At 71.8% G+C, this 48,786-nt stretch carries 44 protein-coding genes; 22 read left to right on the top strand and 22 right to left on the bottom strand.

Annotated elements, in window-relative coordinates; genetic code table 11:
• Nucleotides 1-133 precede the first annotated feature (133 nt).
• From ACFQ87_RS20430 to ACFQ87_RS20420, 3 genes are all read right to left on the bottom strand, one after another.
• Nucleotides 134-562 carry a WhiB family transcriptional regulator gene (locus ACFQ87_RS20430; protein ID WP_380612185.1) on the bottom strand — a complete coding sequence of 143 codons (429 nt, stop codon included), beginning with the start codon at nucleotides 560-562 and terminating at the stop codon, nucleotides 134-136.
• 265 nt (nucleotides 563-827) lie between these two features.
• Nucleotides 828-1,607, bottom strand: coding sequence for a DUF1707 domain-containing protein (locus ACFQ87_RS20425; RefSeq protein WP_380612184.1), 780 nt, complete (start codon nucleotides 1,605-1,607; stop codon nucleotides 828-830).
• A gap of 50 nt (nucleotides 1,608-1,657) precedes the next feature.
• On the bottom strand, nucleotides 1,658-2,911 hold the full coding sequence (locus ACFQ87_RS20420; RefSeq protein WP_380612183.1) for an RNA-guided endonuclease InsQ/TnpB family protein: 1,254 nt from the start codon (nucleotides 2,909-2,911) through the stop codon (nucleotides 1,658-1,660).
• Nucleotides 2,912-3,156: 245 nt separating this feature from the next.
• On the opposite strand from ACFQ87_RS20420, the gene ACFQ87_RS20415 reads away from it, so the two are divergent.
• Both ACFQ87_RS20415 and ACFQ87_RS20410 read left to right on the top strand, forming a co-directional pair.
• A complete protein-coding gene (locus tag ACFQ87_RS20415; RefSeq protein WP_380612182.1) occupies nucleotides 3,157-4,824 on the top strand; it encodes a fumarate hydratase in 1,668 nt (555 codons plus the stop codon).
• Nucleotides 4,825-4,928: 104 nt separating this feature from the next.
• On the top strand, nucleotides 4,929-5,249 hold the full coding sequence (locus tag ACFQ87_RS20410; protein WP_380612181.1) for a hypothetical protein: 321 nt from the start codon (nucleotides 4,929-4,931) through the stop codon (nucleotides 5,247-5,249).
• Between the two features lie 15 nt (nucleotides 5,250-5,264).
• Here the strand turns inward: ACFQ87_RS20410 and ACFQ87_RS20405 are convergent, their stop codons facing one another.
• A complete protein-coding gene (locus ACFQ87_RS20405) occupies nucleotides 5,265-6,023 on the bottom strand; it encodes a GntR family transcriptional regulator (protein ID WP_380612180.1) in 759 nt (252 codons plus the stop codon).
• A 137-nt stretch (nucleotides 6,024-6,160) separates the two neighbouring features.
• Here ACFQ87_RS20405 and ACFQ87_RS20400 point away from each other — a divergent pair, with 137 nt between their 5' ends.
• Nucleotides 6,161-6,364 carry a hypothetical protein gene (locus ACFQ87_RS20400; RefSeq protein WP_380612179.1) on the top strand — a complete coding sequence of 68 codons (204 nt, stop codon included), beginning with the start codon at nucleotides 6,161-6,163 and terminating at the stop codon, nucleotides 6,362-6,364.
• A gap of 256 nt (nucleotides 6,365-6,620) precedes the next feature.
• Here ACFQ87_RS20400 and ACFQ87_RS20395 read toward each other — a convergent pair whose 3' ends face one another.
• Complete coding sequence (locus ACFQ87_RS20395) at nucleotides 6,621-6,902, bottom strand: hypothetical protein (RefSeq protein ID WP_380612178.1); 282 nt, start codon at nucleotides 6,900-6,902, stop codon at nucleotides 6,621-6,623.
• Nucleotides 6,903-7,116: 214 nt separating this feature from the next.
• Between ACFQ87_RS20395 and ACFQ87_RS20390 the strand changes: the two genes are divergently transcribed.
• From ACFQ87_RS20390 to ACFQ87_RS20380, 3 genes are all read left to right on the top strand, one after another.
• Nucleotides 7,117-10,080: a BTAD domain-containing putative transcriptional regulator gene (locus ACFQ87_RS20390; protein WP_380612177.1), complete on the top strand. Its 2,964-nt coding sequence runs from the start codon at nucleotides 7,117-7,119 to the stop codon at nucleotides 10,078-10,080.
• Between the two features lie 482 nt (nucleotides 10,081-10,562).
• Nucleotides 10,563-11,327: a class I SAM-dependent methyltransferase gene (locus ACFQ87_RS20385; protein WP_380612176.1), complete on the top strand. Its 765-nt coding sequence runs from the start codon at nucleotides 10,563-10,565 to the stop codon at nucleotides 11,325-11,327.
• Between the two features lie 110 nt (nucleotides 11,328-11,437).
• Nucleotides 11,438-13,291, top strand: coding sequence for a SpoIIE family protein phosphatase (locus ACFQ87_RS20380; RefSeq protein ID WP_380612175.1), 1,854 nt, complete (start codon nucleotides 11,438-11,440; stop codon nucleotides 13,289-13,291).
• Between the two features lie 78 nt (nucleotides 13,292-13,369).
• Here the strand turns inward: ACFQ87_RS20380 and ACFQ87_RS20375 are convergent, their stop codons facing one another.
• Nucleotides 13,370-15,553 (bottom strand): MMPL family transporter, encoded by a 2,184-nt coding sequence (locus ACFQ87_RS20375; protein ID WP_380612174.1) that lies wholly within the window; start codon nucleotides 15,551-15,553, stop codon nucleotides 13,370-13,372.
• 139 nt (nucleotides 15,554-15,692) lie between these two features.
• Between ACFQ87_RS20375 and ACFQ87_RS20370 the strand changes: the two genes are divergently transcribed.
• Nucleotides 15,693-16,328 (top strand): TetR/AcrR family transcriptional regulator, encoded by a 636-nt coding sequence (locus tag ACFQ87_RS20370; protein WP_380612173.1) that lies wholly within the window; start codon nucleotides 15,693-15,695, stop codon nucleotides 16,326-16,328.
• A 68-nt stretch (nucleotides 16,329-16,396) separates the two neighbouring features.
• Here the strand turns inward: ACFQ87_RS20370 and ACFQ87_RS20365 are convergent, their stop codons facing one another.
• Entirely contained in the window at nucleotides 16,397-17,347 is a 951-nt protein-coding gene (locus ACFQ87_RS20365) for a LysR substrate-binding domain-containing protein (protein WP_380612172.1), read from the bottom strand.
• Nucleotides 17,348-17,539: 192 nt separating this feature from the next.
• On the opposite strand from ACFQ87_RS20365, the gene ACFQ87_RS20360 reads away from it, so the two are divergent.
• From ACFQ87_RS20360 to ACFQ87_RS20335, 6 genes are all read left to right on the top strand, one after another.
• Entirely contained in the window at nucleotides 17,540-18,091 is a 552-nt protein-coding gene (locus ACFQ87_RS20360; RefSeq protein WP_380612171.1) for a peroxiredoxin, read from the top strand.
• A 3-nt stretch (nucleotides 18,092-18,094) separates the two neighbouring features.
• The gene (locus ACFQ87_RS20355; RefSeq protein WP_380612170.1) at nucleotides 18,095-18,637 is read left to right on the top strand and encodes an alkyl hydroperoxide reductase; all 543 of its coding nucleotides are present in this window, start codon (nucleotides 18,095-18,097) and stop codon (nucleotides 18,635-18,637) included.
• 241 nt (nucleotides 18,638-18,878) lie between these two features.
• Entirely contained in the window at nucleotides 18,879-19,145 is a 267-nt protein-coding gene (locus ACFQ87_RS20350) for a hypothetical protein (protein ID WP_380612169.1), read from the top strand.
• Between the two features lie 12 nt (nucleotides 19,146-19,157).
• Entirely contained in the window at nucleotides 19,158-20,765 is a 1,608-nt protein-coding gene (locus tag ACFQ87_RS20345; RefSeq protein ID WP_380612168.1) for an alpha/beta hydrolase, read from the top strand.
• The gene (locus ACFQ87_RS20340) at nucleotides 20,758-21,198 is read left to right on the top strand and encodes a hypothetical protein (protein ID WP_380612167.1); all 441 of its coding nucleotides are present in this window, start codon (nucleotides 20,758-20,760) and stop codon (nucleotides 21,196-21,198) included. Before ACFQ87_RS20345 ends, ACFQ87_RS20340 begins: the two co-directional genes overlap by 8 nt.
• Nucleotides 21,195-21,527 carry a hypothetical protein gene (locus ACFQ87_RS20335; protein WP_380612166.1) on the top strand — a complete coding sequence of 111 codons (333 nt, stop codon included), beginning with the start codon at nucleotides 21,195-21,197 and terminating at the stop codon, nucleotides 21,525-21,527. Before ACFQ87_RS20340 ends, ACFQ87_RS20335 begins: the two co-directional genes overlap by 4 nt.
• On the opposite strand, the gene ACFQ87_RS20330 is transcribed toward ACFQ87_RS20335, so the two are convergent.
• The 4 genes from ACFQ87_RS20330 to ACFQ87_RS20315 form a co-directional block, all read right to left on the bottom strand.
• A complete protein-coding gene (locus ACFQ87_RS20330) occupies nucleotides 21,524-23,014 on the bottom strand; it encodes an AI-2E family transporter (protein WP_380612165.1) in 1,491 nt (496 codons plus the stop codon). The genes ACFQ87_RS20335 and ACFQ87_RS20330 overlap by 4 nt on opposite strands.
• A gap of 528 nt (nucleotides 23,015-23,542) precedes the next feature.
• On the bottom strand, nucleotides 23,543-24,283 hold the full coding sequence (locus ACFQ87_RS20325; protein ID WP_380612164.1) for a transglycosylase SLT domain-containing protein: 741 nt from the start codon (nucleotides 24,281-24,283) through the stop codon (nucleotides 23,543-23,545).
• 451 nt (nucleotides 24,284-24,734) lie between these two features.
• A complete protein-coding gene (locus ACFQ87_RS20320) occupies nucleotides 24,735-26,069 on the bottom strand; it encodes a PhoH family protein (RefSeq protein WP_380612163.1) in 1,335 nt (444 codons plus the stop codon).
• A gap of 206 nt (nucleotides 26,070-26,275) precedes the next feature.
• A complete protein-coding gene (locus ACFQ87_RS20315; RefSeq protein WP_380612162.1) occupies nucleotides 26,276-27,070 on the bottom strand; it encodes an isoprenyl transferase in 795 nt (264 codons plus the stop codon).
• 374 nt (nucleotides 27,071-27,444) lie between these two features.
• Here ACFQ87_RS20315 and ACFQ87_RS20310 point away from each other — a divergent pair, with 374 nt between their 5' ends.
• Nucleotides 27,445-29,016, top strand: coding sequence for a chitinase (locus tag ACFQ87_RS20310; protein ID WP_380612161.1), 1,572 nt, complete (start codon nucleotides 27,445-27,447; stop codon nucleotides 29,014-29,016).
• A 156-nt stretch (nucleotides 29,017-29,172) separates the two neighbouring features.
• Here ACFQ87_RS20310 and ACFQ87_RS20305 read toward each other — a convergent pair whose 3' ends face one another.
• Complete coding sequence (locus ACFQ87_RS20305) at nucleotides 29,173-29,892, bottom strand: prepilin peptidase (RefSeq protein ID WP_380612160.1); 720 nt, start codon at nucleotides 29,890-29,892, stop codon at nucleotides 29,173-29,175.
• A gap of 243 nt (nucleotides 29,893-30,135) precedes the next feature.
• Between ACFQ87_RS20305 and ACFQ87_RS20300 the strand changes: the two genes are divergently transcribed.
• Complete coding sequence (locus ACFQ87_RS20300) at nucleotides 30,136-31,350, top strand: pyridoxal phosphate-dependent aminotransferase (protein ID WP_380612159.1); 1,215 nt, start codon at nucleotides 30,136-30,138, stop codon at nucleotides 31,348-31,350.
• Between the two features lie 157 nt (nucleotides 31,351-31,507).
• Here the strand turns inward: ACFQ87_RS20300 and ACFQ87_RS20295 are convergent, their stop codons facing one another.
• On the bottom strand, nucleotides 31,508-33,349 hold the full coding sequence (locus tag ACFQ87_RS20295) for a phosphoenolpyruvate carboxykinase (GTP) (protein WP_380612158.1): 1,842 nt from the start codon (nucleotides 33,347-33,349) through the stop codon (nucleotides 31,508-31,510).
• 285 nt (nucleotides 33,350-33,634) lie between these two features.
• On the opposite strand from ACFQ87_RS20295, the gene ACFQ87_RS20290 reads away from it, so the two are divergent.
• A complete protein-coding gene (locus ACFQ87_RS20290) occupies nucleotides 33,635-34,327 on the top strand; it encodes a hemolysin III family protein (protein ID WP_380612157.1) in 693 nt (230 codons plus the stop codon).
• Here ACFQ87_RS20290 and ACFQ87_RS20285 read toward each other — a convergent pair.
• Nucleotides 34,298-34,834 carry a hypothetical protein gene (locus tag ACFQ87_RS20285; RefSeq protein WP_380612156.1) on the bottom strand — a complete coding sequence of 179 codons (537 nt, stop codon included), beginning with the start codon at nucleotides 34,832-34,834 and terminating at the stop codon, nucleotides 34,298-34,300. The genes ACFQ87_RS20290 and ACFQ87_RS20285 overlap by 30 nt on opposite strands.
• Before the next feature lie 289 nt (nucleotides 34,835-35,123).
• Between ACFQ87_RS20285 and ACFQ87_RS20280 the strand changes: the two genes are divergently transcribed.
• A complete protein-coding gene (locus tag ACFQ87_RS20280; RefSeq protein WP_380612155.1) occupies nucleotides 35,124-36,722 on the top strand; it encodes an MFS transporter in 1,599 nt (532 codons plus the stop codon).
• A gap of 8 nt (nucleotides 36,723-36,730) precedes the next feature.
• Nucleotides 36,731-37,387, top strand: coding sequence for a TetR family transcriptional regulator (locus ACFQ87_RS20275; protein ID WP_380612154.1), 657 nt, complete (start codon nucleotides 36,731-36,733; stop codon nucleotides 37,385-37,387).
• Nucleotides 37,388-37,475: 88 nt separating this feature from the next.
• Here ACFQ87_RS20275 and ACFQ87_RS20270 read toward each other — a convergent pair whose 3' ends face one another.
• Both ACFQ87_RS20270 and ACFQ87_RS20265 read right to left on the bottom strand, forming a co-directional pair.
• Nucleotides 37,476-38,324 carry a hypothetical protein gene (locus ACFQ87_RS20270; RefSeq protein WP_380612153.1) on the bottom strand — a complete coding sequence of 283 codons (849 nt, stop codon included), beginning with the start codon at nucleotides 38,322-38,324 and terminating at the stop codon, nucleotides 37,476-37,478.
• Between the two features lie 9 nt (nucleotides 38,325-38,333).
• On the bottom strand, nucleotides 38,334-38,990 hold the full coding sequence (locus ACFQ87_RS20265; protein WP_380612152.1) for a papain-like cysteine protease family protein: 657 nt from the start codon (nucleotides 38,988-38,990) through the stop codon (nucleotides 38,334-38,336).
• A 261-nt stretch (nucleotides 38,991-39,251) separates the two neighbouring features.
• Here ACFQ87_RS20265 and ACFQ87_RS20260 point away from each other — a divergent pair, with 261 nt between their 5' ends.
• Nucleotides 39,252-40,184 (top strand): hypothetical protein, encoded by a 933-nt coding sequence (locus ACFQ87_RS20260; RefSeq protein WP_380612205.1) that lies wholly within the window; start codon nucleotides 39,252-39,254, stop codon nucleotides 40,182-40,184.
• 9 nt (nucleotides 40,185-40,193) lie between these two features.
• Here the strand turns inward: ACFQ87_RS20260 and ACFQ87_RS20255 are convergent, their stop codons facing one another.
• Entirely contained in the window at nucleotides 40,194-40,781 is a 588-nt protein-coding gene (locus ACFQ87_RS20255; RefSeq protein WP_380612151.1) for a hypothetical protein, read from the bottom strand.
• 29 nt (nucleotides 40,782-40,810) lie between these two features.
• Nucleotides 40,811-42,487, bottom strand: coding sequence for an alpha/beta hydrolase (locus ACFQ87_RS20250; protein ID WP_380612150.1), 1,677 nt, complete (start codon nucleotides 42,485-42,487; stop codon nucleotides 40,811-40,813).
• Nucleotides 42,488-42,575: 88 nt separating this feature from the next.
• Between ACFQ87_RS20250 and ACFQ87_RS20245 the strand changes: the two genes are divergently transcribed.
• A complete protein-coding gene (locus ACFQ87_RS20245) occupies nucleotides 42,576-43,010 on the top strand; it encodes a hypothetical protein (RefSeq protein WP_380612149.1) in 435 nt (144 codons plus the stop codon).
• On the opposite strand, the gene ACFQ87_RS20240 is transcribed toward ACFQ87_RS20245, so the two are convergent.
• The 4 genes from ACFQ87_RS20240 to mca form a co-directional block, all read right to left on the bottom strand.
• Nucleotides 42,947-43,810 (bottom strand): GNAT family N-acetyltransferase, encoded by an 864-nt coding sequence (locus ACFQ87_RS20240; RefSeq protein WP_380612148.1) that lies wholly within the window; start codon nucleotides 43,808-43,810, stop codon nucleotides 42,947-42,949. The genes ACFQ87_RS20245 and ACFQ87_RS20240 overlap by 64 nt on opposite strands.
• Nucleotides 43,811-43,879: 69 nt before the next feature.
• Nucleotides 43,880-45,922: a thioredoxin domain-containing protein gene (locus ACFQ87_RS20235; RefSeq protein WP_380612147.1), complete on the bottom strand. Its 2,043-nt coding sequence runs from the start codon at nucleotides 45,920-45,922 to the stop codon at nucleotides 43,880-43,882.
• A 167-nt stretch (nucleotides 45,923-46,089) separates the two neighbouring features.
• Nucleotides 46,090-46,281: a hypothetical protein gene (locus tag ACFQ87_RS20230; RefSeq protein ID WP_380612146.1), complete on the bottom strand. Its 192-nt coding sequence runs from the start codon at nucleotides 46,279-46,281 to the stop codon at nucleotides 46,090-46,092.
• Nucleotides 46,282-46,329: 48 nt separating this feature from the next.
• Nucleotides 46,330-47,235, bottom strand: a complete 906-nt coding sequence (gene mca, locus ACFQ87_RS20225; protein ID WP_380612145.1) for a mycothiol conjugate amidase Mca — start codon at nucleotides 47,233-47,235, stop codon at nucleotides 46,330-46,332.
• Nucleotides 47,236-47,474: 239 nt separating this feature from the next.
• Here mca and ACFQ87_RS20220 point away from each other — a divergent pair, with 239 nt between their 5' ends.
• A complete protein-coding gene (locus tag ACFQ87_RS20220) occupies nucleotides 47,475-47,888 on the top strand; it encodes a DUF4307 domain-containing protein (RefSeq protein ID WP_380612144.1) in 414 nt (137 codons plus the stop codon).
• 275 nt (nucleotides 47,889-48,163) lie between these two features.
• Entirely contained in the window at nucleotides 48,164-48,664 is a 501-nt protein-coding gene (gene greA / locus ACFQ87_RS20215) for a transcription elongation factor GreA (RefSeq protein WP_380612143.1), read from the top strand.
• Nucleotides 48,665-48,786: the final 122 nt, after the last annotated feature.

Here is a 48,786-nt window from a genome sequence, read left to right as displayed (position 1 = left end):
AACACGACAGCCACCGCCAAGAGGGGGGTCTGCTCTTCCCCCCCCTCCCCCCCCCCCTCCCCCCCCACCCCCCCGCCGCGTTTCCGACCGCCTTCGGGGGATCCGCCTCCCGGCTCCCGTCTCCGGCCCGCCGTCAACCGGCTATCCGGCTCCGGGTCGTGGTCACCCGGGTGGCCTCGCGCAGCTCCGCGTCCCGGCGGCGGCGCCGGGCCAGCACCACCCGCCGCTCGGCGGCCGTCAGCCCGCCCCAGACCCCGTACGGCTCCGGCTGCGCCAACGCGTGCTCGCGGCATTCCAGCAGCACCGGGCAGCGGGCGCACACCTGCTTCGCCTGCTCCTCGCGCGACAGCCGGGCCGCCGTCGGCTCCTTCGAGGGCGCGAAGAACAGCCCCACCTCGTCCCGCCGACAGGCCGCACCGGTGTGCCAGGGGTTGTCCTCGCCCGCGGCGGGGCCCGCCGGGCCGCCCGGGGGCTGCGGCTGCGGGCGGACGGCCGGACGACGCTCCAGCATGTGGGCGGCGACGACTGGCGAGGTGGGGCGGGACTCGATCGGATGCAGCACGGCCGTACTCCTGACGAGGCTCTCGGACACGGGGAACCTCGCTCCGCTGCCCGGCTGCGAGCCCCCGCTGGTCCAACTCTCCGGACCGGCCGCTTGGCCGCCTCCGGTGCGCAGCCGTACAAGAAGCGATGTGCGGAATGACCTACCCCGCCCCGCCGGGATTCATGCACACTGCACGCAATCGACTACGGAGTGCACCCGCCACAACGCCGAGCGCCCGGCCGGGAGTTGATCCCCGGCCGGGCACTCAACAGGCCAATTCAAGTCAGTCGGCGTCGAGTTGCTTGCGCACCCACTCCTTGAGCTTCTTGCCCCGGCGCGGCTTGGCGTTGCAACCGCCGAACAGGGCAACGCCCTTGACCCGCACGACCGGAGCGTACGGGTCCGCGGCGGTCTGCTCGCGGACGTCGAACCCACCGAAGATGCCGACCCCGGAGCCGTGCAGGCTGACGTTCTCCGGCACCCGGATCTCGACCCCGCCGAAGATCGCCGTCACGGTGATCTCAACCTCGGGGGACTCGAACACGGCGTCGCTCAGGTCGATCTCCACCCCGCCGAACATGGTGAAGGCGGTCAGGTGCGAGCCGACCCGCCAGCGGCCCTTGCGGGCGGCGCCGCCGAAGATCGCCACCACCGACGGCGACTCCTGACGCGCGGGCGGCAGTTGCGTCGGGGCGGGGGCCTGCGCCGGGGCGTCCAGCGGCGGCTTCTCGAAGGAGAGCGGCCGGTGGGCGGGCAGGTCCCGGGTCAGCGGCACCAGGTCGCCGAAGGTCTTGGCGGCGTACGCGGCCCCGATCCGCTCGGCGTGCTCGTCCGCGTCCAGGCGGCCCTCGGCGTAGGCGTCCCGCAGCAGCTCCGCGACCCGCTCGCGGTCGGCGTCCGAGACGCGCAGCTCCGCCTCCGCCACCGGGGCGTGCGAGGGCTGCGGCTTGGCTGCGGGCTGTGGCTCAGGTTCGGGCTGTGGCTTGAGTTCGGGCTTGGTCATCGGTACGGGAGCCGGCACCGGCGGCTGCCCCGGGTCGTCCTGCGACGGCGAGTTGTCCACGGCGCAAGCGTAGTCGCCCGCACTCCTGCCCGATTGGCATCCTCCCCGCCCTAACGGGCGGGGACTCCTCCCGTGCCTGCGGCACGAACACCCGTGGTTCGCAGGTCGCCGAGGTGGGTTCCCCGTTCGACGGGCCGTGCCTGGCGTGGGATCGCCACGCCGGGTCTGACCGGCCCTCCAGGGGCGTTTAGCCTGTCCGCCTGCCCGGCGGCCAGGATGTTCCGAGCAGCGTTGAGGTCACGGTCATGGAGCACACCGCACGCACTACAGGCCCACGCGCGGACCGTGAGGGGCTTGGGGCCGTCACGGTGCCCGCACTCCGAGCACAGCTGGGAGGACGGGAACGCGCGGTGCACGATGCCGATGTTGCGCCCGTACCGGACTGCCTTCTCCTCAAGGAGTCGCCGGAAGGTGGACCATCCGGCGTCGTGGACGGACTTGGCCAGCCGGCCACGGCCGAGGCCGCGCACGTTCAGATCCTCCAGGTACACCGCTTGGGTTTCGCGAATGATCCTGGTGGTCTGCTTGTGCAGCCAGTCCATACGGGTATCGGCCACCTTGGCGTGCGCCCTGGCGACCTTGATGCGGGCCTTGGCTCGGTTCTTCGATCCCTTGGCCTTGCGGGACAGCTCCCGCTGCGCTGCCTTCAGCTTCTTCTCCGCCTTGCACAGAAAGCGCGGATTGTCGATCACGCTGCCGCCGGAGAGGACGGCGTAGGTGGTCAGCCCGAGGTCGATGCCGACCTCGGCATCGACCTCGGGCAGCACGTCCGATTCGACATCCACGACGAAACTGGCGTGGTACCGGCCAGCCGAGTCCAGCACGATCGTCACGGACGACGGATCGGCTGGCAGCGCCCGGGACCACTTCACCCGCACGTCACCGATCTTCGCCAGGTTCAGCTTCCCGTTACCCCGGACGCGGAAGCCGTTGCGGGTGAAACGCAGCGACTGGCGGGTGTCCCGCTTCGACTTGAACTGCGGCAAGCCGACCGGGCGTCCCTTCCTCTTGCCGGACACCGAGTCGAAGAAGTTCCGGTACGCGGTGTCCAGGTCCCGAAGGGACTGGATCAGCGGATCCACCCCAACCGAGGCGAGCCACGCCCGCTCGGCGGTCTTCTTCGCCTCCGTGATCACCAGCTTCTGCAAGTCCGCGGACTTCGGGTACGGCAGGCCGCCCTTACGGGCTTCCTTCCGCACCGCGAGAGCGTCGTTGTACACCACCCGAGCACACCCGAACGTTCGGGCCAGCGAAGCACGCTGACCCGCCGTCGGGTAGACGCGGTAGGAGTACCTGAGGTGCACGAGCTCAACCTACCGACAGGCACCGACAACGGCTCACGCCAGAACCGCCGGAGACCACTCCGCTGCTTCGCGACTCCGAGCCAAGGACCATTCCTCCCCGCCCTGAAGGCCGGGGCCTCCTGGGAGAGACCAGGTGAGCCCGGTCACGCAGGCTGACCTGTCCGCATGCGTGCCGAGGCAAGGTCCTACCCTGGATGGTGCTTCGCCGACGCAGCCGGATCACTGGACACCTAAGGACCGCCCCCATGGCTCCCACGCCAGACTTCGAGTACAGCGACCTGCTCCCCCTGGGCGCTGACCCGACCCCGTACCGCAAGCTGACCTCCGAGGGTGTCTCCACCTTCGAGGCCGGCGGTCGCAGCTTCCTCCAGGTCGAGCCCGAGGCCCTGCGACTGCTCACCGCCGAGGCGATGCACGACATCTCGCACTACCTGCGCCCCGCGCACCTCGCCCAGCTGCGCCGCATCCTGGACGACCCGGAGGCCAGCCCGAACGACCGCTTCGTGGCGCTCGACCTGCTGAAGAACGTCAACATCTCGGCCGGCGGCATCCTCCCGATGTGCCAGGACACCGGCACCGCGATCGTCATGGGCAAGCGCGGCCAGAACGTGCTGACCCAGGGCGGCGACGAGTCCGCCATCGCGCGCGGCGTGTTCGACGCGTACACCAAGCTCAACCTGCGCTACTCCCAGATGGCCCCGGTGACCATGTGGGACGAGAAGAACACCGGCAACAACCTGCCGGCCCAGATCGAGCTGTACGCCACCGACGGCGACGCGTACAAGTTCCTGTTCATGGCCAAGGGCGGCGGCTCCGCCAACAAGTCGTACCTGTACCAGGAGACCAAGGCCATCCTGAACGAGGCGAGCATGCTCTCGTTCCTGGAGCAGAAGATCCGCTCGCTCGGCACCGCCGCCTGCCCGCCGTACCACCTGGCCATCGTGATCGGCGGCACCAGCGCCGAGTTCGCGCTCAAGACCGCCAAGTACGCCTCGGCGCACTACCTGGACAACCTGCCGACCTCGGGCAACGCCAAGACCGGCCACGGCTTCCGGGACCTGGAGCTGGAGGCCAAGGTCACCGAGCTGACCCAGAAGATCGGCATCGGCGCCCAGTTCGGCGGCAAGTACTTCTGCCACGACGTGCGCGTGGTCCGACTGCCGCGCCACGGCGCCTCGCTGCCGGTCGCGATGGCCGTCTCCTGCTCCGCCGACCGCCAGGCGCTCGGCAAGATCACCGCCGAGGGCGTGTTCCTGGAGCAGCTGGAGACCGACCCGGCCAAGTACCTGCCGGACACCACCGACGAGCACCTGGACGACGACGTGGTGCGCGTCGACCTCAACCAGCCGATGGCCGCGATCCGCGCCGAGCTGTCCAAGTACCCGGTCAAGACCCGGCTCTCGCTCACCGGCACCCTGGTGGTCGCCCGCGACATCGCCCACGCCAAGATCAAGGAGCGCCTGGACGCCGGCGAGGGCATGCCCAAGTACCTCCAGGACCACCCGGTCTACTACGCCGGGCCGGCCAAGACCCCCGAGGGCTACGCCTCCGGCTCCTTCGGCCCGACCACGGCCGGCCGGATGGACTCCTACGTCGACCAGTTCCAGGCCGCCGGCGGCTCGATGGTCATGCTCGCCAAGGGCAACCGCAGCAAGCAGGTCACCGACGCCTGCGCCACGCACGGCGGCTTCTACCTCGGCTCGATCGGCGGCCCGGCCGCCCGCCTCGCCCAGGACTGCATCAAGAAGGTCGAGGTGCTGGAGTACGCCGAGCTCGGCATGGAGGCCGTCTGGCGCATCGAGGTCGAGGACTTCCCGGCCTTCATCGTCGTCGACGACAAGGGCAACGACTTCTTCCGCGAGACGACGGAAGGCCCGCTGATCACCAGCCTGCGGATCCGCTCCAAGGAGTAGCCCGGAGGCGTGACCCCACGCGCCCCCTAACCGCCCCGGCCGCCCCTCGCGGCCGGGGCGGTTTTGTGTGCCGGCGAGCTCCGGACGTGAATACCGTGCCTTCCATGGAGACGACGAAGGACATACCAGACGACGCTCCGGATAACGATGTTGTCCGCCGGAAGCGGCTGGAGGCCCTGGAGAAGCTGTCCCGGCGGGCCGCCGCAGGTCAGTTCGACGCGACCTTCCGGGTCTACGAGGCCCGCAAGCGGGCGTTGCGCGAAGCGGCTTCGGACCTCGCCTCCTGGCAGGAGACGAGCTACCTGCTGCGCTCGCCCGCCAACGCCGAACGGCTCATGGCCGCCGTCACCCGCGACCAGGCAGGCCACCCCGGCGTGGTCAGGACCGTGGAAGAGCTGGAAGCACTGGCGAATCCGAGCCTCTGACGACCCCGGCGCGTCTCACGCGTCGAAGTCGTACTCCAGGACGTAGGAGGCGGCGTCCAGGATCATCTCGTTGAGCTCGACGACCTGCCCCTCGTCGGCGAAGGCGGTGCGGCAGATCAGGATGACCGGGGTGCCGGCGGAGAGTTCGAGGCGGGTGGCCTCCTCGGCGCTGGGCATCCGGGAGCGGACCTCCTCGCGGAAGTGCACGGGCTTGGCGCCTATCTCGGCCAGCCGGGCGTAGGTGCCGCCCGGGCCGGTGTCCTCGCGGGTGATGGCGGTGCCGGCGACCAGGACGGCGGGCAGGTAGGAGGTGGAGAGCAGCACCGGCTTGCCGTCCAGGACGAAACGGCGGTGCCGTACGCACATCGACGCCCCCGGGTCGACCCCGAGCACCCGGGCCACGTGCTCCGGCGCGCCCCGCTCGGCGACGGAGACCTGGTCGACCACCAGGCTGCGGTTGTCGATGTCCGCCGACCATATCGACCGGCCGGAGCCCCACTGCCCCTGCGCCAGCCGCTGGATGCCGCGCCGGCGCAGCGGCCGGAAGTCCCGGACGAACACCCCGGCGCCCCGGCGGGCCTCCGCGATGCCCTCGCTCTGCAGCACGCCGAGCGCCTGACGGGCGGTCATCCGGGCCACGCCGTACTCGTCCATGAGGTCGTTCTCGCCGGGCAGCCGGTCGCCCGCGCGGTAGCGGCCGTCGTCGATCGCCGCTTTCAGGGAGTCCGCGATCCGCTGGTACTTGGGCTGTCTGTCGCCACTGCTGCCGGTCATCGCCGCTCCCTCTCCCTCGGACAAATCCTAGGCGCGCCTGCGGCCGCTAGTAAGGAGATACGACCGTTGACATCTCTAGAGATATTAGCTTCTCTAGAGATGCTGGCCAGTCGCGCACGAGAGCGAGGAGCAGCACGGTGAGCACTCGACAGCACGGCGCCCGGGCCTACCGGCCCCAGGTGGGCGAACTCGTCCTCGACCACAGAACCGGACGCACCGGCATCTACATGGGCACCATCGGCGGCGAGCACTACCTGCGCCCCGAGGGCGGCGGCCGCGAATGGACCGCCGAACCGAACCACGTCTCACCCGTCCCAGAGCCCCGCGATTCGGCTGATTGAGATCGACACCGGGAATTGCGGCAAAACCCACGCAAACTATGGCATTCGGGGCCCGGTAATCCCCCCGGTGAATCCGGAATTCCGGAACGCCGCGGGCCCACCGCCGGGCACGTTACGGATGACTCCGGTCACCATGCGTGCACCACGGACGGGAATCGGCCACCGCGATGCACCCGCACACGAATTGGCGCGCACATAACCAGCAGCGCCCCCGCGCCCGGACGGGGGCACGGGGGCTCTCAAGGCCGGCAACGGCTTACGGGTGGCCGCCGATGACGCTCTCGGGCCGGCGCGGGCTGTCCGGCTCACCGGTGGCCGGGTCGGGCTCCGCTACGTACTGGCCCTCGTCACCGAACGAGCCGTTCTCGAACGCGCTCTTGTCGGCGTCGGTCGGCTGGGTGTACTCGGTGGGGTTCGAGGAGGCGGTCACCGCACCCTCGACAGCCTTGCCCGCCTCCACAGCGGCGGCCGGGGCACCGGTCTGCGCCGCGTTCTCGGGCGTCGACGGCGCCGGGGTCTCGCTCTGGTCGTTGGCCATTGGGCGGCCGCCTTTCAGTCATCAATTGTGTCCCGCCCGACCTCCGTGGCGCGGGCGCGCGGACAGTATCGTAGGGTTGATTAAATGTCCGATAAACATCGTGCGGCTTGCGGCGCCGTCCGGCAGAGTCAGGCGCCCGCCTAAGCTGAAGCACCACGGCGGACCGCCGAGCGCCCTTCCACGGAATCGACACCACAGGCCATCGGGGGACTTCATGGAGTTTCGGGAGACGCCGCAGGCCCCTGCGCTGCGCTTCCAAGTCCTCGGTCCGGTCCAGGCCTGGCTCGACGACAAGCCCCTCTCCCTCGGTTCCCCGCAGCAGCAGGCCGTTCTGACCACCCTTCTGCTGCACTCCGGCCGCCTGGTCACCACTCAGGACCTGGTCGACGCACTCTGGGGTGACCGGCCCCCGACCCAGGCCGTGGCCGCCCTTCGCACCTACGTCTCCCGTCTACGCTCCGTCATCGAGCCCCGGCGCGAGGTGCGCCGGCCCGCCGAGCTGCTGATCTCGGTCGCCGACGGCTACGCCCTGCGCATCCCGGGCGAGGCCCTCGACCTGACGGTCTTCGAACGGCTCTCCGCGGAGGCCGCGGCCGCCCGCACTTCCGGCGACCGGCACGAGGCGCACCGGCTGCTGGTACAGGCACTGAACCTGTTCAGCGGCCGTCCGCTCACCGGCATCCCCGGCCCCTACGCCGACGCCCAGCGGCTGCGGCTGGCCGAACGCCAGGTGGCCGCCGCCGAGGAGCTGTGCGCCGCCGCCCTCGACATCGGCCTGCACGCCGAGATCGTCGGCGAGCTCAACAACCTGACCGCCGAACATCCGCTGCGCGAGCGGCTGCGCGAACTGCTGATGCTGGCGCTGTACCGCTGCGGACGCCAGGCCGAGGCGCTCGGCGTCTACACCGACACCCGCAAGTTGCTGATCGAGGAACTCGGGGTCGAACCGGGCGCGGGCCTGTCCGCGATGCACACTCGCATCCTCGCCGCCGATCCCGACCTCGTCCTCCCCGCCGCACCCGTCCTCGCGGCCCGCGAGGACGGTCCGGCCGCACCCCCGGCTCCGGCCCAACTCCCGGCCGACGTCTCGGACTTCAGTGGCCGCTCGAAGCTGGTCGGCGAGCTCTCGACAATCCTGATGAACGCCACCGGCCAGGCCGTGGTGGTCACTTCGCTGGCCGGCATCGGAGGGGTCGGCAAGACCACCCTCGCAGTGCACGTCGCCCATCGCGTCCGCGCCGAGTTCCCGGACGGGCAGCTCTACGTCGACCTACGCGGAGCCGGCGCCTCACCGGCCGACCCGGTGGTCGTCCTGGGTGACTTCCTACACGCGCTCGGCGTCACCGAGAACCCCGACTCACTGGAACAGCGGGCCGCCCTCTACCGCTCGCTGCTGGCCAACCGCCGGATGCTGATCCTGCTCGACAACGCGCGCGACGCGGACCAGATCCAGCCGCTCATCCCCGGGGTGTCCGGCTGCGCGGTGCTCGCCACCAGCCGCTCCCGGCTGGCCGGCATCCCCGGCGCCCAGCTGTTCGACGTCGAGGAACTGACCCCTACCGAGGCGCTGGCGCTGTTCTCGGCCATCGTCGGTGAGCAGCGGGTCGCCGCTGAGCCGGAGGCTGCCATGAAGGTGGTCACCGCCTGCGGCTTCCTCCCGCTGGCCGTCCGCATCGCCGCCGCCCGGCTGGCCAGCCGCCCGCGCTGGAGCGTCTCGGACCTGGCCAGTCGGTTAGCCGATCAGCGCCGGAGGCTGGACGAACTCCAGCTCGGCAACCTCGCCGTGGAGACCACCATCGGGCTCGGCTACGGACAGCTGTCCGCGGCCGAGGCCCGCGCCTTTCGGCTGCTCGCCCTGATCGACTCGCCCGACATCCCGCTGGCGGCCGCCACGGCGCTGCTCGGCGTGGACGAGTACACCGCCGAGGACCTCGCCGAGGCGCTGGTCGAGGCGAACATGTTGGAGTGCTTCACTCCCGGCCGCTACCGCTACCACGACCTGCTCCGGCTCTACGCCCAGCGGCAGAACGAGCGGATCGGGGACATCGAGGAGCAGGAGCGGGCGGTCATGCGGCTACTCGACCTGCTGATCCCGACCGTCCGCAACGCCGCCCAGGTCATCGAGCCGGACGACCCGCTGCCCGAACTGCTGACCACGCTCACCTCGCCGGGACTCAGCCTGCCGACGGGCCCCGCCGCACAGGACTGGCTCCGGACCGAGGGCGCCCTGCTGCTCAGCGCCGTCGAGGCCGCCGCGAGCGGCCCCGGTGCCCTGCAGCGCGCGGCCGTCGACCTGCTGAACTACCTGTTCAGCATCGACCCCGATCCGACCCGGGGCCCACGCGTACTCCCGGTCCTGGAGGCCATCGGTGCGGACGCGCAGCGCCGTGTCGACTCGCCCGGGATCGCCCGGGTGTACTTCGCGCTCGGCACCCTGCAGTCCATCACCAGCGACTTCCACGGCTCCGAGCAGTCCTTCCGCCGGAGCCTGGACCACCAGACTGCGGACGAGCCGACCGTCCTGCTCCTGGCCACGGCCAACATGCTGGGCGTGATCCTGAGCGTCGGTAACCGCCCTGCCGAAGCGTTGCCGTTCCTGGAACAGGCCCGCGCCATCAACCGACAGGTCGGTACGTCGATCGGAGAGGCTCGGATCGTCGGCAACATCGCCCGGGTGCAGCACCGGCTCGGTATGGCCGAGACGGCGATCCAGTCCGCCGGCGACGGTGTCGCCGCCGCCCGGACGTCCAACAACGGCCCGCTGCTCGCCCAGACGCTCTACCAGCTCGGCGTGGTGCTCTCCACCGCCGAGGCCGTCCCGCACCTGCGGGAGGCCCACCAACTGTTCCAGTCCCAGCAGAACGCGCTCTGGGAGGGCTACGCCCTGGCCCGTCTTGCCTCCGCCCTGCTCGCCGCCGAGCAGCACGCCGAGGCGGCCGAAGCGGCCGGCGAGTCACTCGCGATCGGCCAGGAGATGGACTCGGCCTACTGCCAGGGCCTGGCCAACGCCGCTCTAGGCGAAGCGCTGCTCGCCCTGGCCCAGCCGGCCCGCGGCCTCGCGTGCCTCCAGGAGGCGCACGCGATCTTCACGCGGCTCGGTGTGCCAGAGGCCTCCCCCGTGGCGGACCTCATCTCCCAACAGCACACCGAGCCTCTTACCTCTCCCCCCGCGCCGTAAGGCCTCCGCCCCCCAGCGGAGCACCTCCCCCGATCCGCGCGTCGGCGCTCCCGCAGCCCCCCGGCTGCGGGAGCGCCCTCAACGCTTCCCCGGCGCTGGACTCCACTCTGCACCCCGCCGATTGACGTTCGATAAACGTCCGATTGTCAGCCTGCGGACTGGCGAAACCGCAGGTCAGCGCCGCCACCCCGGCGCGTCGTCCGGCGTGCGGGGCTCGGCGCACCACCCCGCCCGCACCGTCGTGCTTCCGAGAACCTAGTCCACATCGGCCCAAGCATGACGAGTTGGCCGGAAACGGACCCCATGGCGCAGAGATCACGCATATTCTCAGATGCCAGTACGCACACGAGTGTCCACCGGCAACGTGTCGGGGTGCAGTGCGTCTGTGTGATGCGGGGAGCGTGACGTACCGCCACCGGCAGCGGCCCGCGAGGCCGCGGAGGAGCCGACCGGAGGCCACGGGTGGAAGGGTGCCTCTCAACGTGACGACCGGACAGATATCCGATTCGTTCCCCGTCGGCGAGGAAGCCGACGACGACGAACCCGACGTACGGCGGCGCCGTGCGGCGCGGGCCCTGCAGGCGGTCGCCTTCGACACCATCGGCGCCGGGTACGGCGAGGCCTTCCCCGCCAAGGACGGGCAGCTGGAGTGCGGGAAACAGCTGCTCACGGCGCTCGAACCCGGGGCCCGGGTGCTGGACGTGGGCTGCGGCACCGGCGAGCCGACCGTCCGCCAGCTGACCGCCGGCGGGCTGCGGGTGACCGGGACGGACCTCTCGGACGTGATGCTCGCGCTGGCCCGTCAGGCGAACCACCCCGGCCCGTACCCGCCCGATTTCCATCGGATCGACCTGTACGATCTGGCCACCGAGCGCGCCGACCGGGTCTGGGGCGTCCCCGGGCTCGGCCCGGAGGGCCACGGCACCTTCGCCGCCGTCACCGCGTTCTTCTCCCTGATCCTGCTGCCGCAGGACGAGGTCCCGACCGTGCTCGGGCGGCTGCGCGAACTCCTGCGGCCGGGCGGACTGCTGGCGCTCGGTATGGTCGAGGCGGACCTGGATCACGTTCCGCTTCCGTTCCTTGGCAGAGAGCTGCGGATCAGTGGGTATCTGCGGGAGGATCTGGAACGGGTTCTGGTCGCGGCCGGTTTCGCCGTCGAGGAGTGCTCGGGGCATCCGTACGCGCCGGCCAGCACCACGCTGCCGCCGGAGGAACAGCTGTTCCTGTGCTGTCGACGCGTCGGCTGATCGACCGCCCGACCGCCCGACCAGCACAGCCACCAACCGGCACAGCCACCAACCAGCACACCCACCGCCCAGCCCACCCACCGCCCACACCGAATCCAGGACAGGCAGCCGTGCGCGACCAGCTCAAGACCGAGGCGGAGCAGCCGCCCGCCGTCCCGGGCCAGCGCCGCCGGGTCCCGGCCCGGGCACAGGCCCCGGCGAAGCCGCCGACGGCACGGCCGGACCGCGCCGGGGCGGCGGAAGGGCTGGCCGACCGCCTCGCCTACCTCGACGCGGCGACCCGACGGATCAACAGCGCCCTCGACCTGTCCGCGACCCTGCGCAACATCGGCCGGGTGCTGGTCCCGACCCTCGCCGACGCGGCCGTCGTCCACCTGCGCGACCCGCTGCCCAACGTCGAGCGCGAGCCCGGCTTCCCGGACGAGCTGCGGATCCACCACAGCACCGGCACCCGGATCGGCCGGCGCGGCCGCAAGGGCGGCGTGGACGACCGGCACCGCTCCCGGTTCGGCTCCCGCTCCACCGCTGACCCGGGCCCGGCCGTCCCGGTCACCCGCGGCGGGGCGCTCGCGCACGTCCTGCTGAGCCGCCGTCCGGCCGAGTCGGCCGTCCTGGGCACGCCCGCGGCCGAGCGCACCGAGACGCTGCTGCGCGAGCTGTACGGCCCTCGCGGGCTGGCCCGGCTGGCCGCCGGCACCTCCGTCCTCGCTCTGCCGCTGCGCGGCCGCAAGGCCGTCCTCGGACTGCTGGTGCTGATCCGGCGGCCCCCTGAACGCACCGGCCGCCCGGCCTTCGACCCCGCCGACACCGCGACCGCCGCGCATCTGGCCACCCAGGCCGGGCTGGCGGTGGACACCGCGCTGCGGTACGCCCGCGAGTGGGAGATAGCCAACGAACTCCAGCGCAGCATGCTGCCGTTGCGGCTGCCGCAGCCGCACGGCGTCCGGCTCGCCCAGCGCTACCTGCCCGGCGAGCGCGGCGCGCAGGTCGGCGGCGACTGGTACGACGCGGTGCCGCTGCCCGGCAACCGGGTCGCCCTGATCGTCGGCGACGTGATGGGCCACTCGCTCACCTCGGCCGCCATCATGGGCCAACTGCGCACCAGCGCCCAGACCTTGGCCGCCCTCGACCTGCCGCCGCACGAGGTGCTCTACCACCTGGACGAGCAGGCCCAGCGGCTCGGCCGCGAACAGCACCTGGCCACCTGCGTGTACGCGGTGTACGACCCGATCGCCAACCGGGTGGTGCTGGCCAACGCCGGGCACGTCCCACCGGTGCTGGTCCGCCCGGACGGCACGGCCGAGTTGGTGGAGCTGGACTCCGGGGCGCCGATCGGGGTCGGCGGGGTGGACTTCAACTCCGTCGAACTGCCCGCGCCGCCCGGCTCGGCGCTGCTGCTGTTCACCGACGGCCTGGTGGAGACCCGCAGCCGTCCGATCAGCGACGGCCTGGAGGTGCTCCGCGCCAGGATCGCCGCCGCCCGCTGGCAGTCCCCCGAGCAGCTGTGCCAGGAGGCGCTGCGGATCCTGCCGCCCGGGGACCGCGGTGACGACATCGCCCTGCTCGGCGCCTGCTTCGACGGCATCCCGGCCGGGGACGTCGCGCACTGGTACCTGCAGCCGCGCAACGAGACGCCGGGCCGGGCGCGCCGACTGGCCGCGCACACCCTGCGCCGCTGGGGGCTGGACGAGCTGAGCGAGGCGACCGAGCTGATGGTCAGCGAGCTGGTGACCAACGCCGTCCAGCACGCGACCCGGCCGGTCACCCTGAGCCTGGTGCGCACCACCCGGCTGCGCTGCGAGGTCGGCGACGACAGCCCGCTGCTGCCGCGGCCGCGCCGCACGGGCCCGGAGGACGAACGCGGGCGCGGGCTGCAGATAGTGGCCCGGTGCGCGGACCGTTGGGGCGCCACCCGGCTGGGCACCGGCAAGGTGGTCTGGTTCGAACAGCGGCTGCCCCAGTAGCCGCCGGCTCCGTCACAGCCCCGGATCAGCCGGGCGCCCGGCGGGAGACCGCTCCCACCGGGCGCGTCGAAGGGGTCGTCACACCCCGGCGGGCTCCTTCACCGGCTTCTCCTCCAACCGGGCGATCAGCTGCTCGCCCTCCATGTCGACCTTCGGCACGACCTTCTCCAGCCGCTTCGGGAACCACCAGGCCGCCTTGCCGAACAGCGCCATCGCGGCCGGTACCAGCGCCATCCGCACCACGAAGGCGTCCACCAGCACGCCCACCGCGAGGGCGAAGCCGATCGGCTGGACGATCGGGTCGTGGCCGAAGACGAAGGCCCCGAACACCGAGATCATGATCAGCGCGGCCGCGGTCACCACCCGGGCGCCGCCCTTCACCCCGCCGACGACCGCCTCGCGCGGCTCCTTTCCGTGGACGTACTGCTCCTTCATCCCGGAGACCAGGAACAGCTCGTAGTCCATCGCCAGCCCGAACAGCACGCCGATCAGCAGGATCGGCACGAAGCTGACCACCGGGCCGACCTTGGGCACGTCGATCAGGCCGTCCAGCCAGCCCCACTGGTAGACCGCGACCACCGCGCCGAGCGAGGCCACGATGCTGAGCAGGAAGCCGAGCACCGCCTTGAGCGGCACCAGCACCGAGCGGAAGGCCAGCGCCAGCAGCAGCAGGGCGATGCCGACGATCACCGCGACGAACGGCGGCAGGGCCTGGCCGAGCTTGGTGGAGACGTCGATGTTGGCGGCCGTGGTGCCGGTGACGGCGATGCTCGCGCCGGTCGCGGACTTGAGCCCGGCGCGCTGGTCGCGGATCTCGTTGACTAGCGCCTTGGTGTCCGCGTGGTCCGGGCCGGTCTGCGGGATGACGGGCACCAGGGCGGTCCGGCTGGCCTGGTCGACGGTCGGCGGCAGCAGCGTCCTGACGCCCTTCAGGGTCTGCAGCCTGCCCGCCACGGCCTGCACCGCCTGCTCGGGCCGCGGCGCGTCATGGGCGTCCACGACGACCACCAGCGGCGCGTTGAAGCCGGGCCCGAAGCTCTCGCTGACCAGGTCGTACGCCTTGCGGCCGTCCGTCCCGACGGCCTGCGATCCGCCGCCCGGCAGGCCGAGCTCAAGGCTCGCGGCGGGCACCGCGAGGGCGCCCAGCCCGGCCAGGCCGACCAGCAGCACCGGCAGCGGGCGGCGGACCACGAAGCGGGCCCAGCGCTCGCCCACGGTGGTCCGGCCGTGCGTGGTCAGCGCCCGCTTCCAGACCGGCAGCCGGTCGATCGCGCGGCCGGCGAAGCCGAGCACCGCGGGCAGCAGGGTGATCGCGACCAGGACGGCGACCACGACGGCGCCGGAGGCGGCCAGCCCCATCACGGTGAGGAACGGGACGCCGGCCACGGCCAGCCCGGCGAGCGCGACCACGACGGTCAGGCCGGCGAAGACCACCGCGCTGCCGGCGGTCGCGGTGGCGCGGGCGGCGGCCTCCTCGGGCTCCAGACCCTCGTCCAGGTTGCGGCGGTGCCGGAAGAGGATGAACAGCGCGTAGTCGATGCCGACGGCGAGGCCGACCATCAGCGCCAGCACCGGCGCGGTGGTGATGATCTCGAACGAGCCGGTGAGCGCCAGCAGGGCGCCCATGGCCACGCCGACGCCGATCAGGGCGGTCAGCAGCGGCAGTCCGGCGGCGACCAGGGTGCCCAGGGTGACCACCAGCACCACCCCGGCCACCACCAGGCCGATCGACTCGGTGCCGCCCTCGATCTGGGCGAACCGGTTGTACGCGTCACCGCCGAAGGCGACGTCCAGCCCGGCCGCGCGGGCCGGTTCGGCGGCGGCCTTCACGGCCTCGCGCTGCTGGTCGGTGACGTCGGCGAGCTTGTGGTCGAAGGAGACCAGCGCGATCGCGACCTTCCCGTCCGGGGAGACGGCGCCGGTGGCGTACGGGTCGGGCACCGCGGCCACGCCGGGGACGTGGGCGATCCGGTCGACGGCCTCGCCGACCGCCTTGCCCGCCCCGGGCGCCTTGATGCCGCCGGAGTCCTCGGCGGCGAAGACGATCTGCGCGGAGCCGTGGCCCTGTGCCGGGAAGGTGCCCTTGATCTTGTCCAGGGTGCTCTGGGCCTCGGTGCCGGGGACCTTGAACTCGTCGCTGGTCTTGCCGGCGAAGGCCCCCGCGGCGCCGCCGATCGCGATCAACAGGGCGATCCAGACGGCCAGCACGGCCCGCCTTCTCCGGAAGCAGTAGCGGCCCAGCCGATACAGGTACGTGGCCATGGGTTCCCTCGGTCGGATCGTCGGACAGGCGGCTGCCTGATCGGACCCGTCCCACGGTAGACCCAAGTTTGTCGGGTGACAAAGTTGGGCGACAAAATCATCCGACACGGTTGCCTGACCATGGCGCTACTCTGGCTGGATGGCTCATGTCCCCGCCTCCGAACGCCGACCACAGCTGGTCCGGGCCGCGATCGACCTGATGACCCGGGAAGGGGTCGCCGCCGGCAGCACCCGCGCGATCGCGGCCGAGCTGGGCGTGGCACAGGCGACGGTGCACTACACCTTCGGTACCAAGAAGGACCTCTACCGGTCCGTCGTCGAGGAGGTGGCCGCCCAGTTCATCGGCCAGGTGCGCGCCGCGTCCCCGGGCGACGGCCCGTTCGGCGAGCAGGTTCGCACCCTGGTGCACGCGCTCTGGGCCGCCGCCACCGGCGAGGAGGGGCGCTGCGTGCTGCTGAGCGAGTTCTCGGCGCTGGCGATGCGCGATCCCGACGTGCGGGAGATCATGCTCGGACTGGACCGCGCGATCGAGGGCACCGCCACCGAGATGCTCACCGCCCTCGCGGAGGCCCACCGACTGACCCTGGCCGTGCCCGCCCGCGAGATCGCCGTCCACTTCCTCAGCGGCTTCGACGGCCTGACGGCCCGCCACCTCACCGGGCACTCCCCCGGCGAGCCCGCCGACCCGGACACCCTGCGGGCGCTGGACCTGCTCGTGGCCACGACGGTCGGGCTCTGCCTGGGCACCCCCGCCGTGGTCGGCCGGGGCGCCTGAAGCCGCCCACCGAAGACGGGCCCTCAGGGCCCGTCCGGCGGATCCCTGCCGGGTCCGCCGGACAGGTCCTAGGAGACGATCCGGACCGGCAGTTCGGCCAGCACCTCGCGCAGCGCGGCCGCGAAACGCTCGTACTCCGCGCTGCGGGCCGAGCCCGGGCGGGTGGCCAGCCCGATCCGGCGACCGGGCGCCGGATCGGTGAAGCGGACGGCGGCCAGCCGGTCGGTGCGGCCGGCCTCGACGGCCAGCGCGGTGGCGGGCAGCAGGGTCACCCCGAGGCCCCCGGCGACCAGCTGGACCAGGGTGGACAGCCCGGCCGCGCGGGTGGCGGAGCCGGCCGGGTCGGCGCCGACCTCGCGGCAGATGTCCAGCGCCTGGTCGCGCAGGCAGTGCCCCTCCTCCAGCAGCAGCACGTCCAGGTCGAGCAGCACGTCGCGCGGGACGTCGATCCGCCCGGCGAGCGGGTGCCCGGGCGGGGTGACCAGGACGAAGTCCTCGTCGAACAGCGGGATGTCCAGGGTCGGCGAGGCCCCGCCGGCCGGTAGCGCGAGCAGCAGCACGTCCAGGCGCCCGGTGGCCAGACCCTCCAGCAGCGAGGGGGTGCGCTCCTCGTGGACGTGCGGCTCCAACTCCGGGAACCGGTCGCGGACCAGCTTCAGCACCAGGGGCAGGAGATACGGCGCGACGGTCGGGATCACGCCCAGGTGCAGCGGCCCGGTGAACGGTCGGCGGGCGGCCTCGACCTCCTCGGTCAGCTCCTGCAACGAGGCCAGCACCCGACGGGCGTGCCGGTGCACCCGCTCCCCCAGCGGCGTGACGATCACCTTGCGCGTCGTACGCTCGACCAGCTGGGCGCCCAGCGACTCCTCCAGCGCCGCCACCGCCCCGGACAGCGCCGGCTGACTGGTCCCGGTCGCGGCGGCGGCCTCCCGGAAGTGCCGGTGCTCGGCCACCGCGACGAAGGCCCTGAGCTGGGCGACCGTCGGCGTCCGGGGGCTGCGGGCTGTGCCGCTCGCCACAGCGTGCTCGGCCTTGGCGGAGGCGGACCTGCGGGCGGCGGGCCGGGGTGCGGGCGGTTCAGTACTGATAGCAATCTCCGATCAGACACATCCAGTGTAGCTATTTCCCTGATCAGTCCACGATGTGGAATGGTGGGTCGTGTCCGGAATCCGGACAAAGCTCCCCACAGTCTCACTTCAGGAGAAGCGAACGTGCTCACGATCGGTGACAAGTTCCCCGAGTTCGACCTCAAGGCCTGTGTCGACCTCGACGCCGCGAACGCCTTCGCCGACATCAACCACAAGTCCTACGAGGGCAAGTGGAAGATCGTCTTCTTCTGGCCGATGGACTTCACCTTCGTCTGCCCCACCGAGATCGCCGCGTTCGGCAAGCTGAACGACGAGTTCGCCGACCGCGACGCCCAGATCCTCGGCGTCTCCGGCGACTCCGAGTTCGTGCACCACGCCTGGCGCAAGGACCACAAGGACCTGCGCGACCTGCCCTTCCCGATGCTGGCCGACATCAAGCACGACCTGATGCGCGCCTGCGGCGTCGAGGGCGAGGACGGCACCGCCCAGCGCGCCGTGTTCATCGTCGACCCGAACAACGAGATCCAGTTCGTCATGGTGACCGCCGGCTCCGTCGGCCGTAACCCCAAGGAGGTCCTGCGGGTGCTGGACGCCCTGCAGACCGACGAGCTGTGCCCGTGCAACTGGAACAAGGGCGAGGACACCCTCGACGCCCAGGCCCTCCTGGCGGGCTGACCCATGGCCCTCGACGACCTGAAGGCCGCCCTCCCGGACTACGCCAAGGACCTCAAGCTCAACCTGGGCTCGGTCATCGGCAACTCCGACCTCCCGACCCAGCAGCTCTGGGGCACCGTGCTCTCCTGCGCGATGGCCACCCGCAGCCCCGGCCTGCTGCGTGAGCTGGAGCCCGAGGCCAAGGCCAACCTCTCCCCGGAGGCGTACACCGCCGCCAAGGGCGCGGCCGCGATCATGGGGATGAATAACGTCTACTACCGGACGCTGCATCTGCTCTCCGACAAGGAGTACAGCACGATGCGCGCCGGCCTGCGGATGAACATCATCGGCACCCCCGGCGTCGAGAAGATCGACTTCGAGCTCTGGTGCTTCGCGGTCTCCGCCATCAACGGCTGCGGCCAGTGCCTCGACTCGCACGAGGCCGTCCTGCGCAAGGCCGGCGTCGAGCGCGAGGTCATCCAGGCCTCGATGAAGATCGCCGCCGTCCTGCAGGCCGTGGCCGGCGTCCTCGACTCCGAGGCCGCCCTCGCCGCCGTCAACTCCTGACGCACCCGGCACAACGCCTACGGGCCCCTCCGCTCCAGGAGGGGCCCGTAGGCGTTTCCGCACCCTGGGCCCTCCCAACTCCGCTACAGTGCATGGCGATCCGTGCACGACATTCGGTCCGAGGGGGCCCGAGGTGTCCGACCACCCTTCGAATGGCGGCGGCTTCCAAGTCACCCCGGACGAACTCCACCGGACCGGGAGCACAGCCGTAGAAACGGCGGGCCAGGTCCCCGGCGACCTCATGGCGCTGCTCGAAACCTCGCACCAGTCCACGGCGGGACTCGCCCGGCTCCAGTGCGGCACTGCGCTCGGCACCTGCACCGGCGCCTGGAACACCCTGCTGAGCGACCTCCGCACCACGATGGCACGACAGGGCCAGGGCCTCATCGACGCGAGCCTCGGGTACGGGAGCACCGACCAGCAGATCAGCACGGCCTTCGGCCCGGACACCCGCACCAACGGCCCGACCCCACGGCAGAAGCAGAACTTCGTCCTGCACTTCGGCTAGGGGGCCGACCACATGGACCTCGCGACACTGCGCGACACCGACCTCAACAACCTGTACGCCGCTGCCGACGCCTACGACAAGACGCACCGCGCACTGGGGCGACACCTGGAGAAGTGGCGCGACGGCGTCGACGGCCGCATCGCGAACTCCGGCTGGTCCGGGCCCTCCGCCGACCTGGCCCGCCCGGCGCTGCACCGCAGCACCGGGGAGCTGAAGGCTGCCCAGAGCGAGATCCGGCAGATCGGCCGATCGATCCGGGTCGGCGCCGACGCGCTGGCCCTCACCCAGTCCGCGCTGCGCAAGGCGCTGGCCGATGTCCAGAGCGCCGGGATGTCGGTCGACGACCGCGGCTCCGTCTCCTGGCCGGTCGGCAGCTACGCCGACCAGCACGATCCCGAGTACCAGAAGAGCTGCGAGCGCACCGCCAAGGAGTTGGCCGCCCGCATCTCGACGGCGCTGGCCGAGGCCGACGCCGTCGACCAGGCCATCTCCGCCCGGCTCCAGCACTTCACCCGGCGGGCCCAGGACGGCAGCGGCCTCGACCCGGTCACGGCCACCGCCGACCGACTCGACACCAACCTCATCCCGGACAACCTGCTGCTCAGCGGCGTACCAAAGGAGAACGCGTCACCCACCGAGGTCAACGCCTGGTGGAACGGGCTGCCCGCCGACAAGCAGCAGTGGCTGATCAAGGAACACCCTGACCTGGTGGGCAACCGCGACGGGGTCCCCGCCGAAGCCCGCAACCAGGCCAACCGAATCACCCTTCCTCGGCTCATCGCCGAGTACGAGCGGGGCGACCACAAGTCCGACCCCGACGAGGACCTCAAGCTGGCCGGCTTCCGCAGCATCGCCAAGCGGCTGCGCGCGACGGACGGAACCGAGCCCCCCGTCCTCCTGCTCGGCATCGGGGACGAGGGGCAGGGCCGCGGCATCATCTCCTTCGGCAACCCCGACACCGCGGACAACGTCACCTCACTGGTCGGTGGCCTCGGGACCGAGCTGCAGCGCATCGGCGGCGGCGACGCGGACCGGGCGAAGGCCGTGTACGACGCCGCCAATCGCGCCGACCACAGCCGGTCGACGGCCTCGATCGCCTGGCTGGGCTACGACGCACCGCTCCACTTTCAGGGCACCCTCGACTTCAGCCGCGCCCAGACCGGAGTCGACGCCTACCGCACGTTCCTCGAAGGGCAGCGCGTCACGCACCAGGGACCTCCGGCCCACGTCACGGCACAGGGCCACAGCTTCGGCTCGCTCCTGGTCGGCCTCGCCGCGAAGAAGCCGGCCGGGCTGGCGGCCGACGACATCATCCTGGTCGGCAGCCCCGGCACCGACGCCTTCCACGCCTCGGACTTCTCCGTGGGAGCCGCCCACGCCTACGTCGGCGCGGCCGGCTGGGACTACGTCTCGCACGCCGGCTGGTACACCCGGGACCCGGCGAGCGCCGACTTCGGCGCCGAGAGATTCGCCGTGGACATCGGGTCGGCCAACGGCACCGCGCACTCGTCCTACTGGGACGACGGGCCCGACGACGACCACACCTCGATCGACAACATCGGAGAGATCGTCAGCGGTCACGGCGACCGGATCACGAAGGTGGTCGGCCGCCGTGACTGACAGCACGCCGGAACCCCGTCCGCCCCGACCGTCGCTCGCCGAGGCCGCCCGACGGCGCCGGCCCGGGCAGCCCCGGACGAGGCACCCGCACCTCCGGCGGCCCCACCCGGCACCGCCTCCGGCATGGTGGCCACTTCTGACCTGGATTTCCTGGAGCCTGACCGTCATCTCCGCGCTGGGGTGGCCGGCCATCGCCGTTCTCAAGAACTCGTACCAGTCGATGGACGAGGGCTGGTCGAGCGCCGAGGGCGACCGACTGATCTACCTGCCGATGCTCGCGCCGGTGGCCGGTGCCGTGCTGGCGCCGGCCCTGGTCCTGACCACGTCGGCCCGGCGGTGGGGCTTCCGGGCGATGGTCGCCCTGGCCGGGGTCGGGTCGGTGGTCGGGTGGCTGGGCGCGCTCGGCTACGGCATCGTGACGACCGCCCGATGAGCGGCCGGCGGGTGCCGCAGGGCGACGGCCGCGGGTGGCGGGTGGTCGTCGCGGTCTACCGGGTGCTGATCGGCCTCTTCGTGGCCCTCTCGATGCTGGGCGAGCTGAGGCTGATGTCGTTCGAGCACCCACCACCGGTCGGTTTCCACAAGCTGCTGCGGGTCGTGGTCCTGCCCTTGGGCGGGCCGGGGCTGGGAGGGGTGCTGACCCGGCTGGTGCTGGCGCGGACCTCCCTGCGGCGGGCGCCCGCGGTGGAGCGGAAGGCCCTCGTCCTGACCGGCGCGATGCTGGGTCTGCTGGTCACGGCGTTCCTCCCGGACCTGCCCTAGTCCACCGCCGGGGCCGGCTCCGCCGCCTGGGTCGGTTGCGCCGGTTGGGCCGCAGCCTTGTGTTCGGCGGCTTCGCGGGCGGCTTCGAGGGCGGTGAAGACGGCCTGGCCGGCCTCGTTGCGGCGGCGCAGGTGGGTGATCACGGTGTTGGTGACGGCGATCAGCGGGACGGCGACCACCGCGCCACCGATGCCGCCGATGATGCCGCCGGCCGCGACGCCGAGGACCACGCCGAGCGGGTGGACCCGGACGGCGCGGCCGAGGATCAGCGGCTGGAGGATGTGGCTCTCGACCTGCATCACCACGATCAGGATCACCAGCACCATGAGCGCCGTCCACGGCCCCTGGGTGACCAGGGCGATCAGGACCGCGACGGTGCCGGTGACCAGGGCGCCGACCAGCGGGACGAAGGCGCCCAGGAAGATGATCACGGCGAGCGGCACGGCCAGCGGCACGCCCAGCAGCTCGATGCCGGTGCCGATGCAGACCGCGTCGATGAAGGCCACGCCGACCGTGCCGCGCACGTACGCGGTGAGGGTGATCCAGGCCTTGGGGCCGGCGCCGGCCATCGCGAAGCGGGAGTGCCGGGGCAGGCCGCGCAGGGCCCAGTTCCAGATCTTCGCCCCGTCGTACAGGAAGAAGAAGGTGGTGAAGAAGGTCATCAGCAGCGCGGTCAGGGTCTCGACGGCGATCTGCGCGCCGGTGATCGAGGCCGAGGTGAGCTGGTCCGTGTTGGTGGTGATGGCCTTGGTGATCTGGTTGGCGAAGTCGGTGATCTGCTGCTGGGTCAGGTGCAGCGGTCCGGTGACCAGCCAGTCCCGCAGCTGGTTGACGCCGGTCTTCACCTGGGTGGTGACGTCGGACAGATTGGTGGTCACCTGCCACACCACGAACCAGCCGACCAGCCCGATCCCGGCCAGGCCGCTCAGGAACACCCCGCCCGCCGCGAGCGAGCGCGGCACCCCGTGCCGGCGCAGCCAGGAGACGGAGGGTTCCAGCAGCGCGGAGATCAGCAGCGAGGCCAGCACCGAGAAGGCCACCAGCCGCAGCATGTCGACGACGTAGAAGACGACGTACAGCGCGGCGCCGAGCAGCAGCAGCCGCCAGGTCGACTCGGCGGCCACCCGGAGTCCCCAGGGCACCGCCTCGGCGGGGGTGGCGGGCCGGCCCGGGTGGTACTCCCGTCCGAGCCCGGCGTTCGCGGCCGGTACGGGCGGGGCGGCCGGGGCCGCCGCGGGCACGGGGGCCGTAGCCGTAGCCGTCGTCACAGCCGTCGCTGCCGCGGCGGGCTCGACGGCCACGGCCGCCGAGTCGACGCGCGGCACCGGGACGGGCCCGGGCGCCTCGGTGAGGGCCGGAACGGCGGGAAGCTCGTGCGGGTCGGCCGCCATCGCGGCGCGTCGGCGCCGTTCGATCACGGCGGCCGCGCTCGCCACCACGGCCATGCCCTTGGCCACGGCCTTGAAGGCCTTTCCGCCCCGCGCCATCCTCGCTACCGCCGCTTCCCCGCTGTACCCGCCGAGTCGGCGGTACGCCGTGGGTCCTGCCACGGCCGTCAGGGATGACGCTACCCGGCGGGGGCCGGACGAGTCCGCCCACCGGCGGGTTCGACTCGATCGCCTCATCCCGCAAACCCGGACAAATCGCCGGATTGCAGATGGTTTCGTCCACACGCCGCTGGGGAGGAGTTCGAACGAGACCTCAGGGTCATCCCACTCAAGCCAACCGTCGGCGGACCGGCCGGTGGCGGGAAGCAACCAGGACCCCTTCCCGCGCCCCACGTCCGCATCCAGGACCGCACCGCCCGCGGGCGCACTGGTCAGCGCAGCCCGGGCGGCGCGGCCCGCCCCTTCCCAGCCGATGGAGGCCGACGGAGGGGGCCCGCCCGGTCGGAGAACGCCACCCGGCGGGAGAACGCGACGGCCCCCGGTCGCTCGTCGAACGGGACGAGCGACCGGGGGCCGTGCGGAGTGCGCCGCCCGGGGGCGGCGGCCACCTTCGGAGCGAGGGGCGGCCTAGTACCAGCTGTGCGCCTGCCAGAACGACCAGGCACCGCAGGGGCTGCCGTAGCGGTCGTTCATGTAGCCCAGGCCCCACTTGATCTGGGTGGCCGGGTTGGTGCGCCAGTCGGCGCCGGCCGAGGCCATCTTGGAGCCGGGCAGCGCCTGGACCAGGCCGTACGCGCCGGAGCCGCTGTTGGTCGCGGTGTAGTCCCAGCCGCTCTCGCGCTTCACGATGTTGCTGAAGCACTGGAACTGGCTGTCGTTGCCGACGATCTGCCGGGCCATGTCCTGGACGGAGCCGGGAGTGACCGAGACGGGCGGCGTGCTGCTGTCCACCGCGGTCATCGCCGAACGCGCCTTGGAGCGGTTGGCGGCGGCGTCGGCGGCGGCGCGCTGGTCGGCGGCGGCCTTGGCTGCCTTGTCCGCGTCGGCCTTGGCCTGGGCGTCGGCCTTGGCCTGGGCGTCCGCGGCGGCCTTCTGGCGCGCGGCCTCCTCGGCGGCCTTCTGCTCGGCAGCAGCCTTGGCGGCAGCGTCGGCGGAGGCCTGCTGGGCGGACGCCTGCTGGCCGATGTTGTCACTGATCGCCTGCGCCTGGGCGCCAGAGGGGACTTCGGCAAGCAGGGTCGCACCGGCGACGTCGACCGTCTGCGTCGTCTTGCCCTCGCTGCCCGAGGCCATACCCACGACGGCACCGACAGCGGTGACGGCGGTGGCGGAGGCCACAGCAACTCCCCGGACCGAGATCCGAGTCACATGGATTCCTTCCAGCATCGCCCATGCGTGACCGTACGGGCGCAACATGCCCCTTGGCACGGACCTCCGTTGGGTGCTCTGGTCACGGGAGGTGCTGGCCCGGCGTCCGGCCGAGGTGAGGCGACCAGGCGTTGGAATCGGGCGGCGTACGGCTCGTCGGTCTTCAATTGTGCGCCCACCGACCGGAGTTGGCGGGCTTTCCGGGGCCTGACTTCCGGAGTCCGGAAGCCCTGCCGCGCCGTACGCGGGGCCTGACAGAACCCTCACCATGCCGCACCGGACACTGTCGACGCAATTCCCGTCCGCGTGGCGCATGTCACATTCACCGCATGGGAGTTCCCCGGACAGAAAGCACTCGATGTGATGAAACGGGCGGGGCCCGCTCCGTCAGGAGCGGGCCCCTCAGCGCGAGCTGACCTTATTGTCCGACTATGTCCCGATCAGGGATGGTTCACGGGTTGATGTCCTCCAGCATCTCCGTGACCAGCGCCGCGATCGGCGAACGCTCCGAGCGCGTGAGCGTGATGTGGGCGAAGAGTGGATGGCCCTTCAGCTTCTCCACCACCGCCACCACACCGTCGTACCGGCCGACCCGGAGGTTGTCCCGCTGGGCCACGTCGTGGGTGAGCACCACCCGCGAACCCTGGCCGATCCGGGACAGCACCGTCAGCAGGACGTTCCGCTCCAGCGACTGGGCCTCGTCCACGATCACGAAGGCGTCGTGCAGCGAGCGCCCCCGGATGTGGGTCAGCGGCAGGACCTCCAGCATCCCCCGGGCGATGACCTCCTCGATCACGTCCGGGGTGGTGACGGCGGAGAGGGTGTCGAAGACCGCCTGCGCCCAGGGGCCCATCTTCTCCGCCTCGGTGCCCGGCAGGTAGCCGAGCTCCTGGCCGCCGACCGCGTACAGCGGCCGGAAGACCATCACCTTGCGGTGCTGCCTCCGCTCCAGCACCGCCTCCAGCCCCGCGCACAGCGCCAGCGCCGACTTGCCGGTGCCGGCCCGGCCGCCCATCGAGACGATGCCGATGTCCGGGTCGAGCAGCAGGTCCAGCGCCACCCGCTGCTCGGCGCTGCGACCGCGCAGCCCGAACGCCTCGCGCTCTCCGCGCACCAACCGGACCCGCCCGTCGCCGGTGACCCGGCCGAGCGCCCGGCCGCGCTCCGAGGTGAGCACCAGTCCGGTGTGGACCGGCAGCTCGGCGGCGCCCTCGACGTCCACCGCGGCGTCGTGGCCGGCCGCGAACAGCGCGTCCACCTCGTCGGCCGCGACGTGCAGCTCGGACATCCCGGTCCAGCCGGAGGTGATCGCGAGCTCGGCCCGGTACTCCTCGGCGAGCAGGCCCACCGAGCTGGCCTTGATCCGCAGCGGGAGGTCCTTGGAGACGACGGTGACGTCGTAGCCCTCGGCCTGCAGGTTGCGGGCGACCGCCAGGATCCGGGTGTCGGCCTCGCCGCCGCCGGCCCGGTAGCCGACCGGCAGTATCGAGACGTCCGAGTGGTTGAGCTCGACCCGGATCGTCCCCCCGAGTTCGCCGACCGGGATCGGCTCGTCGAGCCGCCCGTAGCGGATGCGGTAGTCGTCGAGCAGTCGCAGCGCCTGGCGGGCGAAGTAGCCCAGCTCCGGGTGGTGCCGCTTGGCCTCCAACTCGGTGACGACCACCACCGGGAGGACGACCTCGTGCTCCTCGAAGCGGGTCATGGCGAGCGGGTCCGCCAGGAGCACGCTGGTGTCGAGAACGTACGTGCGCCGGTCTGGTGTCCGGCGGCTCTTGGAACTGACCACTAGGCCTCCAGAGCGGATGACCCTGCGTCATCCGCGGCATGCCGGCCCCCGCTGCCCCGGTGGCCTCGGGGCCGGACTGACTGGAGTATTCCCAGGCGAGGAGCGGTGCATTCGCGTCCCCGGCGAACTGACGGATCATTGCCGGTGAACGTTTGGCCTCACGCGGAGCCCGGGTAGGCAAGCCCTACGGCGGTCACTTCACCGCGTCACAGACCCAGTCGCCGGTGCCGTTGCTCGAACGCGCGCAGGGCGCGCAGGAAGTCGACCTTGCGGAAGGCCGGCCAGTAGGCCTCGCAGAAGTAGAACTCGCTGTGGGCGCTCTGCCAGAGCAGGAAGCCGGACAGGCGCTGCTCGCCCGACGTGCGGATGATCAGGTCCGGGTCGGGCTGGTTGCGGGTGTAGAGGTGCTCGGCGATGTGCTCGACGGTCAGGATCTCGGCCAGTTCCTCGATCGAGGTGCCGCGTCCGGCGTGCTCCTGGAGCAGCGAACGGACGGCGTCGGCGATCTCGTGCCGGCCGCCGTAGCCGACCGCGACGTTGACGGTGATGCCGTCGATCGCGGCGGTCTGCTCGGCGGCGCGCTTGAGCACGTCGGCGGTGTGCTGCGGGAGCAGGTCCAGCGCGCCGACCGGGTTGACCCGCCAGCGGCGGGCGGCGGCCAGGCCGGTGACGGCGTCCTCGATGATGCCGAGCAGCGGGACCAGTTCGTCGGCCGGGCGGTCCAGGTTGTCGGTGGAGAGCATCCACAGGGTGACGACCTTGACGTGGGTCTCGTCGCACCAGCCGAGGAACTCGCTGATCTTGTCGGCGCCGCGCTGGTGGCCGTACGCGGTGGAGCCGCCGGCGGCCTTGGCCCAGCGGCGGTTGCCGTCCAGGATCACGCCGATGTGGTGCGGGGTGCGGCCGAGGTGGACCTCGACCCGGCGGCCGTAGAGCCGGTACATCCCGCCCAGCAGGGTGCGCAGCCCCGGCGTCCGTTCGGCGACATCGCGCAGACCCATGTTTCCCGGCCCCTCCGTGCTCGTTCAGCTGGTGCGTCACCGCACCGGCGCAGCCTACTCCCGCGCGCTGGCGCACGGGAAAGCCCCAGGTAGCGGTCTGGTCACGGTCCTGTACGAAGTCTGTCGCGGCGCGCGTGTCCCGGGCTCCGCCGGGCCCGACCCGGCGTGGACACGGAACGGTCTCCGAATCCTTAAAGAATCCGTAAGCCGACGGTCCGATGCTTGACGACCGGCAATGGTCTAGTCCAGCTTTTGACCCGGGACGACAGCGAACTCCCGCGTCCCACAAGGCTCACACCGAACCTGCCCTCCCCCACACGCGGCCGCCGCGCCCCCCACCGCGGCGGCCGCTCCTCCACCAGGAGCGTCACCCCATGGCCCGTACGCTGAACCAGCACGCCCACAAGCGCCGGCGCAGTCCCCTCCCGGCCGTCGCGGCCGGTGCCACCGCCCTCGCCCTGGCCGGCGGGGGGCTCGCCCTCTTCGCCGGGGGCGCCGGCGCGGCGGTCGGCAACCTGGTCACCAACGGCGGCTTCGAGAACGGGCTGGGCGGCTGGTCCTGCGCCGGCGCCGCGACCGCCGTGTCCTCGCCGGTCCACTCCGGCACCGGCGCGCTGCAGGCCACCCCGGGCGCGGGCGACACGGCCGAGTGCACCCAGACCATCAGCGTGCTGCCCAACACCAGCTACACACTGAGCGCCTGGGTGCAGGGCCCGTACGTCTACCTCGGCGCGCGCGGCACCGGCGGCACCGACCCGTCCACCTGGTCGAACCAGAACAGCTGGAACCAGCTGTCCACCACCTTCACCACCGGGGCGAACGCCACCAGCGTCACGGTCTACCTGCACGGCTGGTACGGGCAGGGCGCCTACCTCGCGGACGACGTCGCGCTGGTCGGCCCGGGCGGCACCTCCACCCCGTCGCCGACGGCCACCCCCACCCAGACGCCGACCGCCACCCCCACCGCGACACCCACCCAGACGGCGACCCCGACGCCCACGGCCACCCCGACCGCCACCGCCACGCCGACCACCCCGCCGGCCACCGGCCTGCCCGCCCACGTGGTCACCGGCTACTGGCAGAACTTCGACAACGGCTCGACCCCGCAGCGGCTGGGCGACGTGCAGAACGCGTACGACATCATCGCGGTCTCCTTCGCCGACGCCGTGCCGACCCGGACCGGCGCGATCAGCTTCACCCTGGACCCGGGCCTGTCCAAGGCGCTCGGCGGCTACACCGATGCCCAGTTCCGCGCCGACATCAAGGCCAAGCAGGCTGCGGGCAAGAAGGTCGTCCTCTCCATCGGCGGCCAGAACGGCGCGATCACCGTCGGCGACGCCACCGCCGGGGCCGACTTCGCCGACAGCGCGTACGCGATCATCAAGGACTACGGCTTCGACGGCATCGACGTCGACCTGGAGAACGGCGTCCAGGCCGGCCCGCTCGGCGACGCGCTGCACGCCCTGCAGGCCAAGGTCGGCCCCGGCTTCGTGCTGACCATGGCCCCCGAGACCATCGGGATGTACAGCACCTCCGGCGCCTACTTCCAGCTGGCGCTGAACACCAAGGACATCCTGACCGTCGTCAACACCCAGTTCTACAACTCGGGCGGCATGAACGGCTGCGACGGCAAGGTCTACAACCAGGGCACGATCGACTTCATCACCTCCCAGGTCTGCACCCACATCCAGGGCGGCCTGCGGCCCGACCAGGTCGGCATCGGCGTCCCCGCCTCCGGCAAGGCCGCCGGCGGCGGCTACGTCGACCCGTCGGTGGTGAACAACGCGCTCAACTGCCTGGCCACCGGCAACAACTGCGGCAGCTTCGTGCCGCCGGCCAAGTGGCCCACCATCCGGGGCGCGATGACCTGGTCCACCAACTGGGACGCCAACAACGGGAACGCCTTCTCCAACACGGTCGGCCCGTTCGTCCACAAGATGCCGTGAGGCGATCGGGGACGAGGCCTTCAGGGACGTAACCCCTCTCGGCGCGCCGCTCCTTGAGGGTGGGGCTCGCGCGCCGACGGCGGGGTCCGCCGTACCGACTCCGGCACGGCGGGCCCCGTCCGCCATCAGGCCGGTACCGCCGTCCCACCAGGACCGCTATCTCGCCAGCACCGCGACGAGGGCGCCGAGCAGCAGGAACGGTCCCACCGGGACGTCGAGCCCGCGCACCGTTCGACGGCGGGCCAGCGCGGCGGCGGCCCGCAGGGTGGCCCAGAGCCCGGCGAGCACCACCGCGACGACCAGCCCGCCGAGCGCGACCCACCAGCCGTACCAGCCGAGCAGCCCGCCCAGGGTGAACCCGAGCGGGGAGTCACCGTGGCCCAACCCACCCGCCCAGACGGCGAGTTCGAGCAGTGCCCCGACGGTCAGCGCGACCAGCAGGCAGCGCAGCAGCACCCCGGGGCGCCCCTCGACCAGGGCCGCCGTCGCCAACAGCACGGCCACCCCGGCGAGCAGCGCCAGGTTCAGCCGGTGCGGCAGTCGGTGCACCCGCCCGTCCACGAAGCCGAGCGCCACGCCGAGCGCGCCCGCCCAGCCCAGGGCCATCGCCTGCGGGCCGTCCGCCGCGTACGCCACCGCGACCGCGACCGCCGCCGCGACCGCCTCCACGACCCCGGCACCGGCGCCCAGCCGGCCCCGGCAGCCCGGGCAGCGCCCGGTCGGCGGCAGCAGCCGCACCGCTCGCCCGCACAACGGGCAGACCCCGCACCAGGGTTCGCCCTCCGGCACGGCGAAGTAGGCGATCAGCCCGCGCAGCGGCGGGGCCGCCAGGAGACCGACCAGCACCGCCGCGACCACGACCGGTACCACCGGCACACCCCCTCCTCGATCCGACGCACCGGCCACATCCTCCCCCGTCCGGGGTGTGCCGTCCGTCTCGTTCCGAACAGGATCGAGCCCACCTTCCTCGCATACGTGAGCATTCCGGACATTCGACCACCGGTTTGGAAGGCGGCCGGACGCCCCTGCCTGTCGATCCAAGGGGGCTACTCCGGACGTTCTCACCCGTCCTCGGGACACCCGGCACGGGGCCCCGGCATGCCCCTAAAGTAAGCAGTCATGCAGGTCATCCAGTCCACGAAGCTCGCCAATGTCTGTTACGACATCCGCGGCCCGGTGCTCGACGAGGCGATGCGGCTGGAGGAACAGGGCCACCGCATCCTCAAGCTCAACACCGGCAACCCGGCCACCTTCGGCTTCGAGGCGCCCCCGGAGATCCTCCAGGACATCCTGCGCAACCTCTCCAACGCGCACGGGTACGGCGATTCCAAGGGCCTGCTCTCGGCCCGCCGCGCGGTGGTCATGCACTACGAGGACCGCGGCCTGCACGGGCTCTCGGTGGACGACGTCTTCCTCGGCAACGGCGTCTCCGAGCTGATCCAGCTGGCCATGACCGCGCTGCTGGACGACGGCGACGAGGTGCTCGTCCCGGCGCCGGACTACCCGCTGTGGACCGCCTCGGTCTCGCTGGCCGGCGGTACCGCCGTGCACTACCGCTGCGACGAGCAGGCCGAGTGGTACCCGGACCTCGCCGACATCGAGGCCAAGGTCACCGACCGGACCCGGGCCATCGTGGTGATCAACCCGAACAACCCGACCGGCGCGGTCTACCCGCGCGAGGTGCTGGAGGGCATCGTCGAGATCGCCCGCCGGCACCAGCTGGTGGTCTACGCGGACGAGATCTACGACAAGATCCTCTACGACGACGCCGAGCACGTCCCGCTGGCCACCCTGGCCCCGGACCTCTTCTGCGTCACCTTCAACGGGCTGTCCAAGGCCTACCGGGTCGCGGGCTTCCGCTCCGGCTGGATGGTGCTCTCCGGCGACCGCAACCGCGCCCACAGCTACGTCGAGGGCCTGACCGTACTGGCCTCGATGCGGCTGTGCGCCAACATGCCCGCCCAGCACGCGGTGGCCGCCGCGCTCGGCGGCCGGCAGTCGATCCGCGACCTGGTGCTGCCCGGCGGCCGGCTGCTGGCCTCCCGCGACGCCGCGTACGAGCTGCTGAACCAGATCCCGGGCGTCAGCTGCGTCAAGCCCAAGGGCGCGCTGTACGCCTTCCCCCGGCTGGACCCGAAGGTCTACAAGATCAAGGACGACGCCCAGATGGTGCTGGACCTGCTGCGCTCCCAGCGGATCCTGCTGGTCCAGGGCACCGGCTTCAACTGGCCCGAGCCGGACCACTTCCGGCTGGTCACGCTGCCCCGGGCGGAGGAGATCACCGACGCGGTGACCAGGATCGGGGACTTCCTCAGCGGCTACACCCAGCCGTAGGCCCCACGGCCGGGGAAAAACACTACGGCCGGAGTCCCGGCCCGGGCGGTCTCCTTGGTCGGGGAAAGACCGCCCGGCGGAACTCCGGCCGTCCTGTCACTCGGCGGGCGCGCGGTTCGTGCCGCGCGCCCACCTCTCGCTCGGTTGAGGCTCAGGCTCAGCCGAGGCGCGCGACCAGGCTCCGGTACTCGTCCCACAGCTCCTTCGGGGTGTGGTCGCCGAACAGCTCCAGGTGGGCCGGCACCAGCGCGGCCTCCTGGCGCCAGATGTCGGCGTCCACGGTGAAGAGCAGGTCGAGGTCCTCCTCGGACAGCTTCAGGTCACCGAGGTCGAAGCCGTCGACCGTCGGCAGCACGCCGATCGGGGTCTCGACGCCCTCGGCCGTGCCCTCCAGCCGCTCGACGATCCACTTGAGCACGCGGCTGTTCTCGCCGTAGCCGGGCCAGACGAACTTGCCCTCGGCGTTCTTGCGGAACCAGTTCACGTAGTAGATCTTCGGCAGCTTGGCGGCGTCCGCCTGGGCGCCGACCTTCAGCCAGTGGGCGAAGTAGTCGCCCATGTTGTAGCCGCAGAACGGCAGCATCGCGAACGGGTCGCGGCGCAGCTCGCCGACGGTGCCCTCGGCGGCGGCGGTCTTCTCGGAGGCGATGTTGGCGCCGAGGAAGACGCCGTGCTGCCAGTCGAAGGACTCGGTCACCAGCGGGACGGCGGTGGCGCGGCGGCCGCCGAACAGGATCGCCGAGATCGGCACGCCCGCCTGGTCCTCCCACTCCGGGGCGATGGTCGGGCACTGGGCGGCCGGGACGGCGAAGCGGGCGTTCGGGTGGGCGGCGGGGGTGCCGGACTCGGGGGTCCAGTCGTTGCCGCGCCAGTCGATCAGGTGCGCCGGGGGCTCCTCGGTCAGGCCCTCCCACCACACGTCGCCGTCGTCGGTGAGGGCGACGTTGGTGAAGACGGTGTTGCCCCAGAGGGTGTCGATGGCGTTGGCGTTGGTGTCCACGCCGGTGCCGGGGGCGACGCCGAAGAAGCCGGCCTCGGGGTTGATGGCGTACAGGCGGCCGTCCTCGCCGAAGCGCATCCAGGCGATGTCGTCGCCGATCGTCTCGACCTTCCAGCCCGGGACGGTCGGCTGGAGCATGGCCAGGTTGGTCTTGCCGCAGGCCGACGGGAAGGCGGCCGCGACGTACTTCGGCTCCGCCTCGCCCGTGGAGCCGGCCGGCGGGGTGAGCTTCAGGATCAGCATGTGCTCGGCCAGCCAGCCCTCGTCGCGGGCCATGGTCGAGGCGATGCGCAGCGCGTAGCACTTCTTGCCGAGCAGGGCGTTGCCGCCGTAGCCGGAGCCGAAGGACCAGATCTCCTTGGTCTCCGGGAAGTGCGAGATGTACTTGGTGCTGTTGCACGGCCACGGCACGTCCGCCTGGCCCTCGGTCAGCGGGGCGCCGACGGTGTGCACGGCCTTGACGAAGTCCCCGTCCTCGCCGAGCTGGTCGAGCACGGCCTGACCCATGCGGGTCATCACGCGCATCGACACCGCGACGTAGGCCGAGTCGGTGATCTCGACGCCGTACGCGGCCAGCGGGGAGCCGACCGGGCCCATCGAGAAGGGCACGACGTACATCGTGCGGCCCTTCATCGCACCGCGGAACAGGCCCTGCTCGCCCTGGAAGACCTCACGCATCTCGGCGGGGGCCTTCCAGTGGTTGGTCGGCCCGGCGTCCTTCTCCTGCTCGGAGCAGATGAAGGTGCGGTCCTCCACACGCGCCACGTCGGACGGGTCCGAGGCGGCGTAGTAGGAGTTGGGGCGCTTCTCCTCGTTGAGCTTCTTGAAGGTGCCCTGAGCCACCAGCAGGTCCGCGAGGCGCTGGTACTCCTCGTCGGAGCCGTCGCACCACTCGATGCGGGCCGGCTGGGTGAGCTCGGCGATCTCGCTCACCCAAGCGAGCAGCTGCTTGTGGCGGGTGGGCGCGGATGCGCTGAGAGCAGAGATCTCGTACGACACGATCGCTCCGTTTCACGCCGACTCGGCGAGGAGGCGGCGTTGCGGGGGTCTGAGGGTGTTTGCAGCGTAGCCCCGGCCTTCGGGCCTGAATGCGGCGCAGCGGCGAAATTGACGCATCTTTTACTACAGTAAGTACGATTACCGGCCAGTAGCAGGTCGTTCACACCCGGGCCGGAGTGCGCGGCGCCACACTCCAAATACTCCAAAACGTCTAAGAGTGATGATCGCCACTTCATTACGCGCCAGTAACCTACGGATGCGTAGGTAGCGGGTAGCATGCTGCGCATGACTGCTGCCGCGCTCGCCGAGCGCCTCCCGGAGGGCCCTGACGAGAACAGGGAGGGCAAGCCGAAGTGGCGCGGCTGGCTGCACGCCGGGATGTTCCCCGCCACGGTCGCCGCCGGGATCGTGCTGATCTGCCTGGCCGGCTCCACACCCGCCAAGATCGCCTGCGCGATCTACTCGGTCAGCGCCTGGATGCTGTTCGGAGTCAGCGCGGTCTACCACCGCTTCAACTGGGGCCCGCGCGGGGACGCCGTCCTCCGCCGGCTGGACCACGCGAACATCTTCCTGATCATCGCGGGCACCTACACGCCGTTCACGATCCTGCTGCTCAAGGGCAACAGCCAGCAGGTGCTGCTCTGGGCGGTCTGGGGCGGGGCGCTCGCCGGGGTCGCCTTCCGGGTGTTCTGGGTCGGCGCGCCGCGCTGGCTGTACACGCCGGTGTACATAGCGCTGGGCTGGGCCGCCGCGTTCTTCCTGCCGGACTTCCTGCGCACCGGCGGGGTCGCCGTCCTGGTGCTGATGATCGTCGGCGGGGTGCTCTACAGCATCGGCGGCGTGGTGTACGGGCTCAAGCGGCCCGACCCCTCACCGCGCTGGTTCGGCTTCCACGAGGTGTTCCACGCCTTCACCCTCGGAGCCTTCATCGTGCAGTACGTCGGCGTCTCACTGGTGGCGTACAGCACGGCCGGCTGAACCCGGCGCGTTCCGACGGGCGGTCGCACGGTCCACGGACCGGGCGGCCGCCCGTTCCGCCGTCCAGGGCCGCTCGTACGGGGCCCGGCCCTGCGGGCGGTGCGGGTACGGCGACTGGTCGGCGGCGCCGGACTCCGGCTGCCGGGACTGCGCGGGCTCGACCGACTGCGGCGCGGACTCCCGGCGCGCGGCGCGGGCGGCCTTCGCGCCCCGCCCGCGCGCCTCCCGCGCGTCCAGCGCCTCGCGCGCCCGGCGGCAGCGCTCGCAGTGCGCCGCGTCCGGGGTGCCGCGCCGCGGGCGGTGTCCGGCCGGGGAGGCCTGCTGGTGCAGGGCGCGCCAGCGGCTCGCGACGTACACCATGAGCAGCAGCACCTCGGCCCCGGCGACCCCGAGGACCAGCGCAGCGCCGTTGATCAGATAGGCCGCGACCACGGCCAGCGCGGAGCCCACCACCACGGCCGCGCCCCACACCTGGGCACTCGCCTGCCTGTCGTCACTGTCGGCCACTTCGGCTTCCCCTTTCCCGGCGCCGGGCTCGTGGTCGGCTCCTGCCGCCCCACCCCTTCTCCGCTTCTCGGCACGCCTCGGTCAGCACTGACCGATTGCCACATGATATCTACCGACAGTCACCCGGTGCCGCCTCCGGGCGGCGAACGACAGATCAACGTTGCGTCAATTCCTTGTGCGGAAGCAGCACTTCCAGGACACGTCACTCACCGCGCCCATACGACTACCTGACTGCGGTGCGGAATCATGTTGACGGTCGACCTCTTTTGAGAGTTACTGTCATTTGAAAGTGACTCCCCTTCTGATGGCTCTGGAGGTCACCGTGCCCGCCGCTCCGCCCGCTTCCGCCACCACCGCCGGGGTCGCCGACCCCCGCCGCTGGCTCGCCCTGGTCGCCGTCGCCCTCAGCGTCCTGGTGATCAGCTTCGACATGACGATCCTCAACGTCGCCCTGCCCACCCTGGCCTCGCAGTTACAGGCCGGCACCGGGCAGCAGCAGTGGATCGTCGACGCCTACACCGTGGTGTTCGCCGCCGCGATGCTCCCGGCCGGACTGCTCGGCGACAGGTACGGCCGCCGCCGCGCCCTCACCACCGGCCTCGCCCTGTTCGCACTCGCCTCCGTCGTCGGCATGCTCGCCGACTCCCCCGGCGCCCTGACCGCCGCCCGCGCCGGAATGGGACTGGCCGGCGCACTCGTCATGCCGATGTCGATGGCGGTCATCCCCGGGCTCTTCCCCGCCGCCGAACAGCGCCGGGCCACCGCCGTCCTGGCCGCCTCGCTCGCCGCCGGCGCCCCGCTCGGACCGCTCATCGGCGGCTTCCTGCTGCAGCACTTCTGGTGGGGCTCGGTCTTCGCGATCAACGTCCCGCTGACCGCGATCGGCATCGTCGCCTGCGTCCTGCTGCTGCCCGAGAGCCGCAACCCCGCCGCGCCCCGGATGGACCTGCCCGGCGCCGCGCTCGCCGCCGCCGGACTGAGCACGCTCACCTACGGCATCATCCAGGGCGCCGACGCCGGCTGGGGCGACCCCGTAGTGGTCACCACCCTGGTCGGCGCGGTGTTCCTGCTCACCGCGCTGGTGCTGCGCAGCCGCCGCCGGCGCGACCCGATGCTCGACCTCGCCCTGCTCGCCGACCGCACCTTCCGCTGGTCCGCCGTCGCGGCGACCCTGATCTCGCTCGTCCTGTTCGGCGCCTTCTTCGTGCTGCCCCTCTACTTCCAGAGCGTGCTCGGCACGGACGCCCTCGGCTCCGGACTGCGGCTGATGCCGATGATGCTCGGCCTGCTGGTCGCCGCCAGGCTCACCGACCGGCTGGTCAGCCGGATCGGCGCCCGTACCGTGATCACCCTCGGCCTGGCCCTGCTCGGCGGCGCGCTGCTGTTCGGCAGCCGGACCGGCCCCACCGACGGGTACGGACGGGCAGCGGTCTGGCTCACCGTCCTGGGCCTCGGCATGGGCCTGTCGCTGATCACCGCCCAGGCCTCCGCCCTGGTCACCCTGCCGCCCGCCAAGGCCGGGGTCGGCTCCGGACTGCTCCAGACCCTGCGGCAGGTCGGCGGCGCGATCGGCATCGCCGCCTTCGGAAGCCTGCTCACCGGGGCCTACCGGGGCGCGCTGGACACCGGTGGACTGCCGGCCGAGGCCGCGCACCGGGCCGGGAAGTCGGTGGTCGCCGCCGACGCCGTCGCCCGGGCCTCCGGACATCCTTCGCTCAGCGTCTCCGCGCACGCGGCGTACGTGCACGGGATGACGGTGGTGCTGCTGGTCTCCGGGCTGGTCGCGGTGGTCTCAGCGGTGCTGGTCGCGGCCCGGATGCCTGCCGACGGGGATGCCGACGCGGCCACGGACGCGCCCGAACACGTCGCCGCCGGAGATCGCCGATAATCGTCGCCATGACTCCCAAGCAGCCGACCGCGGCCCTCCCGGACGCCCCGACCAACCCGGTCCAGGCCCTGTTGGAGGCGCCGCTGTCGCTGCGCGAGCGCAAGAAGCTGAAGACCCGGCAGACCATCCGGCGCGAGGCCTACCGGCTGATCTCCGAGCAGGGCTACGAGAACACCACGGTTGAGCAGATCGCCGCCGCCGCCGAGATCTCGCCGTCCACCTTCTTCCGCTACTTCGCCACCAAGGAGGATCTCGTCCTCTCCGACGAGTACGACCCGGCGATGGTCTCCGCCCTGCTGGCCCGCCCCGCCGAAGAGCCCTTCCTCACCTCCTGCCGGGAGGCGATCATCGACCTGATCCGGGCCCTGCTCCAGCACGAACGCCAGGAGCTGCTGACCCGGATGCGGCTGGTCACCGAGGTCCCCGCGCTGCGCGCCGGACTCGACCGCTCCGGCAACAGCCCGCGGGACCTCTACCTCTCCGTCCTCACCCGGCGGGCCGGCGTCGAGGAACCCACCTACGACATGCGGGTCACGGCCGCCGCCATCGGCGCCGCCACCACCGAGGCCGTGCTGCAGTGGGCCGCGGCCGACGGCCGGGAGGACATCGCGGACCTGGTCGACCACACCTTCGCGCTGCTCGGGAGCGGCTTCGCGGGGGTGTGAGGTGTGAGCCCTGCGCCGGGGTGTGAGGAGTCGACCCCGCCCGGGGAAGGGGCGGAGCCCGGCCCGACCGGCCGGACCCCGCCCGGTGTCAGCGGCCGCTCCGCCTCCGCCGCAGCACGGCGCCCGCGCCCACCAGCGCGGTGGCGCCCAGCGCCGCGGCCGCCGTCACGGCCGACAGCTCCGAGCCGCTGCCCGCCGCCTCCCGCCGCGACGCGGCGTCCACCCGGTAGCCGCCGCCCTCGCCCGCCCGGTCGTACGCCGAACCGGGCAGCTTGTCCCCGTACCGCTGGTGCACCAGCTGCTGGTACGCGGCCAACGACACCCCGCCCGCGCCCACCGAGCGCGTCGCCTCCTCGTCCAGCGGCAGCACCCGGCCGTCGCGCAGCACGTACCAGGCGTTGACCTGCGGCTCGCGGAAGGCCGTGCCACCGCCGCTGTTCGCCGCCTTCGCCGCGTAGTCGCTCTCGTCGCCGCCGGAGGCGATGTTGACCACCCGCCAGGCGTCGCCCTGACGGGCCGTCCAGACCGAGGCGGTCTGCCCGTCCGCCGCGACCACCTTGCTCGCCGTATACGCGGCCTTCGCCACCGGCGCGCCCGGGGTGCCGGCCACGAAACCGGCGTCCAGGGTGTAGACCGCCACGGTGTCCCCGGCCAGCCGGGGCGCGGAATCGCTCGCCGCCCTCGCCTCCTCGGCGGCGCCGATGGTCAGCTGCCGGGTCGGCGGGACGCCCTTACGAGCGAAGAAGTGGCCCACCTTGTCCAGCACCGCGGGGTCCTGGACCGCGCCGCGCGCCCGGGCCAGGTCGACGGCGGGCACCGGTTCGGGGGCGTCGTCCCTCGGGGTGTCGGCCTGCGCGGCCGGGGCCGGCGCCAGCGCGAGGCCGGCGGCGAACAGGGCGGTGACGGCGGCCCGACGGGCCTTGCTGAGCTCGGTCATGGTCGCCCCTCACGCGCCGATCCGGTACAGGGAGTGGGTCCACGAGAACGTGTCATTGTTCACGTAGTACCAGTAATCCGCCCAGTTGTAGCGGTAGTTGGACGGCCACGGGTCGCCCCAGTAGACCCAGTTGTTGCCGGTGTCGTAGCCGTACAGGACGTGCATGTGCCCGCCGCCCGAACTCCACTGGATCCGGGTCTCGATCGGCCGGTTGGCGTCCACCTCCGACTGCACCGTGCTGTAGCGCAGGTAGCCGGTGACGTACGAGCCAGGGGTGATGCCCACCCAGTCCAGCCCGTTCTGCACATCGGCCAGCGTGGCCTGGCTGTTGGGGCAGCTGGAGTCGATCGAGCGGCCGAACGCGGCGTTGCAGAACTGGTTCTGGCTGTAGCTGTAGCCGAACCAGGTGGCGATGGTGTTCCCGCTCGCCGCCCAGCACCAGTTGGTCTGCTGTTGCTGCTGCATGGAGATGTTGAGCTTCTTGAACGTGCCGGCCAGATCGGCCGTGCTGCCGGGCTCGGCCGCCCGGCGGACCTGCGACGGAGCCCGGTCCTGAGTGGGGGCGGCGGCCGCGGGGGTGCTCACCGCGGCGGTCAGTGCCGGGCCCAGCACGCCGAGGGCGAGCAGGGAGACCGCGCGGCGCAGTCGTATCCGTGGAACTGGCATGGGGGTGGTGCCTCCTTGCGAGCGGAGCGAAGTGCAGTGTGGGGGCGCGGTCCGGATCGCGCCATGAGCATCGGGCCGTTGTCCGAGGCTGGTCAACGGGGTTCGCTCCGGCCCGAGTTCAGGTGTGAACGGGCCTGCTCGGCTGTGAACACCGCCCGGGAAACCGCAGCGCCACCTGCCCGGACCGGTGACAAAGCGGCGTACAGATGTGAATATTCACGGTCAAAACCCGGTTCCGCGACCGCCCCTCAGGAGGCCGAAATCCATCGGAGCGACCCCGCCGACCTCGCCGCCGCCCTGCGCACCGGCCCCTTCCACCTCGCCCTGCGCACCGCCATCGCCGCCCGCGGCCTCGCCCTCCACCGCATCCGCCGCCACCTCGAACTACGCGGCGTCCACGTCGGAGTCACCAGCCTCAGCTACTGGCAGCAGGGCCGCCGCCGCCCGGAACGCCCCGAATCACTGCGCGCCATCGCCGCCCTGGAAGAAGTCCTCGACCTGCCCGACCACTCCCTCACCCGACTGCTCGGTCCCCGCCGCGCGACCGTCCCCGCCCCGACCGGGCCGCCCGTACGCCCGTACCGCGACCTGATCTCCCCACCCACCGCCGTCGACGACCTGCTCACCACCCTGGCCAGCCCCCGCGACACCGGCCTGCACACCATCACCCACATCGAACGCATCCGCATCGGCCCCGACCGCCAACTCGCCCGCCGCGACTCCCAACACGTCCTACGCGCCCACCGCGACGGCATCGACCGCTACCTCGCCCTCTACCAAGGCGACCCCGGCAGCGACATCACCCGCGTCGGCGTCCGCGCCGAGGAGAACTGCCGCCCCGGCCGCATCCGCCGCGACCAAGCCCACCACCTGCTCGCCACCGAACTCCTCCTCGACCGCCGCCTACGCGCCGGCGACACCCACCTGCTCGGCTACGGCTTCGACGACGCGCCCTCCCCGGAGCCCAGCTGCGAATACGTCCGCGGCTTCAACTCCGGCGCCGGCCAGTACGTCCTCCAGGTCACCTTCCACCCCGCCGCGTTACCCGTGCGCTGCCACCGCTTCGCGCTGCACTCCCCGGGCGAAGCACCGTACGAGACGGAGGAGCTGACGCTCGACGGGCACCGGTGCGTGCACCTGGTGGCGACGGCGGTGCGGCCGTGCATCCTGGGGATCAGGTGGGACTGGGAGTGACGGGCGCGGTCAGTGCGACCAGTACGGGTCGTCGACGTCGGGGGCAAGCTCGTGCCCGGTCGGCCGCTCGCCGATCGGAGGGGCACCGTAGTCCTTCTCGGGCTGGTAGCGCACCGAGAAGGCCTCCGCGATCAGGTCCACCACCACGGTCGAGTCGGCCGAGGAACTGGCCACCGACAGCGTGAACAGGGTGTCGCCGCGCCCGGAGCAGTGCAATTCGGTGTAGTGCGTCGCCAGGCTGCCTACGGTGGTGTCGGACTGCCGACAATCGCCGCCCCAAAGCAGCGTCATCCGGTTCAGCAGCACCGAAACTTTCGCGGGGGCCACCTTCGTCCGAACCGAGACCACTTCCCTGACCCCGGACAGCAGACTCGGCTCACCGTCGGCGTGCTCCGGCCCGCGGTCCACGGCGTAGAACCCGCCGAAGTACACCAATGGCGGGGCGATCGCCCCCATGGCCGCCTGCAAGGTGTCGTCGAGCTGCGCCTTCGCCCCACCCGGGCTCAGTCGGGTGTTGTCCCGGTCCTTCAGAGCCATCGGACCGTAGCCGTTGTAGAACAGCCCTACCCCGGCGGCCAGCACGACCACCGCCGCCACGAAACAGCCCAGCGCACGTCGTGGCCGCTTCACCCGCGTCGGCCCTGCAGTTTGACGCCTCCGCTGCCGGTGACGACGGCCGCAATGTTGTCCAGTGAGGGCCCGCCGCGCCCGTTCAGGTACTTGGTGTGCGCGTCGATGGGGTTGCCACGGCTCCAGTCGTCGACGGTGAAGCGGTTCGCGCCGAAGTGCTTGCTCGACGGGTCCCGCCCGTACCAGCGCTCGTCCGGGTCGAGGCTGAACTTCGACGGGGCGTGCGTCACGACGTCGTTGTCGGCGGCACCGACCCAGACGTGACCGGAGGGCAACTTGAGGTCGGAGGCCCTGTCCACGCCGACGCCCGGGCTGCCGATGAAGACCACGTCGTCCGGGGGCGCGTAGTGCGACCCCGGCTGGGTGGCGAGCTTGGTGGCCTGGCCGACCAGGTACGAACCGTAGCTGTGCCCGACCGAGGTGATGTGCGGAGGCTGGGTGCCTTCGTGGCTCGCCCTCACACCGCTCAGGAACTTCGCGTAGGCCGGGGCGCCGTCCTTGCCCGCCTTCGTCGACGCGGCCCCAAGGTCCATCCCCGGCGAGTCGTACCCGAGCCAGACGATGGAGGCGACGGAGTGGCCGTCCGGTGCCTTGCTGCTCGCGGCGCGGTAGAGGTTCAGCGCGTTCTCCGCTTCGTTGGTACCGTCGTTCTCCCCCGGCCCGAGGCTTGCCATCGTGGTGGTGATCCCCGGCACGTAGGCGGAGATGTCGGTGGCGGTGTCCGGGTTTCCGTACGAGAGGACCGCCCGGCCCTGTCCCTCACTGTCGAGACCGAGCAGGTAGACCGGCGGGTCACCCTTGCTGTCCGAGAGGCGCACGTCGATGGGCCCGTAGAGGGCGAGGACCGACTTCTCATTGGACTCCAGCGGCCGGCCCGGCTTCTGCTTGGCCCTGATAGGCCCCATCAGGTCCTCCAGGTGCTTGCGGTTCACCTGGTCCCGCACCTCCGCCGGAATGCCGTCGAGGTTGCCGAGCACCTCCGGGTGGTGGCTGAGGCACCACTGCTGGCCCCGCGGCCCGAGCCCCTTCCACCAGGAGTTGACCTCCGTCGGACTGGCGTCCTTGTCCGGGGTGAATTTCTTCCACCACGGGTTGGCCGCGTCGGCCCAGGTCTCCATGTACGCGTCGGCCTCGGCCGTCTTCTCGTCCAGGCCCGACTTGTCCTTGGCATGGCCCGCGTACCGGTTGAGCGCGTCGGTCAGGCTGGTGTCGGCCTCGGTGGCGTCGGACAGCGCCTTGCCGATCTGCTTGCTGATCTCGTCGGCGGCCGCCTTCTGCTTGGCCTGCCAGTCGGTGGCCTGGTACGGGTTGGTCGACGCCGGCCAGCTCACCGCACCGGTGTCGCTGACCGTGAAGCCCTTCGTCTGCGCGTCGGACAGTGCCTGGGTGAGCCTGCCCTGGGCGAGCGTCATGGTGTCGGCGCAGTCGCGGATGTCCTTGCCGATGCAACTGAGTTCGGTCATCGCCGAGCGCATCTTGGTGGTGAGACCGTCCAGCACGGGAATCGCGGCGTCGGCCGACGGGCCGGTCCACTGGGAGCCGTGGACCCGGTCCGTGGTTCCGCTCGTCCAGTCGTTGACGTGCTGGTGGAACGCCTTGCACAGCGCGTCGTACGCGTCCGCCGCCGTGTAGAGGTCCGCCGGTTTGGCGTTCCGCAGGCTCGCGATATCCATCCCCAGGCCCCCTGTGCGCTCTGCGTCCACCGCGACACTCACAGCTACCATAACGTCCGCAACCGACACGGACAGCAGGGGGGATTCGGTGGGGCAGGATCCGGGATTCACGGTCAAGCCGGGCGAGTTGACCGCCGCCGGGAACAACGCGGTGACGGCGGCCGGAAAGCTCCCCGAGGAGACCGCGAAGCTGGCGGAGCCGAGCAGCAAGGCGGCCGGGAGCCTGGCCGGTTGGCAGAGCGGGGCGGCGCTGCAGGGGTGCGGCACCGCCTGGAAGACGCTGCTGGACGGGCTCTCCAATGACATGAAGTCGGCCGGGGGCAACCTCATCAGCTGCGCGCAGACGTACCTGAACGCCGACCACCTGCCGCCGCCCACCGCGACGGCGGCCTCCGATCCCTTTGGCACGAAGGTGGTCGGCGTGACCGGTGGACACCTGACCGAGGACGCGCAACTCCCCTACCGCGCCTCGAAGTCCAGCACCATGGCGTCCTCCACCGCCCGGTACCCGATCTGCTGGTAGATGGAGTTGCTGGTCGGGTTGGACAGGTCCGTGTACAGCAGCACCTCCTCCGCCCCCAGCCCGAGCACGTGTGCGGACGCGGCCGCCGTGACGGCGCTGGCGTAGCCCCGGCCGCGGCGGTCGGCGGGGGTGTAGACCGGGCCGATGCGGGACATGCCGGCGAGGATCGGGCTGGTGCCGGCGACGGAGACGGGTTGGCCGTCGTCCTCCCAGAGGTGGAGGCCGCCGTTCGCGATCTTCTCGTCGACCGCCTTGGGCACGTCGGGGAGGCGGACCTTGGCCTCGGACAGGAACTCGCAGTGCCAGCGGATCACCAGCTCGCGGTCGGCCGGTTCGGCGAGCCGGTGGCGGCCGGCCGGCGGGCGCGGCGGGTCGGTCAACTCGTCGAGGCGGTAGAGGCGTTCGCTGACCCTGACGGACTGACCAGTGCCGGTGGCCGCCGTCCAGGCCTCGCCGAAGGCGCGGACGGCGTCGGCTCCGCCGCCGATCCCGGTCACTTCGGTGAACCCGCTTCCGGCGGCGGCCAGCCGCACCGCCAGCTCGGCGGCCGCAGCCGACGGCATGAAGGAGAGCCGGGGCGGGAAGGGCGGCGTCTGCAGGAAGGCGCCCTCGACGGGGCCGCCTTCCTCGCCGCGCCACCATCCGAAGACCGGCGGGCGTTCCCCGAACACGTCGAGTCCGGCCTCGGCCAGTCGGTGGGCGATGGTGAGCAGGACGGTGTTCTCGGCCGGGCGGGCGGCCAGGAACTCACCGGCCTGCTCACGGAAGTCGTCGAGCGAAGTGCTGAGGGTCCAGGTCATGGCCCATGCTCGCCCCGGTCGGCCCTTTCCCGCCAACGATTATCCGCCCGCCAACCGCGCCGACCGGGTCTACTCGACCGCCGTCCCGAGCCGCTCTCCCAGCACCGCCGGATCCGTGGTCGGCGCCTCGCAGGCGAAGTGCCGGCACACGTACGCGGCGGGCGCCCCGCCGACCAGCGGCCGGTCCGCGAGCAGCGGGACGTCGGTGTCCCCGGGTTCCCCCACCGCGACGACGGCGCCCGGCGCCGTCCCGAGCAGCGCGGCCCGCCGCAGCGCCGCGGTGGCCGGATCCCCGGCGGGGCCGACGACGGCGATCTCGCGCGGCCCGTCCAGCAGGGCTTCGGCGACGGCCAGGCCCCAGCCGATGAACCGGGGGGCCCGCCCGGCCAGCGCGCCGACGATGCCGAGGGCGCGTTCGGCGGCGGTGCGGTGCCGGTCGGAGCCGGTGTACGCGGCGTAGGTCAGCAGGGCGCCGGCGGCGGCGGTCCAGCCGGAGGGGGTGGCGTTGTCGGTCGGGTCCTGCGGGCGGCGGATGAGTTCCTCGGCGTCGTCGGCGGTGTCGTACAGCGCGCCGGAGGTCTCGTCGGTGAAGTGCTTGAGCACGGTGTCGAGCAGCCCGCCGGCCAGCTGCAGCCAGGAGGTCTCGCCGGTGACGGCGTACAGCGCGAGGAAGCCCTCGGCGGTGTCGGCGTAGTCCTCCAGGACGCCCGCGTTGGCGCCGGCCCGGCCGTCCCGGGAGGTGCGCAGCAGTCGCCCGTCGGGGGTGAGGTGGACGGCGAGCAGCAGGTCGGCGGCGCGTTCGGCGGCGTCGACGAGGTCGGGACGCTCCAGCAGGGCGCCGGTCTCGGCGAGCGCGGCGATGGCGAGGCCGTTCCAGGCGGCGACCACCTTGTCGTCGCGGGCCGGGGCGGGGCGGGCGGCCCGGGCCTCGGACATCCGGGCGCGGATCGTCTCGTACTCGGTGAAGTCCTCGGGGTCGGCGAGGAGTTGGAGCACGGAGGTGCCGTGCTCGAAGGTGCCGTCGGCGGTGACGGTGAACAGCCGGGCGGCGGTGGCGGCGTCGGCGGGGCCGAGCAGGTCGACCAACTGGCCGGGCTCCCACACGTAGTAGACGCCCTCGGCGGTGGCGCCGGTCTCCTCGTCCAGGCTGTCGGCGTCCAGCGCGGAGGCGAACGCACCTTCGGGGGTGCGGAGTTCACGCAGCAGGAAGTCGGCGGTGGAGAGCGCGACCCGGCGGGCGAGTGCGGAGCCGGTGACCCGCCACAGGTGCAGGTAGGTGCGCAGCAGCAGGGCGTTGTCGTACAACATCTTCTCGAAGTGCGGCACCACCCAGCCGGCGTCCACCGCGTACCGGGCGAAGCCGCCGCCGAGCTGGTCGTGGATGCCGCCGCGGGCCATCGCCTCCGCGGTGCGGACGGCCATCTCCAGTGCCGCCGTCGAGCCGGTCCGGGCGTGGTGGCGGAGCAGGAACTCGATCACCATGGCCGGCGGGAACTTGGGCGCCCCGCCGAAGCCGCCGCGGTTCTGGTCGAACTCCCGGCTGAGGGCGACCAGCGCCTGGTGCAGGTCGGCTTCGCCCGGCGGGTGGTGGGCGCCGGCCGAGTAGACGGCGGCCCGCTCGGCCAGGTCGGCGCGGATCCGCCCGGCGACCTCGCCGACCTCCTGCCGCCGGTCCCGCCAGGCGGCGTCCACGCCTTCCAGCACCTGCCGGAAGGACGGCATCCCGTGCCGGGGCTCGGGCGGGAAGTACGTGCCGAAGTAGAACGGCTCCTTCTCGGGCGTGAGGAACACCGTCATGGGCCAGCCACCCTGCCCGGTCGCCGCCTGGACGGCCTCCATGTACACGGCGTCGACGTCGGGCCGCTCCTCCCGGTCCACCTTGACCGCGACGAACCGCTCGTTCAGGTATCCGGCGAGCCCGGCGTCCTCGAAGCTCTCATGGGCCATCACATGGCACCAGTGGCAGGCGGCGTAGCCGACGGACAGCAGCACGGGCACGCCGCGCCGCTCCGCCTCCGCGAAGGCCTCGGGGCCCCAGGGCCACCAGTCGACCGGGTTCTCGGCGTGCTGCAGCAGGTAGGGCGAGGTCGCGTCCGCGAGACGGTTCGGCATGCCCCCATCCTCCCGCATCGGGGCCCTGACGCGTGTCAGCCGGGACACGCGTCAGTCCGGGCCCCGCTCGCGCCGATCCCACCGCCGGCTACCCACCGCCGGGCGCCGGACACCCGCTACCGGATGCCCGCCGGACCGGCCTCGCCGAAGCCGGTCCGCGGCGGGGGTCACTCCTTGGGAGCCTCCGGCTCCTCCACGAAGTCGACCTTCTTGAACTGCCGGTTCATCGACTTGGCCAGGAACCACGTCGCCACGCCGAGCGCGGCGAAGACGACGAAGCCGAGGAGACCGGGGGTGACCTTGGCGTCGTCGACGGCGAGGTCAGCGGCGAAGTGGACGAGGTTCACGGGGGCACTCATATCTCTATGGTGGCCCGGCTCACGGCGAGCCGGGCCGTCGGGGGTGGGTCAGTCGCGCGTGTCGGCGGCCTCGGCCACCAGGGTGGGGGTGCGCAGGCCGGCGAACAGGTCGTCCTCCGGCAGGTCCACATCGATCAGGGTACGGGCGAGCTCGTAGTCCTCGGTGGGCCAGACCTCGCGCTGGACCTCCAGCGGGACGCGGAACCACGGCCCGTCCGGGTCGATCTGGGTGGCGTGGGCGATCAGCGCGCGGTCGCGGGTCTCGAACCAGTCGTCGCAGCGCACCCGCGTGGTGATCTCGCGCTCCTTGCGGCCGCTCTTCTCCCAGCCCGCGATCCACTCGCCGTACGGGGAGTCGAGGCCGTGCTCGGTGAGGTACTGGTGCAGCGCGCGGATGCGGCCCATCGGGAAGCCGTGGTTGTAGTACAGCTTCAGCGGCTGCCAGGGCTCGCCGGCCTCGGGGTACGCGTCCGGGTCCCCGGCTGCGTCGAAGGCCACCATGGTGATCTTGTGGGTCATGATGTGGTCCGGGTGCGGGTAGCCGCCGTTCTCGTCGTAGGTCGTGATGACCTGCGGCTTGAACTCGCGGATCAGCCGGACCAGCGGCTCGGCCGCCTCCTTGACGTCCTCCAGGGCGAAGCAGCCCTCGGGCAGCGGGGGCAGTGGGTCCCCCTCCGGCAGGCCGGAGTCGACGAAGCCCAGCCAGGCCTGCCTGATGCCCAGGATCGCCCGCGCCTCGTCCATCTCCTTGCGCCGGACCTCGTGGATGTTCTCCTCGATGTACGGGTCCCCCTGGAGCTTGGGGTTGAGAACCGACCCGCGCTCGCCCCCCGTGCAGGTGGCCACGAGCACGTCCACGCCCTGCTCGACGTACATGGCCATGGTGGCCGCGCCCTTACTGGACTCGTCGTCCGGGTGGGCGTGCACCGCCATCAGTCGCAACTGCTCAGTCAACGCCTTGCGTTCCTTCCACATGTTCGGGCGTTCCGCGAAGTCCGGTCTGCCCACCGTACGAACCGCTCACTTCGGGACCGCGTCACCGCAAGGCCGGCCACCGGCCGGTGGTCGGCCCTGCCGAGCCCCGCCCCCGCCGGACCGGCCGCGGGCGTGTCCCTCCTATAGTGACGGACTGGAGGAGCGTCGCATTCCCCCGCACCGCCCGCGCGACCCCTCCCCGGAAAGGACGTAGTCCGATGACTGCACAGAGCACCGACGCCCAGCTGCCCGAGGGACGCTACGGCCGGAGCGGCAACAGCGAGTCGGACCGCCGCCTGAAGGTGGTCGGCGCGGTCTGCGGCGTGCTCGCCCTGGGCGTGATCGCCTGGCTGGGCGGCTCGTACGTGCTGCGCGAGTCGAAGATCAACGGCTCGGTGCCGACCTTCCAGGTGCTCTCCGACTCCGAGGTCCAGCTGCGCCTGACCGTGAGCAAGAGCGACGGGACGGCGGGCACCTGTACGGTCCGCTCGCAGAGCGACGACCACGCGGTGGTCGGGGTGGCGGACTTCCCCGTCCCGGCGGCCGGGTCGAGCTACGACGCCACCGTCACCCTGCGCACCACGGCCCGCGGCACCACCGCCGAGCTGCTGGGCTGCACTCCGGCGAAGTAGGCGGAACGGCACGCGGACGCATATTCGTTCTGGAGAACGGGCATCCGTAGGAAGTCCCGTACCCCGTTCCTGTACACCGTGGCGTAACACCGTCGTCAATGACCCACTAACGTCTCTCCCGCTTGTCGGCAGGACTTGTTAGGCTCGTGGTTTCGCCCCTTCCGCACCGGATGGTACGGGAGCGGGCGTTGCTTTGTAGTTACGACCGATATCACCGACAACCCTGCTGACGACTCACACCCTCAGCACAGCCCCAGCACCTACGAGGAGCACCCGTGACCCAGACCAGCGAGAACGTGACCTGGCTCACTCAGGCCGGCTACGACCAGCTCAAGGCCGAGCTGGATCATCTGACCGGGACCTGGCGCATCGAGATCGCCCAGAAGATCGAGGCGGCGCGCGAGGAGGGCGACCTCAAGGAGAACGCCGGCTACCACGCGGCGAAGGAGGAGCAGGGCAAGACCGAGCTTCGCATCCGCCAGCTGACCCAGCTGCTGGAGCGCGCCAAGGTCGGCGAGGCCCCGGCCGACTCGGGTGTGGTGGCCCCGGGCATGGTCGTCACGGTCGCCTTCGACGGCGACGAGGACGACCTGATGGAGTTCCTGCTCGCCTCCCGCGAGGTCGCGGGCTCCGACGACCGGGACGTCTACTCGCCGCAGTCCCCGCTGGGCCGCGCGATCGACGGCAAGAAGATCGGCGACGAGGCCACCTACGAGCTGCCGAACGGCAAGCCGGCCATGGTGAAGATCGTCAAGGTCGTGCCGCACGCCGGCTGATCCGGCCCCTGAACACCGCCGAGGGCGGGGGGGGGGGGGGAAGGGGAGAGGGGGGGGAGGGGGGAGAGGAGGGAAAGAGGGGGGGGGGGGGGAGGAGAAGGGGAAAAAAAGAAGAGGGGGAC

It is taken from the genome of Kitasatospora sp. NPDC056531, assembly GCF_042794375.1.
Taxonomy (GTDB): domain Bacteria; phylum Actinomycetota; class Actinomycetes; order Streptomycetales; family Streptomycetaceae; genus Kitasatospora.
This window is presented reverse-complemented; position numbering and strand designations above follow the sequence as displayed.

Bases quoted from the DNA above. Each gene is read 5' to 3' on its own strand.
- ACFQ87_RS20290 (WP_380612157.1), top strand. From the start codon at position 33,635: ATGACTGCTGCCGCGCTCGCCGAGCGCCTCCCGGAGGGCCCTGACGAG.
- ACFQ87_RS20270 (WP_380612153.1), bottom strand. From the start codon at position 38,324: ATGACCGAGCTCAGCAAGGCCCGTCGGGCCGCCGTCACCGCCCTGTTC.
- ACFQ87_RS20265 (WP_380612152.1), bottom strand. From the start codon at position 38,990: ATGCCAGTTCCACGGATACGACTGCGCCGCGCGGTCTCCCTGCTCGCC.
- ACFQ87_RS20370 (WP_380612173.1), top strand. From the start codon at position 15,693: ATGGCTCATGTCCCCGCCTCCGAACGCCGACCACAGCTGGTCCGGGCC.
- ACFQ87_RS20375 (WP_380612174.1), bottom strand. From the start codon at position 15,553: ATGGCCACGTACCTGTATCGGCTGGGCCGCTACTGCTTCCGGAGAAGG.
- ACFQ87_RS20230 (WP_380612146.1), bottom strand. From the start codon at position 46,281: ATGAGTGCCCCCGTGAACCTCGTCCACTTCGCCGCTGACCTCGCCGTC.
- ACFQ87_RS20335 (WP_380612166.1), top strand. From the start codon at position 21,195: ATGAGCGGCCGGCGGGTGCCGCAGGGCGACGGCCGCGGGTGGCGGGTG.
- ACFQ87_RS20350 (WP_380612169.1), top strand. From the start codon at position 18,879: ATGGCGCTGCTCGAAACCTCGCACCAGTCCACGGCGGGACTCGCCCGG.
- ACFQ87_RS20405 (WP_380612180.1), bottom strand. From the start codon at position 6,023: ATGACCGGCAGCAGTGGCGACAGACAGCCCAAGTACCAGCGGATCGCG.
- ACFQ87_RS20310 (WP_380612161.1), top strand. From the start codon at position 27,445: ATGGCCCGTACGCTGAACCAGCACGCCCACAAGCGCCGGCGCAGTCCC.
- ACFQ87_RS20300 (WP_380612159.1), top strand. From the start codon at position 30,136: ATGCAGGTCATCCAGTCCACGAAGCTCGCCAATGTCTGTTACGACATC.
- ACFQ87_RS20240 (WP_380612148.1), bottom strand. From the start codon at position 43,810: ATGACCTGGACCCTCAGCACTTCGCTCGACGACTTCCGTGAGCAGGCC.
- ACFQ87_RS20355 (WP_380612170.1), top strand. From the start codon at position 18,095: ATGGCCCTCGACGACCTGAAGGCCGCCCTCCCGGACTACGCCAAGGAC.
- ACFQ87_RS20315 (WP_380612162.1), bottom strand. From the start codon at position 27,070: ATGGGTCTGCGCGATGTCGCCGAACGGACGCCGGGGCTGCGCACCCTG.
- ACFQ87_RS20235 (WP_380612147.1), bottom strand. From the start codon at position 45,922: ATGCCGAACCGTCTCGCGGACGCGACCTCGCCCTACCTGCTGCAGCAC.
- ACFQ87_RS20330 (WP_380612165.1), bottom strand. From the start codon at position 23,014: ATGGCGCGGGGCGGAAAGGCCTTCAAGGCCGTGGCCAAGGGCATGGCC.
- ACFQ87_RS20345 (WP_380612168.1), top strand. From the start codon at position 19,158: ATGGACCTCGCGACACTGCGCGACACCGACCTCAACAACCTGTACGCC.
- ACFQ87_RS20390 (WP_380612177.1), top strand. From the start codon at position 7,117: ATGGAGTTTCGGGAGACGCCGCAGGCCCCTGCGCTGCGCTTCCAAGTC.
- ACFQ87_RS20250 (WP_380612150.1), bottom strand. From the start codon at position 42,487: ATGGATATCGCGAGCCTGCGGAACGCCAAACCGGCGGACCTCTACACG.
- ACFQ87_RS20410 (WP_380612181.1), top strand. From the start codon at position 4,929: ATGGAGACGACGAAGGACATACCAGACGACGCTCCGGATAACGATGTT.
- ACFQ87_RS20275 (WP_380612154.1), top strand. From the start codon at position 36,731: ATGACTCCCAAGCAGCCGACCGCGGCCCTCCCGGACGCCCCGACCAAC.
- ACFQ87_RS20415 (WP_380612182.1), top strand. From the start codon at position 3,157: ATGGCTCCCACGCCAGACTTCGAGTACAGCGACCTGCTCCCCCTGGGC.
- ACFQ87_RS20220 (WP_380612144.1), top strand. From the start codon at position 47,475: ATGACTGCACAGAGCACCGACGCCCAGCTGCCCGAGGGACGCTACGGC.
- ACFQ87_RS20395 (WP_380612178.1), bottom strand. From the start codon at position 6,902: ATGGCCAACGACCAGAGCGAGACCCCGGCGCCGTCGACGCCCGAGAAC.